This window comes from Streptomyces sp. NPDC058697 (assembly GCF_042715345.1).
GTDB classification, from domain to species: Bacteria; Actinomycetota; Actinomycetes; order Streptomycetales; family Streptomycetaceae; genus Streptomyces; species Streptomyces liliifuscus.
This window is the reverse complement of the sequence record NZ_JBHXSU010000031.1, coordinates 1-53,780: the sequence shown is the minus strand read 5'-3', so window position 1 is coordinate 53,780 and position 53,780 is coordinate 1. Positions and strand designations below refer to the sequence as shown.

58 protein-coding genes and 1 pseudogene are annotated in these 53,780 nt (G+C 69.7%); 39 read left to right on the top strand and 20 right to left on the bottom strand.

Annotated elements, in window-relative coordinates:
• Positions 1-214 precede the first annotated feature (214 nt).
• The 4 genes from ACFWXQ_RS41350 (at position 215) to ACFWXQ_RS41335 (ending at position 2,032) form a co-directional block, all read left to right on the top strand.
• Positions 215-295 (top strand): putative leader peptide, encoded by an 81-nt coding sequence (locus ACFWXQ_RS41350; protein ID WP_350310325.1) that lies wholly within the window; start codon positions 215-217, stop codon positions 293-295.
• 157 nt (positions 296-452) lie between these two features.
• Positions 453-1,292 carry a sulfurtransferase gene (locus ACFWXQ_RS41345; RefSeq protein ID WP_383948997.1) on the top strand — a complete coding sequence of 280 codons (840 nt, stop codon included), beginning with the start codon at positions 453-455 and terminating at the stop codon, positions 1,290-1,292.
• A 44-nt stretch (positions 1,293-1,336) separates the two neighbouring features.
• Positions 1,337-1,624, top strand: coding sequence for a DUF1416 domain-containing protein (locus ACFWXQ_RS41340; protein WP_055617549.1), 288 nt, complete (start codon positions 1,337-1,339; stop codon positions 1,622-1,624).
• Between the two features lie 147 nt (positions 1,625-1,771).
• On the top strand, positions 1,772-2,032 hold the full coding sequence (locus tag ACFWXQ_RS41335) for a DUF3099 domain-containing protein (RefSeq protein ID WP_383948993.1): 261 nt from the start codon (positions 1,772-1,774) through the stop codon (positions 2,030-2,032).
• Positions 2,033-2,076: 44 nt separating this feature from the next.
• Here the strand turns inward: ACFWXQ_RS41335 and ACFWXQ_RS41330 are convergent, their stop codons facing one another.
• Complete coding sequence (locus ACFWXQ_RS41330; RefSeq protein WP_383948990.1) at positions 2,077-2,439, bottom strand: DsrE family protein; 363 nt, start codon at positions 2,437-2,439, stop codon at positions 2,077-2,079.
• A gap of 101 nt (positions 2,440-2,540) precedes the next feature.
• Between ACFWXQ_RS41330 and ACFWXQ_RS41325 the strand changes: the two genes are divergently transcribed.
• The 6 genes from ACFWXQ_RS41325 (at position 2,541) to ACFWXQ_RS41300 (ending at position 7,442) form a co-directional block, all read left to right on the top strand.
• Complete coding sequence (locus ACFWXQ_RS41325) at positions 2,541-3,350, top strand: hypothetical protein (protein ID WP_383948987.1); 810 nt, start codon at positions 2,541-2,543, stop codon at positions 3,348-3,350.
• Positions 3,347-4,168: a hypothetical protein gene (locus tag ACFWXQ_RS41320; protein WP_383948984.1), complete on the top strand. Its 822-nt coding sequence runs from the start codon at positions 3,347-3,349 to the stop codon at positions 4,166-4,168. The genes ACFWXQ_RS41325 and ACFWXQ_RS41320 overlap by 4 nt, the downstream gene beginning before the upstream one ends.
• Entirely contained in the window at positions 4,165-5,067 is a 903-nt protein-coding gene (locus ACFWXQ_RS41315; RefSeq protein WP_383948982.1) for a hypothetical protein, read from the top strand. The genes ACFWXQ_RS41320 and ACFWXQ_RS41315 overlap by 4 nt, the downstream gene beginning before the upstream one ends.
• 223 nt (positions 5,068-5,290) lie before the next feature.
• A complete protein-coding gene (locus ACFWXQ_RS41310) occupies positions 5,291-5,866 on the top strand; it encodes an FABP family protein (protein ID WP_362082733.1) in 576 nt (191 codons plus the stop codon).
• Positions 5,867-5,893: 27 nt separating this feature from the next.
• Complete coding sequence (locus ACFWXQ_RS41305) at positions 5,894-6,361, top strand: Fur family transcriptional regulator (RefSeq protein WP_383948979.1); 468 nt, start codon at positions 5,894-5,896, stop codon at positions 6,359-6,361.
• 106 nt (positions 6,362-6,467) lie between these two features.
• Positions 6,468-7,442, top strand: a complete 975-nt coding sequence (locus tag ACFWXQ_RS41300) for a YgfZ/GcvT domain-containing protein (RefSeq protein WP_383948976.1) — start codon at positions 6,468-6,470, stop codon at positions 7,440-7,442.
• Positions 7,443-7,448: 6 nt separating this feature from the next.
• Here the strand turns inward: ACFWXQ_RS41300 and dtd are convergent, their stop codons facing one another.
• A complete protein-coding gene (gene dtd / locus ACFWXQ_RS41295) occupies positions 7,449-7,874 on the bottom strand; it encodes a D-aminoacyl-tRNA deacylase (RefSeq protein WP_189836750.1) in 426 nt (141 codons plus the stop codon).
• A 195-nt stretch (positions 7,875-8,069) separates the two neighbouring features.
• Between dtd and ACFWXQ_RS41290 the strand changes: the two genes are divergently transcribed.
• Both ACFWXQ_RS41290 and ACFWXQ_RS41285 read left to right on the top strand, forming a co-directional pair.
• Positions 8,070-8,792, top strand: coding sequence for a hypothetical protein (locus tag ACFWXQ_RS41290; RefSeq protein ID WP_383948974.1), 723 nt, complete (start codon positions 8,070-8,072; stop codon positions 8,790-8,792).
• Between the two features lie 470 nt (positions 8,793-9,262).
• Positions 9,263-10,519 (top strand): GNAT family N-acetyltransferase, encoded by a 1,257-nt coding sequence (locus tag ACFWXQ_RS41285; protein WP_383948971.1) that lies wholly within the window; start codon positions 9,263-9,265, stop codon positions 10,517-10,519.
• Between the two features lie 222 nt (positions 10,520-10,741).
• Here the strand turns inward: ACFWXQ_RS41285 and ACFWXQ_RS41280 are convergent, their stop codons facing one another.
• Positions 10,742-10,927 carry a hypothetical protein gene (locus ACFWXQ_RS41280; protein ID WP_189836753.1) on the bottom strand — a complete coding sequence of 62 codons (186 nt, stop codon included), beginning with the start codon at positions 10,925-10,927 and terminating at the stop codon, positions 10,742-10,744.
• A gap of 204 nt (positions 10,928-11,131) precedes the next feature.
• Between ACFWXQ_RS41280 and ACFWXQ_RS41275 the strand changes: the two genes are divergently transcribed.
• On the top strand, positions 11,132-12,040 hold the full coding sequence (locus ACFWXQ_RS41275; RefSeq protein WP_189836754.1) for a winged helix-turn-helix domain-containing protein: 909 nt from the start codon (positions 11,132-11,134) through the stop codon (positions 12,038-12,040).
• Positions 12,041-12,119: 79 nt separating this feature from the next.
• Here ACFWXQ_RS41275 and ACFWXQ_RS41270 read toward each other — a convergent pair whose 3' ends face one another.
• On the bottom strand, positions 12,120-12,308 hold the full coding sequence (locus tag ACFWXQ_RS41270; RefSeq protein WP_055618439.1) for a hypothetical protein: 189 nt from the start codon (positions 12,306-12,308) through the stop codon (positions 12,120-12,122).
• A 229-nt stretch (positions 12,309-12,537) separates the two neighbouring features.
• Here ACFWXQ_RS41270 and ACFWXQ_RS41265 point away from each other — a divergent pair, with 229 nt between their 5' ends.
• The 4 genes and pseudogenes from ACFWXQ_RS41265 to ACFWXQ_RS41250 form a co-directional block, all read left to right on the top strand.
• Entirely contained in the window at positions 12,538-13,422 is an 885-nt protein-coding gene (locus tag ACFWXQ_RS41265) for a GntR family transcriptional regulator (RefSeq protein WP_383948966.1), read from the top strand.
• The gene (locus ACFWXQ_RS41260; protein WP_383948963.1) at positions 13,422-14,165 is read left to right on the top strand and encodes an HAD family hydrolase; all 744 of its coding nucleotides are present in this window, start codon (positions 13,422-13,424) and stop codon (positions 14,163-14,165) included. The genes ACFWXQ_RS41265 and ACFWXQ_RS41260 overlap by 1 nt, the downstream gene beginning before the upstream one ends.
• Positions 14,166-14,424: 259 nt before the next feature.
• Positions 14,425-15,519 (top strand): phosphotransferase, encoded by a 1,095-nt coding sequence (locus ACFWXQ_RS41255; RefSeq protein ID WP_383948960.1) that lies wholly within the window; start codon positions 14,425-14,427, stop codon positions 15,517-15,519.
• A 13-nt stretch (positions 15,520-15,532) separates the two neighbouring features.
• Positions 15,533-16,375: pseudogene (locus ACFWXQ_RS41250) on the top strand (phosphotransferase family protein); the annotation flags it as partial.
• Between the two features lie 268 nt (positions 16,376-16,643).
• On the opposite strand, the gene ACFWXQ_RS41245 reads toward ACFWXQ_RS41250, so the two are convergent.
• The gene (locus ACFWXQ_RS41245; RefSeq protein ID WP_383948957.1) at positions 16,644-17,615 is read right to left on the bottom strand and encodes a zinc-binding dehydrogenase; all 972 of its coding nucleotides are present in this window, start codon (positions 17,613-17,615) and stop codon (positions 16,644-16,646) included.
• Between the two features lie 305 nt (positions 17,616-17,920).
• On the opposite strand from ACFWXQ_RS41245, the gene ACFWXQ_RS41240 reads away from it, so the two are divergent.
• Together ACFWXQ_RS41240 and ACFWXQ_RS41235 are read left to right on the top strand one after the other, a co-directional pair.
• Positions 17,921-18,526, top strand: a complete 606-nt coding sequence (locus ACFWXQ_RS41240; protein ID WP_383948954.1) for a TetR/AcrR family transcriptional regulator — start codon at positions 17,921-17,923, stop codon at positions 18,524-18,526.
• Positions 18,527-18,607: 81 nt separating this feature from the next.
• Entirely contained in the window at positions 18,608-20,731 is a 2,124-nt protein-coding gene (locus tag ACFWXQ_RS41235) for a HelD family protein (protein WP_383948951.1), read from the top strand.
• 63 nt (positions 20,732-20,794) lie between these two features.
• Here the strand turns inward: ACFWXQ_RS41235 and ACFWXQ_RS41230 are convergent, their stop codons facing one another.
• On the bottom strand, positions 20,795-21,652 hold the full coding sequence (locus ACFWXQ_RS41230; protein ID WP_383948948.1) for a nitroreductase/quinone reductase family protein: 858 nt from the start codon (positions 21,650-21,652) through the stop codon (positions 20,795-20,797).
• Positions 21,653-22,317: 665 nt separating this feature from the next.
• Here ACFWXQ_RS41230 and ACFWXQ_RS41225 point away from each other — a divergent pair.
• On the top strand, positions 22,318-22,725 hold the full coding sequence (locus tag ACFWXQ_RS41225) for a hypothetical protein (RefSeq protein WP_383948946.1): 408 nt from the start codon (positions 22,318-22,320) through the stop codon (positions 22,723-22,725).
• A gap of 108 nt (positions 22,726-22,833) precedes the next feature.
• Here the strand turns inward: ACFWXQ_RS41225 and ACFWXQ_RS41220 are convergent, their stop codons facing one another.
• The 3 genes from ACFWXQ_RS41220 to ACFWXQ_RS41210 form a co-directional block, all read right to left on the bottom strand.
• Positions 22,834-23,250 carry a VOC family protein gene (locus ACFWXQ_RS41220; RefSeq protein WP_383952777.1) on the bottom strand — a complete coding sequence of 139 codons (417 nt, stop codon included), beginning with the start codon at positions 23,248-23,250 and terminating at the stop codon, positions 22,834-22,836.
• A 41-nt stretch (positions 23,251-23,291) separates the two neighbouring features.
• Positions 23,292-24,164 carry a GNAT family N-acetyltransferase gene (locus ACFWXQ_RS41215; protein WP_383952779.1) on the bottom strand — a complete coding sequence of 291 codons (873 nt, stop codon included), beginning with the start codon at positions 24,162-24,164 and terminating at the stop codon, positions 23,292-23,294.
• Between the two features lie 213 nt (positions 24,165-24,377).
• Positions 24,378-24,917, bottom strand: a complete 540-nt coding sequence (locus ACFWXQ_RS41210) for an ATP-binding protein (RefSeq protein WP_383952780.1) — start codon at positions 24,915-24,917, stop codon at positions 24,378-24,380.
• A gap of 139 nt (positions 24,918-25,056) precedes the next feature.
• Here ACFWXQ_RS41210 and ACFWXQ_RS41205 point away from each other — a divergent pair, with 139 nt between their 5' ends.
• From ACFWXQ_RS41205 to gap, 3 genes are all read left to right on the top strand, one after another.
• Entirely contained in the window at positions 25,057-25,620 is a 564-nt protein-coding gene (locus ACFWXQ_RS41205; RefSeq protein ID WP_383952782.1) for an isochorismatase family protein, read from the top strand.
• 152 nt (positions 25,621-25,772) lie between these two features.
• Positions 25,773-26,729, top strand: a complete 957-nt coding sequence (locus tag ACFWXQ_RS41200; RefSeq protein WP_383952784.1) for a GlxA family transcriptional regulator — start codon at positions 25,773-25,775, stop codon at positions 26,727-26,729.
• A gap of 118 nt (positions 26,730-26,847) precedes the next feature.
• A complete protein-coding gene (gap, locus tag ACFWXQ_RS41195) occupies positions 26,848-27,846 on the top strand; it encodes a type I glyceraldehyde-3-phosphate dehydrogenase (protein WP_383952786.1) in 999 nt (332 codons plus the stop codon).
• A gap of 405 nt (positions 27,847-28,251) precedes the next feature.
• Here the strand turns inward: gap and ACFWXQ_RS41190 are convergent, their stop codons facing one another.
• Positions 28,252-28,860, bottom strand: a complete 609-nt coding sequence (locus ACFWXQ_RS41190; protein WP_383952788.1) for a TetR/AcrR family transcriptional regulator — start codon at positions 28,858-28,860, stop codon at positions 28,252-28,254.
• A gap of 125 nt (positions 28,861-28,985) precedes the next feature.
• Here ACFWXQ_RS41190 and ACFWXQ_RS41185 point away from each other — a divergent pair, with 125 nt between their 5' ends.
• The 6 genes from ACFWXQ_RS41185 (at position 28,986) to ACFWXQ_RS41160 (ending at position 33,174) form a co-directional block, all read left to right on the top strand.
• The gene (locus ACFWXQ_RS41185; protein ID WP_383952790.1) at positions 28,986-29,720 is read left to right on the top strand and encodes an SDR family NAD(P)-dependent oxidoreductase; all 735 of its coding nucleotides are present in this window, start codon (positions 28,986-28,988) and stop codon (positions 29,718-29,720) included.
• Positions 29,721-29,987: 267 nt separating this feature from the next.
• Positions 29,988-30,605: an NADPH-dependent F420 reductase gene (locus tag ACFWXQ_RS41180; protein WP_383952792.1), complete on the top strand. Its 618-nt coding sequence runs from the start codon at positions 29,988-29,990 to the stop codon at positions 30,603-30,605.
• A 98-nt stretch (positions 30,606-30,703) separates the two neighbouring features.
• Positions 30,704-30,874, top strand: a complete 171-nt coding sequence (locus ACFWXQ_RS41175) for a hypothetical protein (RefSeq protein WP_383952794.1) — start codon at positions 30,704-30,706, stop codon at positions 30,872-30,874.
• Between the two features lie 482 nt (positions 30,875-31,356).
• The gene (locus ACFWXQ_RS41170; protein ID WP_383952795.1) at positions 31,357-31,965 is read left to right on the top strand and encodes a helix-turn-helix domain-containing protein; all 609 of its coding nucleotides are present in this window, start codon (positions 31,357-31,359) and stop codon (positions 31,963-31,965) included.
• Between the two features lie 137 nt (positions 31,966-32,102).
• Positions 32,103-32,693 (top strand): hypothetical protein, encoded by a 591-nt coding sequence (locus ACFWXQ_RS41165; RefSeq protein WP_383952797.1) that lies wholly within the window; start codon positions 32,103-32,105, stop codon positions 32,691-32,693.
• 142 nt (positions 32,694-32,835) lie between these two features.
• Positions 32,836-33,174: a DUF2516 family protein gene (locus ACFWXQ_RS41160; protein WP_143639534.1), complete on the top strand. Its 339-nt coding sequence runs from the start codon at positions 32,836-32,838 to the stop codon at positions 33,172-33,174.
• 169 nt (positions 33,175-33,343) lie between these two features.
• Here ACFWXQ_RS41160 and ACFWXQ_RS41155 read toward each other — a convergent pair whose 3' ends face one another.
• The 3 genes from ACFWXQ_RS41155 to ACFWXQ_RS41145 form a co-directional block, all read right to left on the bottom strand.
• On the bottom strand, positions 33,344-34,825 hold the full coding sequence (locus ACFWXQ_RS41155) for a PP2C family protein-serine/threonine phosphatase (RefSeq protein ID WP_383952799.1): 1,482 nt from the start codon (positions 34,823-34,825) through the stop codon (positions 33,344-33,346).
• 500 nt (positions 34,826-35,325) lie between these two features.
• Positions 35,326-36,411, bottom strand: a complete 1,086-nt coding sequence (locus ACFWXQ_RS41150) for a C40 family peptidase (RefSeq protein WP_383952801.1) — start codon at positions 36,409-36,411, stop codon at positions 35,326-35,328.
• Between the two features lie 245 nt (positions 36,412-36,656).
• Positions 36,657-37,466, bottom strand: a complete 810-nt coding sequence (locus ACFWXQ_RS41145; RefSeq protein WP_383952803.1) for a class I SAM-dependent methyltransferase — start codon at positions 37,464-37,466, stop codon at positions 36,657-36,659.
• A 323-nt stretch (positions 37,467-37,789) separates the two neighbouring features.
• On the opposite strand from ACFWXQ_RS41145, the gene mshA reads away from it, so the two are divergent.
• The 3 genes from mshA (at position 37,790) to ACFWXQ_RS41130 (ending at position 41,475) form a co-directional block, all read left to right on the top strand.
• Complete coding sequence (mshA, locus tag ACFWXQ_RS41140) at positions 37,790-39,127, top strand: D-inositol-3-phosphate glycosyltransferase (RefSeq protein WP_383952375.1); 1,338 nt, start codon at positions 37,790-37,792, stop codon at positions 39,125-39,127.
• On the top strand, positions 39,120-39,620 hold the full coding sequence (locus tag ACFWXQ_RS41135) for a YbjN domain-containing protein (protein ID WP_383952373.1): 501 nt from the start codon (positions 39,120-39,122) through the stop codon (positions 39,618-39,620). Before mshA ends, ACFWXQ_RS41135 begins: the two co-directional genes overlap by 8 nt.
• Before the next feature lie 157 nt (positions 39,621-39,777).
• Positions 39,778-41,475 (top strand): glycosyl hydrolase family 28-related protein, encoded by a 1,698-nt coding sequence (locus ACFWXQ_RS41130; protein WP_383952371.1) that lies wholly within the window; start codon positions 39,778-39,780, stop codon positions 41,473-41,475.
• Here the strand turns inward: ACFWXQ_RS41130 and ACFWXQ_RS41125 are convergent.
• Positions 41,454-42,254, bottom strand: coding sequence for an AraC family transcriptional regulator (locus ACFWXQ_RS41125; protein ID WP_383952369.1), 801 nt, complete (start codon positions 42,252-42,254; stop codon positions 41,454-41,456). The two genes, ACFWXQ_RS41130 and ACFWXQ_RS41125, sit on opposite strands and share 22 nt — an antisense overlap.
• Positions 42,255-42,303: 49 nt before the next feature.
• On the opposite strand from ACFWXQ_RS41125, the gene ACFWXQ_RS41120 reads away from it, so the two are divergent.
• A complete protein-coding gene (locus ACFWXQ_RS41120; RefSeq protein WP_383952367.1) occupies positions 42,304-42,774 on the top strand; it encodes a DUF2000 family protein in 471 nt (156 codons plus the stop codon).
• A gap of 18 nt (positions 42,775-42,792) precedes the next feature.
• Here ACFWXQ_RS41120 and ACFWXQ_RS41115 read toward each other — a convergent pair whose 3' ends face one another.
• The gene (locus ACFWXQ_RS41115) at positions 42,793-44,052 is read right to left on the bottom strand and encodes an MDR family MFS transporter (RefSeq protein WP_383952365.1); all 1,260 of its coding nucleotides are present in this window, start codon (positions 44,050-44,052) and stop codon (positions 42,793-42,795) included.
• Positions 44,053-44,265: 213 nt separating this feature from the next.
• On the opposite strand from ACFWXQ_RS41115, the gene ACFWXQ_RS41110 reads away from it, so the two are divergent.
• A complete protein-coding gene (locus ACFWXQ_RS41110; protein WP_383952363.1) occupies positions 44,266-45,027 on the top strand; it encodes a phosphoglyceromutase in 762 nt (253 codons plus the stop codon).
• A gap of 168 nt (positions 45,028-45,195) precedes the next feature.
• Here the strand turns inward: ACFWXQ_RS41110 and ACFWXQ_RS41105 are convergent, their stop codons facing one another.
• The 4 genes from ACFWXQ_RS41105 to phoU form a co-directional block, all read right to left on the bottom strand.
• Positions 45,196-45,645, bottom strand: coding sequence for a hypothetical protein (locus tag ACFWXQ_RS41105; protein ID WP_383952361.1), 450 nt, complete (start codon positions 45,643-45,645; stop codon positions 45,196-45,198).
• 152 nt (positions 45,646-45,797) lie between these two features.
• A complete protein-coding gene (locus tag ACFWXQ_RS41100) occupies positions 45,798-46,280 on the bottom strand; it encodes an SLATT domain-containing protein (RefSeq protein WP_383952359.1) in 483 nt (160 codons plus the stop codon).
• Between the two features lie 356 nt (positions 46,281-46,636).
• Positions 46,637-46,789, bottom strand: coding sequence for a hypothetical protein (locus ACFWXQ_RS41095; protein ID WP_186001259.1), 153 nt, complete (start codon positions 46,787-46,789; stop codon positions 46,637-46,639).
• 215 nt (positions 46,790-47,004) lie between these two features.
• Complete coding sequence (gene phoU, locus ACFWXQ_RS41090; protein ID WP_383952356.1) at positions 47,005-47,682, bottom strand: phosphate signaling complex protein PhoU; 678 nt, start codon at positions 47,680-47,682, stop codon at positions 47,005-47,007.
• A 352-nt stretch (positions 47,683-48,034) separates the two neighbouring features.
• Between phoU and ACFWXQ_RS41085 the strand changes: the two genes are divergently transcribed.
• Together ACFWXQ_RS41085 and ACFWXQ_RS41080 are read left to right on the top strand one after the other, a co-directional pair.
• The gene (locus ACFWXQ_RS41085) at positions 48,035-49,312 is read left to right on the top strand and encodes a cell wall metabolism sensor histidine kinase WalK (RefSeq protein WP_143639563.1); all 1,278 of its coding nucleotides are present in this window, start codon (positions 48,035-48,037) and stop codon (positions 49,310-49,312) included.
• On the top strand, positions 49,309-49,989 hold the full coding sequence (locus ACFWXQ_RS41080; protein ID WP_033322296.1) for a response regulator transcription factor: 681 nt from the start codon (positions 49,309-49,311) through the stop codon (positions 49,987-49,989). Before ACFWXQ_RS41085 ends, ACFWXQ_RS41080 begins: the two co-directional genes overlap by 4 nt.
• A gap of 113 nt (positions 49,990-50,102) precedes the next feature.
• On the opposite strand, the gene ACFWXQ_RS41075 is transcribed toward ACFWXQ_RS41080, so the two are convergent.
• The gene (locus ACFWXQ_RS41075; protein WP_383952354.1) at positions 50,103-50,798 is read right to left on the bottom strand and encodes a DUF461 domain-containing protein; all 696 of its coding nucleotides are present in this window, start codon (positions 50,796-50,798) and stop codon (positions 50,103-50,105) included.
• A 793-nt stretch (positions 50,799-51,591) separates the two neighbouring features.
• On the opposite strand from ACFWXQ_RS41075, the gene ACFWXQ_RS41070 reads away from it, so the two are divergent.
• From ACFWXQ_RS41070 to ispF, 3 genes are all read left to right on the top strand, one after another.
• A complete protein-coding gene (locus ACFWXQ_RS41070; RefSeq protein WP_003953493.1) occupies positions 51,592-52,074 on the top strand; it encodes a CarD family transcriptional regulator in 483 nt (160 codons plus the stop codon).
• 345 nt (positions 52,075-52,419) lie between these two features.
• On the top strand, positions 52,420-53,172 hold the full coding sequence (gene ispD / locus ACFWXQ_RS41065) for a 2-C-methyl-D-erythritol 4-phosphate cytidylyltransferase (RefSeq protein WP_383952352.1): 753 nt from the start codon (positions 52,420-52,422) through the stop codon (positions 53,170-53,172).
• The gene (gene ispF, locus ACFWXQ_RS41060) at positions 53,162-53,674 is read left to right on the top strand and encodes a 2-C-methyl-D-erythritol 2,4-cyclodiphosphate synthase (protein WP_383952350.1); all 513 of its coding nucleotides are present in this window, start codon (positions 53,162-53,164) and stop codon (positions 53,672-53,674) included. The genes ispD and ispF overlap by 11 nt, the downstream gene beginning before the upstream one ends.
• Positions 53,675-53,780 lie beyond the last annotated feature (106 nt).

The following is a 53,780-nucleotide window of genomic DNA, read 5'->3' as shown; positions in this document are numbered from 1 at the left end:
AGGGCGGCGGCCCGCTCGACTCACCGTCCGTCCGAAAGGCGAGACACCCCCGTCCGCACAGCAGCTGTGCGGGAGATGTGACGACGGCCGAAGCCCCTCCGGGGCCGGGAGAAAACGGGCCGGACACCCTCCTCGTCCCACATCCCGGACGATCGCGTCTCAGAATACGACACACCGGTGACATGCCCGCCTGTCCGTCCCTACGATCGACAGCATGAAGCGACAGGCGGACCTCACGAAGCGGCGGGCAGTAGACCTGTGCCGCGTCGCCGCCATGCTCTGTCGCACTTTCTGAGCGGAAGCGTCGTACTTCCGCGAGCCGGGCCCTTCGACCTCTCTCGTCGGGGCCATCCCTGCGCCGCGTACGCCATCGCAGCCGTGATCGTCGAGCGCGTGTCGCACTCCCTTTCTGACGCAACGCCCCGCCGCAACTGCCCCGGAGGAGAACGAGCATGAGCCGCAGCGACGTCCTGGTAGACGCCGACTGGGTCCAGGACCACCTGGACGACCCCAGCGTGGCCATCGTCGAGGTCGACGAGGACACGTCCGCGTACGAGAAGAACCACATCCGCAACGCGATCCGGATCGACTGGACCAAGGACCTCCAGGACCCGGTCCGCCGTGACTTCGTCGACCAGGCCGGCTTCGAGAAGCTCCTGTCGGAGAAGGGCATCGGCAACGACACCCTGGTCGTCCTCTACGGCGGCAACAACAACTGGTTCGCGTCCTACGCCTACTGGTACTTCAAGCTGTACGGCCACGAGAACGTGAAGCTCCTCGACGGCGGCCGCAAGAAGTGGGAGCTCGACTCCCGCGACCTGGTCGCCGAGGTGCCCGCCCGCGCCACGACCGACTACAAGGCGAAGGCGCAGAACACCGCGATCCGCGCCTTCCGCGACGACGTCGTGGCGGCCATCGGTTCGCAGAACCTGGTCGACGTGCGTTCGCCCGACGAGTTCAGCGGCAAGCTGCTCGCGCCGGCCCACCTGCCGCAGGAGCAGTCGCAGCGTCCGGGCCACGTCCCGTCCGCGCGCAACATCCCGTGGTCGAAGAACGCCAACGACGACGGCACCTTCAAGTCGGACGACGAGCTCAAGGAGCTCTACGCCGAGGAGCAGGTGGACCTCGCCAAGGACACCATCGCGTACTGCCGCATCGGTGAGCGCTCGGCCCTGACCTGGTTCGTGCTGCACGAGCTGCTCGGTGTCGAGAACGTCAAGAACTACGACGGCTCGTGGACCGAGTACGGCTCCCTGGTCGGCGTCCCGATCGAGCTCGGCGCCAACAAGTAACCCAATAACCCAAGGCCTGAAGGACTGAAGGACGGAAACGAAACATGTGTGGAGCGAAGGCCGGCGGCCCGGACGCCTCGACGATCAAGCCCGGTGAGACCACCATCCAGGGTCAGGTGACCAAGGACGGCGAGCCGGTGGTGGGCTATGTCCGCCTCCTGGACTCGACCGGCGAGTTCACCGCCGAGGTCCCGACCTCGGCGACCGGACAGTTCCGCTTCTACGCGGCCGAGGGCACCTGGACCGTCCGCGCCCTCGTTCCCGGCGGCACGGCCGACCGCACGGTGGTCGCCCAGACCGGCGGCCTGGCCGAGGTCGCCATCACCGTCTGAACCCGTCTGAACCACCTGACGGCAGACACCGTATAAACGGCCGAAGGGCCGCACCCCCGGGGGTTGGACGCTTACCGGTAAAGGGGTGCGGCCCTTCGGCTTACCCACAGACCGACCATTCGAGCCGCCCGGATCTACGCTGGACGTATGTACGCGCGAAGGCGTCACGTGTATTTCGCCATGATGGGGACGTGCATCGGGCTGTTCGTGCTGGCCTGGGGGGTCGTGCGGCTCTGGTCGGTGCCCGTGGCCGTCGGGATGTGCGTCGTGGCCATGGTGATTCCTCCGATCGCTGCGATGGCGGCCAACCGCCGAGGCCCCGACGACCGCTGGTGTGACGACCCGTCCGGCGACCCCAAGTCCGACGACTGGTGGGACGAACTGGACGGCAAGAAGCGCCGGCAGTGACCCCTCCCGGTCGGTATTCCGGTCAGTACCGGTCGGTATCGCGGTCAGTAGACGAGTGCCTGGGTCTCGTCCGCCAGGGCCTCCTGGACGAAGACCTGGGCGCCCGCGATCCGTACGCCCTCGATGACGTCCTTCTCCGTGATGTCCCGGCGGGCGGCGCACTGTGTGCAGAGGGTGAGGCGGCCGGCGGCCAGGATCGAGTCGAGGAGGTCGGGGAGCGGGGCCGCGTGCGGCAGGTCGAACTCGGCGGCCCGGCCCGGCAGCGCGAACCACGCGGACTCGCCCGTCAGCCACAGCGACACGTCCACCCCACTGGCCACGGCGACCGCCGCCACCGTGAACGCCTGCGAACAGCGTTCGGGAGCATCGGCCCCCGCCGTCACCTTGATCACGAGCTTCTTCGCCATGGTCGAATCGTAATCAACTCCCTTGCAACCCCACGTATTGGCCATGGGTCTCCTGTGCGCGCGGATACGGAATCCGCGCTTCGCGTTCTGTGGGGGACGTCTTGGAAGTCACGGAAAGACCCGAAGCACCACCTGAGGTCCAGGAGACCTCCGAAGCCCCGGAGGCACCCGAGGTCCCGGAGCAGCAGGCCATGCCGCGTGTGCGTCGGCGTGGGCCTGGGCGTACGACGCTCCTGATCGCCACGGCCGCCGTGCTGGGACTGGTCGCCGGTACCTGTGCCGGATACCTGATCCAGGCCGACCGCGAGCCCACCGAGCTGCCGTCGCTCTCGCAGCCGTCGCTCCCGCAGGCCGGGGGCGAGGGACCCCAGCCCCTCTCGGCCGCGCAGGACCGCAGGGTGAGGACCGACGGTGACCTGCGCAAGCTGCTCATCGAGCGGCCGAGGGGGGCGCGGGACACAACCTCCACCGAAGGCGTCGACGGCTGGGTGGGTCTCGACATGTACGCGGACGGGTACACCAAGCCGACGGCGGCCTACAGCACCCTCATCGACGACGAGTTCCGCCGCGCGGCCGTCACCGCCTGGCAGACGGGCCGCACCTATTCGGTCGTGATCCGGCTCGTGCAGTACCGCCAGGAGGACCGCCTGGCCGCCCGCGAACGGGTGGAGGCCGAGCAGTACGGCGAGGCGGAGTACGACACGGACAGCTGGGCCGTCCCCGGCACCGGCGACGGCATGGCATACGTACGGAAGCAGCCCGAGAACAAGGCCGGATACCTCCCGATGTACGCGGCCGAGGCGCATGCCTGGCGGGGCGACATCGCCATGCAGATCTTCGTGAACGACAGCAGGCCGATCGCCAAGGCGAAGATCATGGACCTGGCCGAGCAGCAGATGGAGCGGCTGTGAGCGACGACCCGAGCAGTGTCCCCACGGGGGAAGCCGGGCCGGCCGAGCCCGAGGCGCCGGACGCGAAGAAGCCCGTACGCCGTGGCCGGATCGCCGCCCTCGTCGGTGCCGGCCTCCTGGCCCCCGCCGTCGTCGCGGGCACCGGCTACACCGTCGTGACCGTGAACGACGCCGACCGGGACGCGGGCGCGCCCGTCTGGGACTTCCCCGGGGAGAAGGCGGACGACAAGCAGCCGGCCGCCGCCACAGGGCTCGCCGGCCTGCTCGTGCCGTACGGGGAGGACGACTGGGGCCGCGGCCCCGACCTCAACGAGTACGGCTACGACGCCCGGCTCAGCGGTGCCGAGGCCACCGCCCTGCGCAAGGAGTCGCTGCGCGGCCTGCCCCGCTCCCAGCGACTGCGGCTGGAGAAGGAGATCGACAAGCAGCGCGTCCAGGGCATGGCGATGCGCAGCTACATCAGTACGGCGGGCAACTCCTACGCCGACTCGAAGACGGCCTTCGCGGTGAGCGTCGTGCTGTCCCGGATGGAGAACAAGGCCGCCGTCCGGGACATCGCGACGTTCCAGAACGAGTTCCTCGACGCCATGGACGTCTTCCGCGCTGGCCCCGGCATCAAGGGCCACAAGAACGCCAAGTGCTTTCTGCAGCCGAGGACCACGGGCGAGGAGATCGAGGCGATGTTCTGCTCCGCGTACGAGGGAGACGTGCTGGTCAGCGCCACCGCGTCCGGGATCAGGCCGCTGAACACCGAGGGAGTCGCGTTGCTGCTGCGCACCCAGCTCGACCGCATCACCGATCCGGGGGAGGCGATATGACCGAGCAGACCGAGCAGACCGAGCAGACCGAGCAGCGCCAGGCGGCCGTGTCTCCCTCGCCCGAGACGCTTCCCGCAGGCCCCGCAGGCCCCGCAGGCCCTGCAGGGACGCCGGTCGCGCCGGCCAAGGCCGGGAAGGACCGCCGGGTTCTGCGTGCCGTGCTGCGGTGGACCGCCGTCGCGGCGGTGTTCGCGACGGTCGGTACGGCCGCGGCGTACGGCATCACGCGGGCGGAGCGCACCGACCTGCCGGGGCTCGCGACCGAGTCCGACGGGCGCTGGGACTACCCGGAGATCGTCAGGCCGCCCCTGCCGTCCGGCAGTCCGGCCCCCTTCGCCGAGGCCAACGGGGCCGCCACCCACCACGCCGACCTGCGCGCGCTCGTACTGCCCGCCCCCGAGGGCGCCAAGGCGGACAAGGCGCTGCGCGGCAAGGGCGGCTGGCTCGCGACGGACGACTTCCTGGCGGAGTTCACGTCGAAGGAGGACCGCAAGGCCGCCGGCCAACTGATGACCGACAACGGGCTGCGCCACATCGCCGCCCGCGGCTGGACCACGCAGGACGGCACGCACACGCGGATCTACCTGCTGCGCTTCGACACCGCGGCCGCCGCGGACGAGCTGTACGCGACCGAGCTGATCCACTACGACAGCCCGACGTACGCCGTGCGCGGTGCCGAGGAGTTCGACCGGGACGAGGACTTCCCGGAGGAGACCGAGTTCGCCCACGTCACCCGCTCGCCGTACGTGGAGACGCAGCCGTACGGTGCCGAGCAGGTCCGGCAGGCCTACCTCTCGGCCGGTGACACCGTCGCCGTGATCGTGCAGTCCCGCAAGGGCACCGCCGCGGCGGTCCCCTTCCGGCAGACCGTGGTCCTGCAGAGCCAGCTCCTGAGCTGACCGGCGGACCTCGGAGAGAGAGCCGCTCCCCACCCCCACTAGAGTGGGGAGCGGCTCTGTACTGCCCACCACCGCGTCACCCCCGAGGAGCACCCCGTGCTTGAGTACTTCTTCGAAGCCCTGCTGGTCCTGGTCTGTGTCGGCGTTCTCGCCTTCACCGGGCTGGCCGTGAAGAAGCTGTACCAGGGCCAGCGCTGACCCCCATCAAGGAACTGCCGACCTCATGATCGAGATCCCGTCCGACCTGCACAAGGACCTCGTCCCCCTTGCCTTCCTGCTCGGCAACTGGACCGGCGCGGGCGTCCACGACTTCCCCGGCGACGAGAAGTGCAACTTCGGCCAGGAAGTCAGCTTCACCCATGACGGGCGGGACTTCCTGGAGTACCACTCGCACACCTGGGTCCTCGACGCCGAGGGCAACAAGGTGCGCGCGCTGGAGTCCGAGTCCGGCTTCTGGCGGATCGACCAGAACCGCAAGGTCGAGGTCGTGATGGTCCGCGACGACGGCGTCGTCGAGATCTGGTACGGCGAGATGGCCGACAAGAAGCCCCAGATCGACCTGGTCACGGACGCGGTCGCCCGTACGGCCGCCTCGGGCCCGTACAGCGGCGGCAAGCGTCTGTACGGCTATGTGAAGAGCGATCTCATGTGGGTCGGCGAGAAGCAGACCCCCGAGGTCGCGCTCCGCCCGTACATGTCGGCCCAGCTCAAGAAGGTCGTCAGCCCGGAGGACGTCGAGCGCTGGGCCAAGGCCCTGCCGGACGACATGCCGGACGACGGGATCGCTTTCTTCAAGTAGTTCTACAAGTAGTTCTAGACTTTCGGTGTGGTGACCACTGGAAGCAGCACCGAAGGCACTGACTGGAAGAGCGATCTGCGGCAGCGCGGCTACCGGCTGACGCCGCAGCGGCAACTTGTGCTCGAAGCCGTGGACACCCTGGAGCACGCGACCCCCGACGACATCCTCATCGAGGTGAGGAAGACGGCGTCGGGGGTCAACATTTCCACGGTGTACCGGACCCTGGAGCTCCTGGAGGAGCTCGGGCTCGTCTCGCACGCGCATCTCGGGCACGGGGCGCCCACGTACCACCTCGCGGACCGGCACCACCATCTCCACCTGGTCTGCCGCGACTGCACGAACGTCATCGAGGCGGACGTCGAGATCGCCGCCGACTTCACCGCCAAGCTCCGCGAGACGTTCGGCTTCTCCACCGACATGAAGCACTTCGCGATCTTCGGCCGCTGCGAGGACTGCACGGCGAGCGCGGCGAAGAAGGCCGCGCAGGCGGAGTAGCCCGCGTTGGCGGAGTAGGCGGCGGGGCGGCCCCCCCACGGCAAGTGGGCAGCGGCACTCCGGCGGAAATAAAAAGCGCGCCCACTCGGTCGTAGGCTGTGTGGATATGAAGAGCCCTCTGCTGTCCCTGCCCGGTGCCGTGCCCGCCGAGGGTGTGGACGAAGGTGTCGCCGCCCACTACGGGGACCTGTTCCGAGAACAGCGTGCCTTCGCCGGCGGCACCGGTTTCGTGGACCTCTCGCACCGCGGCGTGGTCGCCGTCACCGGGGACGACCGGCTCAGCTGGCTGCACCTGCTGCTCACCCAGCACGTCAGCGACCTCCCGGCGGGCCGCGCCACCGAGGCGCTGATCCTCTCCGCGCACGGCCACATCGAACACGCGCTGTACCTCGTCGACGACGGGACGACCACCTGGGCCCACGTGGAGCCCGACAGCCAGGACGCGCTGATCGCGTACCTGGAGTCGATGAAGTTCTTCTACCGCGTCGAAGTCGCCGACCGCACGGCCGAGTTCGCGGTCGTCCACCTGCCCGCCGGCTCCATCGCCGACGTCCCCGAGGGCGTCGTCGTCCGCGAGACTCCGTACGGGCGTGATCTGTTCCTGCCGCGTGCGGACCTGGAGTCGTACGCCGCCGATGTCGACCGGCACGGCCCGGCGGTCGGGCTGCTCGCGTACGAGGCGCTGCGTGTCGAGCACCACCAGCCGCGCATCGGTTTCGAGACCGACCACCGGACCATCCCGCACGAGCTGGGCTGGATCGGCAGCGCGGTGCATCTGCAGAAGGGCTGCTACCGCGGCCAGGAGACCGTCGCCCGGGTCCAGAACCTGGGCAAGCCCCCGCGCCGGCTCGTCTTCCTGCACCTGGACGGCAGCGAGGTCCATCTGCCGCCGCACGGCGCGGAGCTTCGGCTCGCTGACGAGGGGCCCGAGGGGCGCAAGATCGGTTTCGTGACCACGGCCGTACGCCATCACGAGCTCGGGCCGATCGCCCTCGGCCTCGTCAAGCGGAACGTACCGCTGGACGCGCGGCTGGTGGCCGACACGACGGCCGCGGCGCAGGAGGTCGTGGTCGAGCCGTAGGGGGCGTCACATCTCCAGCAGGACCGTGAACGGGCCGTCGTTCGTCAGTGAGACGCGCATCTGCGCGCCGAAGCGGCCCGTCGCCACCGTCGCGCCCAGCGAGCGGAGCTGGGCCACGACCTCGTCGACGAGGGGCTCCGCGACATCGCCGGGGGCGGCCGCGTTCCAGGTGGGGCGGCGGCCCTTGCGGGCGTCTCCGTAGAGCGTGAACTGGCTGATGACGAGCAGCGGGGCGTCGATGTCCGAGCACGACCTCTCGTCGGCCAGCATGCGGATCGACCAGAGTTTGCGGGCCAGTTGGGCCGCCTTCTCCTTGGTGTCCTCATGGGTCACCCCGACCAGGACGCACAGTCCCTCGCCGCTGATCTCCCCGACGGTCTCACCCTCGACGACGACGCTCGCGCCGTCCACTCTCTGCACCACCGCACGCATACGGACCATCATGCCGTGCGTCGGATTGACGTCGGTGCGGGCCTCGGCGTCGGCCTCGGTGCCGACTCCGTACGGGGGCTTTCTTATTGATCCTTAACCCCCCATCTGGGGCCGATCGGGGGCACTCGGTCACATAGCGGCCACTTGGGGTGGCACGATGCTCACACGCGCCGGTCGAGGGGACGGTTGAGGCACATGAGCACACCGAGTACGGGGCAGTCACCCGGGGTCGTATCGCTGATTCGGGGGGAGCCGCCGTCATCGCCTTCGGCATCGGCATCGCCGGAGGCGTCCCTGCCGCAGTCTTCGCCGTCGTCGTCAGCGCGCCCGGTCGCGGCGCGTCCGCCCACCCAGCGTACGGACAGTCCCATGCCCATGCCTGAGTCGGCGCCCGAGCCCGAGCGCGAGCCTGAGCCCGAGCTGGGCGTCCTGCGGCTGCCCGAGCTGCGCACCCTGCGGAGGGACGCGCAGCGGGACGAGGCCGATCTGAGCTATGTGCGGCGGTTGCTGCAGGGGCGGATCGACATCCTGCGGGCCGAGTTGGGTCGGCGGGGGGCCCCGCGGCGGGGGCGCGGGGCGCGGATCGCGGCCGAGGCGTCCGTCGTGGAGCGGCTGTCGGAGATCCTGACGGATGCGCCGGCGCGGCAGCGGTCGTCCGCGCGGCACGTGACTGTGGGTACGCCTCACAGCGAGGAGTTCCGGCGGCTGGCCTCTGACATGCTCGCCGAGGTCGAGCTGTCCGACCTGGAGGCGCGTACGGATGCGGAGCTGAACGCGGCGATGGGGCGGCTCGTGCGGTACGAGCAGCAGGTTTCCCGGCGGCGGCAGGAGTTGCAGCGGACGGCTGACGACTGCAGCGCGGAGATCGCTCGCCGCTATCGCGAGGGCGAGGCGCAGGTGGACGACTTGCTGATGTGACATCGGCGTCGACGTCGGGTTCGTGTTTGTCTGCGGGTGCGTTGTGGCTTGTCGCGCAGTTCCCCGCGCCCCTGGGGTGGGTGGGGGTTTCGGCTCGTCGCCTGCGTGCGGGGCCGCGCCGGGATGTGCGTCCGCAGCGGCCGCCGTGAACCACAGCCGCAGCACGGTGACCGCAAACCCGTGTCCTCGTAAGCTGCGGCCACACATCCCGCCACGACCCCTCCGGCCCGTGCCCCGCTAGGGGCGCGGGGAACTGCGCGAGCAACCCAGGACGGGCGGCACGTGGTGAACCGGCCTCGGCCACGGGTCTTTAGGGGCGCGGGGAACTGCGCGACCAGCCACAGCGCACCCGCACCCGCACACGGTCCCCCCCGGGGCCTGGGGGCGGAGCTCCCAGTTTTGGGAAGGGGTGGGTTGGGGGAGAGGAAAACCCCACGACACCCCCCGCCACGTATGCCTAGCGTGACCGCATGACCCCCCGCCAGGACATCGACATACGCCCCATCCGCGAGGACGAGACCCGAGAGTGGACCCGCGCGCTGCACACGGGATTCCAGCTCCCCCCGACCGTCTCGGACGCAGACGTCAAGGACCGCACCACCTACCTCGTCCCCGAACGAACACTGGGCGCATTCGACGGCACCAGATGCGTAGCCACGTTCCGCTCGTTCGCGCAGGAGATCACAGCCGTGGGCGGCACCCCCGTACAGGCCGACGCGATCTCGAACGTGACGGTCACCGCGACCCACCGCCGCCGGGGCATCCTCACCCGGATGATGGCGAAGGACCTGGCGGCCGCGAAGGAGCGGGGCGACACCGTGGCGACGCTGATCGCCGCGGAGTACCCGATCTACGGCCGGTACGGATTCGGCGTGGCCACGACGACCGCCGAGTGGACGATCGACGTGCCGAGGGCAGGGCTCGACCCGCGCTGGTCGGGCCCGGACGACGGCGGCCGTATCGACCTCGTGGACGGCGACGACGTACGGAAGACGGGCCCGGAACTCCATGAGCGGCTCAGGCGGGTACAGCCGGGCGTGGTCGACCGCGACGAGCGGTGGTGGCAGGTCCGTACGGGCGCGCTGGTGCTCGACCCGGCATCGTGGACCGAGCCCTTCCACGCCGTGTACCGCAACGCGGAGGGAGAGGCCGAGGGGCTGCTCACGTACACCGTGGACGACCACTGGGGGGATGTGAAGCAGCCGCTGGAGACCGCGAAGGTCAAGGACATGATCGCGGTCACGCCGGCGGCGGAGCGCGCCCTGTGGCGGTACGTGTGCTCGGTCGACTGGGTCACGAAGGTCAGGACGGGGTGGCGGGCGCCGGACGACCTGCTGCCGCATCTGCTGCCGGATCCCCGCGCGGCACGCATCCTCACGCAGGCCGACCTGCTGTGGGTGCGGATCCTGGACGTCGTGGCGGCGCTGGAGACGCGTACGTACGGGGTGTCGGGGACGCTCGTCCTGGAGGTCGTCGACCGGGGAGGGCTGTGCGGGGGCCGGTACCGGCTGGATGCCTCGGAGGCGGGCGCGAGTTGTGCGCCGACCACGGAGGACGCCGAACTCACGCTGGATGTGGGTGAGTTGGGGTCGCTCTGGCTCGGGGACGAGTCCGCGGTGCGGCTCGCCGCGCTGGGGCGGGTGCGGGAAGAACGAGCGGGCGCCGCCTCCTTGGCCGACGCCCTGCTGCGCACGTCCAGGCGACCGTGGTGCCCGGACATCTTCTGATTCCCTGTTTCTGGCACTCCGTTCCGTGTCGCCGGTCCGCGTGTGCGGCTTCTCCTCCGTTTGTTCGTGGCTATTCAGTTGTGATCCGTAGCTGTAGCTGTAACTGTTCAGTTGTTGTTCCGCGGGTCCTGGAGCTATCCGCGATGGTGCGGACCGACCGGGCTCCCAGCTCCCCTCCGGAAGGGAGCCCGGTCGGCCGGACTGCCGGACGGTGGCGCCCGATCAGCCGGACTGGGCGAGCAGCATCACGAGGATCACGGCCCCGATGCCGCCGATCATTGAGTTCTTGGCCTTGATTCCGACGGCGAGGGCGACGAAGGCGATGACGCCCATCGCCCCGAACTTCACCTGGATCAACTGCTCGAAACCGATGGCGAGGGCGGCGACGATGATGGCGATGAGCGGCATGCGGTCCCTCCTTCGGGACGGGGAGGCGGACCCCCGCTGGGACCGTCCACCTGGTCGGCAGCTCCGACTCTGGTGGCCAACCCCTGGGAAGCTTGACCATGTTTCTCAAGTTGGTAACCAACTTCACTGAAGTTATCTCCTCTTGGATGCGTCTCATAACCACCTTCTCAATAACTGCCCAAAGATGGCGCGAAGTTGTAGTGTTTGGTTGTGGACCCGGAACACGTCGCCGTCAATGGGCGGAAGAGGTCACAACAGCCACAGCGGTCACACCGCGAGGTGGCCGACGAGTTGCGCACCCGGATCAGGTCCGGTGAGCTGCGGCCTGGGCAGCGCATGCCCACACAGGCCCAGTTGGCCGACGAGTTCGGCGTGGAGCGCGGGGCGGTGCGCCAGGCGCTGCGCATCCTCCAGTCGGAACACCTGCTGTCCAATGTGTCCAAGGGGAGCCCGGCGACCGTCGCGCAGGACGTGGGACCGGCTCTGACCGGGCCCGGAGCCCCGCCGCAGCCCACCATGGTGGCGCTCGCGTCTCGGATCACGGCGGCCTTCTCGGCCCCTCACGTGGAGATCGACGCCCTGTGTCTGACGGCGGTCTCCCTCACTCTCGCGATGGGTGAGCCGTTGCGTCTCATCCACGAGGGCCGAATAAAACCGGCCAGGGTCGACGTCCGGGTGCTCCTGCCGTCCAGTGACATCGACCTCGCGTTCCCGGCGCCGGTGGACGACACGGTCGACGACCGGCTGCAGCGCCGCTGGCTGGCCCACCGCAACGCACAGGGCCAGGTCCTCAAGCACAACCTGCTGGCGCTACGGGCCACGCACGGCATCGACGTACACATCACCTTCCGCGCCCTGCCGTTCACCCCGCCCGTGAAGCTCTACCTGCTCAACGGCGCGGAGGCGCTCTTCGCGTACTACACCCTGACGCGGCGCGGCGAGGAGATCGACCACGAGTACCTGGAGATGTACGACGCGGAGGGGACCCAGTCCATGCTGTTCCCCTTCGAACAGGGCGACGGCCTGCGGGACACGACGTTCGTCGAGCAGTCCCATCTGTGGTTCAACGCACTGTGGGAGACCATCAGCTCGGAGCTGGTGCTCACGGGCTGAGGTCTCCCACGGATGGGTACCTGATCTTCGAGTGGGTCCTCGTCCTCGCAGTTCGTACGGGCTGTACGGGCCGTACGGGTCACAGGGCGGGCCCGGAGACCATGAGGGCGAGGACGACGGCGCCGATCGAGCTGCAGGTCGGGCTCTTCGCCTTGATGCCGATGGTGAGCAGCAGCAGCCCGACGACGCCGCTGGGACCGTACCGCCACTGGACGAGCTGCTCGAAGGTGACGACGAAGACGGCGGAGAGGAAGGCTATGACGGGCATGGTGGATCCTCCTTCGGGTCTTTCGGGGCTGGGCGGTGTGGGGCGGGGGTGCGGGACGATGTCGGAGAGGCGCGGAGCCTTCCTATCTGCCAACTACTTGCGAGAGGAGGCAAACCTTCCGCCATCTTCGCTAAGTTGGTTGCCAACTCTGACTAAGTTATCCCCAGTTGGTCCCTGCTTCAAAACAACTTTCAAACAACTCCCCTAAGATGGAGCGGAGTTGTAGCGTTTGGTCGTGACCCAGGAGAACGTGGCAGTGAACGGCAGCAGAAAGCTCTCGCCGCAGGAGATCGCCGACATCCTGCGGGACCGCATCCGCGTGGGTGACCTGCGCTCCGGCGACCGCCTGCCCACGCAGGCCGAGTTGGCCGAGGAGTTCGGCGTGGAGCGCGGCACGATCCGCCAGGCCCTGCGGGCGCTCCAGGACGAGGGCCGGCTCAGCAACGTCAGCAAGGGCAGCCCCCCGCGTATCGCGGACGTGACCCCGGCGCGGGACGAGCCCCAGCCGACGATGGTCGGGTTGGCACCGCAGTTGGTCGAGGCGTTCGCCGTGCCGCATGTCCGGGTGGACGCCGCGTGCCTCACCGCCGAGACCCTGATGCTGGCGCTCGGTGAACCGGTCCGCCTGATCCACGAGGGCAAGCTCCGCCCGGAGTCGATCGACGTCCGCATCCTGCTGCCCTCCCGTGACATCAACCTCGCCTTCCCCGTGTCCGTGGACGCCCAGGAGGGCGGCGACCCGGTCCATCGGCGGTGGCTGGAGATGCGCAACGCCCAGGGCCACGTCCTGCGCCACAACCTCAAGGCGCTGCGCTCCTCCCACGGCATCGACGTCAACGTGACCTTCCGGGCCCTCCCGTTCACCCCGCCGGTGAAGCTGTACCTGCTCAACGGCGTCGAGGCGCTGATCGCGTACTACATGATCACGAGGCGCGAGGAGGAGACCGGCGACAGGGGCGCGACACTCGACATGTACGACGCCCTGGGCTCCACATCCCTCTTGTTCTCCTTCGAGCAAAGGGCGGGCCAACGCGACGCCGCCTTCGTCGAGCAGTCCCAAAAGTGGTTCAACGCCCTCTGGGAAACCATCACGACGGACCTGACACTCTCCTAGTGACTCCTGATACGAAGCAGACTGGTCCGGTGGCAGCAGAGACAGAGAACCTCCAGGAAGTGATCAAACGCGCCCGCTTCGTCCTCTTCGACTTCGATGGGCCGATCTGTCGGTTGTTTGCGGGGCACTCGGCGGAGGACGTGGCCAAGGACCTGGTGAAGTGGCTCGAACGCCAGGGCCTCCGCGAACTGCTGACGGAGGAGGAACGCGTCCACCCCGACCCGATGGCGGTCCTGCACGCGGTCAACCGCCGCCATCCGCACAGCGATCTGGTGGTCGAACTGGAGGAACGTCTCACCCAGCAGGAACTCAAGGCGGTCCCCTCCGCCTGGCCCACGGAGTTCGCGGATCCGCTGATACGAACCTGGAGCGCCGTGGGCGTCCGGCTGGCCGTGGCGACCAACAACTCACCTCGCACTGCAGCTACTTACTTGGAGAGCCGAGGCCTCGACGGCTGCTTCGCGCCCAACATCTACGGCCGCACCCAGGACCTGCACCACCTCAAACCGCACCCGCACTGCCTCAGCCGGGCAATGAACGCCCTCGGGGCCGCCCGGCAGTCCACCCTCATGATCGGCGACGCTCCTTCGGACTACGAAGCCGCTGAGCGGGCCGGTGTTGCATTCCTCGGCTACGCGCGTAACGGCTACAAGGAGAAGTTGCTGCGCGATGCGGGAGCCAAGACAGTGGTGGCGTCTCTCGAGCCGGTTCTGGGGATTGTTCGGAATCGCGTCAACCAATAGCGGTGACGCTCTCTGCGTCGAACTCAATTGCTACGCGCGCGGGTAGGGAGGGGTGCGTCTGTTCTGTCTCGCAAGGAGACCTATTGTCGCCAATGTGTCGTGGTGGGTGTGGTGCGCGGAGTGTCCCCGTATGGGTGAGCCCATCCACCCGCCGAAGATATGAAGCGCGACTGGATGAAACGGTTCTGAACCTGTACGACTCGTTGGGGTAGTACGTTGCCTCCACTCATCATCGGCTGGTCCCAGAAAGAACGGGGCAATGTCACCCGAACCGTCCGCGACGCGACTGCTTGCCAGTGATCTGAGCGATCACTCGGACGCGGTCGAAGGTCCCCTGTGTGGGTACCACCACGAAACATATGCGTTCTTTTTGTCGGCCGAGGCGGGGGCCGGCTTCAAAGGGCGCTGGAAGATCCGCGAGCCCCGCGAGAGGCTGCTGTGGTTCGACAGGCGTTGCTTCGAGTCGGAGTACGACCTGCTCTACCACCTGCAGCGACGCATCGACGTCATTCCCGAGGTCGCCGCGGTGGAGGGCGTGGACCTGCAGCGATTCGTCGAGGGCGCCACCCTGGGGGAGTGGCATCCGTCCGGCGAAGCCGTGCCCGGGGAGGTTGTCGAACGGATCCTGAAACTGTTCCGCCAGTTGATCGCTGTCACTTCGGGCACTCTGCCCGTGGAGCGAAAATGCGATCCGGAGGATCGGGCCCAGGAGGGGGACAGCGCGGGATTTCTCGAAGGGCTCATCCGGTTCACCCAAGAGCGTGTGTACAGGCAGAACCTGCCGGAATACGAAGACTTGTTCACTGATCTCGGACTCGGTCCCAATTCTTTCGAGTACCTCAGAAAGCACGTGGACGGGCTGACGAAGCGACCGTTCTGTCTCCTGCACGCGGACCTGCACCGAGAGAACTTCATCCTCGATTCGGCGGGCAAAGTCTGGGCCATCGACTGGGAATTGGCGATGCTCGGCGATCCCCTCTACGACCTCGCAACCCATCTCCATCTGATGCGGTACCCGGCTCGGCAGGAGCGGGAGATCATCCAGCGGTGGCGTGCCATCGCGGAAGAGGTCAGAGAGGGCAGTTCAGAAGGCTGGTTCGAGGATCTGCCGAGGCTGCGCGACTACAAGAAGGCGCAGTCCCTGTTCACGGACGTCATCCGTGAGACACAGTCCCTCGTTGTCGAAGGAGGGTTCGACGCTCGGCGGCTCCGCGAGGCGAGCTCGAAGGTTCGGGACGTACACAGGGCGGCGGCCGAGCCCCTGGGGCTGACTTCCCGGCCGAGCCTGTCGGAGATCGAAGCGGCGATCCTGCGATGGGACGAAGACAGAAAGCGCAGAGCGGACGGAACCTGACCAGGAGCCGTCCATGTCCTTGGTCGAACCCGACGAACCCGACGAACACGCTCTCGCGGACGCCTGCGACGAGTTCGTGCGACACGCGATACGCGCCGGTGTCAGGCTCCGTGGGCATCACAACCAGAACTTCGTGCTGCCGCTGACGGAGGAACTGGCCCGGCATGTGGAGTGTGAGGTCGGCACGCCCGTGACGGTACGGATCCGCAGGCCGGAGGCACTGCCCGTGGTCGTACGCACCTGGCCGCGGGAAGACGAAGTCCTGGATGCCGTCGGCAGAGTGTTGCCGTACCAGGTGCCGCGCTGCCTGGCCGTCGGCCGCGAGGCCTCCATCCACAGCTATGTGGATGGAGTTCCGCTCTCCGAGCTGCACCCGAACGGCACAGCAGTGCCCGCCGATCTCGTCGAGGGGTTGGCCGGCCTGTCGGCGCGGATGGCTCAGGTCGGCCGGGAGGCGCTGCCGCCGCTGCCCGCGGACTGGCCGTCCGACGACCGGGACAGCCGGGGGTTCCTGCGGCTGCTGACGGCACAGGTGGACCATCAGGTGCGCGAGCCCAATTGGCCTGTGTTCGGGCGGCTGTTCGCCGCACTGGGCGTCCCCGAGGACGCGATGCGACGGTTCGCCGATCGGCTGCCCGCCATGACCGGGCGGCCGTTCGCTCTGCTGCACGCGGATCTCCACCGGGACAACGTGATCGTGACCCGTTCCGGTGCACCGCCTCTGGTCTGTGTCGACTGGGAACTCGCGACGTACGGCGACCCGCTGCACGACCTTGCCATCCACCTCGTACGGATGCGCTATCCGAAGCCACAGTGGGAGCAGGTGATCGACGGCTGGTGCCGGGCGCTTCGGTGCACCAGCCCCGACTCGGTCGACGGGGTGGCACGAGATCTGCGGCACTACGTCGAATTCGAGCGTGCGCAGTCCGTCTACCCGGACGTGGTGCGCGCCGCCCAGTCGCTCGCCGGCCACCCCGACGGCCCCGACCACCCCGGTCGGCTGGAGCCGGCGCGGTCGACAGCCGTGGTTCGCAAGGCGTTGATGGCCGCGGCCGGACCGTTTGGGCTCGACGGCGTCCCGGATGTGGCCGACATCGAGAGAGCGCTCGAGAAGTGGTGTCGGTTCAGCACTTCAGTACTGCCTTCCCCACCAACCCCCGCCCCTCGACAGCCCGATGCGCCTCACTGGCCTCCTCCAGCGAGAACACCTCCCCGACAACCGTCCGCAGCCGCCCCGCCGCGGCCTCCCCGAGGGCGTGGGCGGTCAGGCGGGTGAGGTCGGTCGGGCTGAACTGGACGTCTGCGATGCCGAACAGGGTGATGTCGCGCCGCTCTGCCTCGGTTGTGTCCACGGTGGTGAAGCCGCCGGTCGGGGCGCCGTGGGCCGAGAAGCGGCCGCCGGTGGCCGTCAAGGGGAAGGCGGTGGTGCCGAGTTGGCCGCCGACGCCGTCCAGGACCACGTCCGCCGCGTTGTCGGAGCCGCCGAGGGCGTGGCGGGCCAGGGCCGGCCAGTCGGGGGACGTCGCGTCGACCACCGCGTCCGCGCCCAGGTCCCGTACCAGGGCGAGCTTCGCCTCGCCCCGGGCCACGCCCACCACCCGGGCACCCCGCGCATGGGCCAGCTGGACCAGGAGGGTGCCCATGCCGCCGGAGGCGCCCAGGATCAGGACCCGGTCCGTCTCGGTCACTGCGGTGAGTTCCAGCAGGCCCGTCGACGTCACTCCGTCGTGGACCAGGGCCGCCGCGTCGAGGAGATCCAGGGAGTCCGGTACGACCGTCAGGGCCGAGGCCGCCGCGACCGCTCGCTCCGCGTACCCGCCCGTCACGAACGAGGTGACCCGGCGGCCCAGCCACTCCTCGGGCACGTCCGGGCCGAGGGCGCTCACCACTCCCGAGACGCCGCCCCCGGGGACGTACGGAGGGGTCACCTGGAAGTAGTCGCCGCCCCAGCCGGACCGTATCTGCGTCTCCACGAAGATCGTGTCCGCGTACGCGACGTCGATCAGTACTTCGCCGGGGGCGGGGACCGGGTCCGGGAGGTCGGTCGTGATCAGGACCGACGGGTCGCCGAACCGGGGCACCTGGGCTGCTCGCACGGGGATCTCCAGAAGGAAGTAAAGGAGTAGAGGGTGTAGTCGGCAGTCTTTGACCTCAAGCTTGGTTGAGGTCAAGAGGGGTCGGCCGGAGGGGTCGGAACCAGCCAGGGGGCTGAGGTAGTGGCGTTCAAGGGGAGGGCGGGAGTCCGGAAAGTGCGTAGGCTCGGGGCATGGGCGAGACGGGTGCGAGGGGTGCTCCGGGTGCGACCGGGGTCACGCGGGCGGTGAGCGGTGCGAGCGCCGTGGGCGCGCCGCGTGCGGCCGGTACAGCGGGTGCGATGGGTGTGGCAGGTGCTGCGGGTTCCATGGGGCTGCGGGAGCGTAAGAAGCTGCGCATGTACCAGGACGTCTCGGACGTTGCCATCACGCTCTTCCTGCAGAAGGGGTTCGAGCGGGTCTCCGTCGCCGAGGTGGCCGCCGCCGCACAGATCTCGAAACCGACCCTCTTTCGGTACTTCTCGTCGAAGGAGGACCTGGTTCTGCACCGGTTCGCCGATCACGAGGACGAGGCGGCGCGGGTGGTCGCCGCCCGGGCGCCGGGGGAGTCCGCCGTCGACGCGCTGCGGCGGCAGTTCCTGGCCGGGATCGAGCGGAGCGACCCCATCACCGGGGTCAACGGGGACCCGCACATCCTCGCCTTCCACCGGCTGCTCTACGGGACTCCTTCGCTGGTCGCGCGGTTGTACGAGTATCTGGAGCGGTCCGAGGGCGCCCTCACCGGGGCGCTCGGAGGCGGTCTTGAGGCCAGGCTCGCCGCCGGGCAGATCATCGCCGTCCAGCGGATCCTCGCGCAGGAGAACTGGCGGCGGATCGCGGAGGGCGAGCCGGTCGCGGACGTGCAGCGGGATGCCGTCGTCGCGGCGGAGGGCGCGTTCGCGCGGCTTGAGGCCGGGCTGCCGCGATGTGTTTGACGCTCGGGCGTCGAGCGGCATCTATTCCGTAACCAAGTAAAAACTTTAACCCGGTTACGCTATTCCGTTACTCTTTCTCGAATGACGTCACCCGACCCCGTTCTCATCACCTCCCTCACCCGGGAACGCGCCTACCACGACACCTGCCGCGCCGCCCTCGCCGCGATGGTCGACGGCGCTCAGGAACACGTCGTCACCGGAGAGGACGTGTCCGCGTCCGGTGCCGACGCCGAAGTGCTCGGGTACCGGCTCCGCAGCCGGGCCAAGGAGATGCGGGAACTGCCCGAAGGGCCTTTGTTCTTCGGGCGGTTGGACTTCGGGGGAGAGCGTGGCGGCGCCGGTGATCACGCCGGGCAGAGCTATCACGTCGGGCGGCGCAGGATCACCGAACACCCCTCCGCGCCGCCCCTCGTCGTGGACTGGCGGGCTCCCGTGTCGCGCGCCTTCTACCAGGCGAGCGCCCGCGATCCACAGGGTGTGCGGGTGCGGCGGCGGTTCGGCTGGGCACCGGGGAGCCACGGCGACTCGGCCGACCTCACGGGTCTGGAGGACGAGCGCCTGGAAGGGGAGTACGCGGAAGGTGAGCACTCGGAAGGGGAGTACCTGGAGGACGAGTGGCTCGCGGACGCGCACCGCACCGGGACGCCGGGCAGCAGCCGCATCCTCGCGAGCGAGATCGAGCGGCCCCGCGTCGGCCCGATGCGCGACATCGCCGCCACCATCCAGCCCGACCAGGACGAACTCGTACGGGCGGACCTCACCGTCTCCGTCTGTGTGCAGGGCGCGCCCGGCACCGGGAAGACGGCTGTCGGGCTGCACCGGGCCGCGTATCTCCTCTACACGTTCCCGCAGCGCGTCCAGCGCGGCGGACTGCTGATCCTGGGGCCGAACCGCACCTTCCTCTCCTACATCTCGGAGGTGCTGCCGGCGCTCGGCGAGACCGGCGTACGGCAGTCCACGGTCGGGGAGGAGATCGGCCGGCACCCGGTCGGAGGAGAGGACGACGAGGCCGCCGCGGTCGTGAAGCACGATGCCCGTATGGCGGAGGTGTTGCGGCGAGCCCTCTACTCCCGGGTGAGTTCGGAAGGGGCTGAGGGGGTCAACGGCCTTGCGGTGCCCGACGGTTCGTACCGGTGGCGGGTGCCCGGGGAGACACTCGCGCGGATCGTGGCGGGTGTACGGGCCGAGGAACTGCCGTACGCCGTCGGGCGCGAGCGGGTCCGGACGCGGATCGTGCGGTATGTGCGGGAGCGGGCCGAACGGCGTGCCGGACCCCAGTCGAACGCCTGGGTCCAGAAGATCTCACGGGCCCGGCCCGTCGGCGCGTACGTCGACGCCGTGTGGCCCAGGGCGCGGCCGGAGGAGGTCGTGGCCGAACTGCTCGCCGATCCAGGCGTGTTGGCCGCGGCGGCGGACGGAGTGCTGGACGCGGACGAACAGAAGGCGCTGCTGTGGGCGCGGCCGCCCAGGTCGTGGAAGTCCGCGCGATGGTCGGCGGCCGATCTCGTCCTCCTCGACGAGGTCGCCGGCCTCATCGAACACCCGGAGAGCTATGGGCACTTGGTGATCGACGAGGCACAGGACCTGTCCCCGATGGAGTGCCGGGCGATCGGCCGACGGGCGGCCTACGGGTCGCTCACCGTACTCGGCGACCTTGCACAGGGGACCACTCCATGGGCCGCGCGGGAGTGGGGCGAACTGCTCGGCCACCTGGGCAGACCGGAGGCGGTGGTCGTGCCGCTGACCACCGGCTTCCGCGTGCCGCAGACGGTGGTCGAGCTGGCGAACCGGGTACTGGCGAAGCTGGACGTAGGAGTTCCCGCGGGCCGATCCCTGCGCAGGGACGGCGAGTTGAGGATGCGCCCCACGGACGACGTACTCGGCGAGACCGTCGAGGCCGTGCGACGCGCCCTCTCGTACGAGGGGTCGGTGGGTGTCATCACGGCCGACCCGGACGTCGTACGGGTCCGGGATGCGCTCGGCGGCGCCGGCATCGAGGCCGCCGGCGTCGACCAACTGGGCGCACGCGTCACGGTGTTGGGCGCCGGGCTCGCGAAGGGCCTGGAGTACGACCATGTCGTCGCCGTGGAGCCGGCGGCGATCGCGGAGGCGGAGACCCGGGGCCTGCATCGCCTGTACGTCGTGCTCACACGGGCCGTGTCACGACTGGACGTGGTGCATGCGCGGCCGTTGCCGTTCGAGTGAGCACCCTCGGCCGCCCGCCGGTTGCCCAGTCGGTTGTCGCGCATGCCTAGGTGGCGGGCCGAATCAGTGGGCCGGCTCGGTCGGTGGTGTGTCGAGGGCGGGGATCAAGTGCTCCTCCTCGTAGGCCAGATGGGCCTCCAGTTCGGCGGTGAGGCGTTCGACCTCCCGGCGGGCGTGCTGGGGGTCCGCGGAGTCGTCGCCGATGATCCGCTTCAACTCCGCGGTCAGGGCGGCGATGCGCTCGTGTTCCTCGCGCAGGCGGTCCAGGGCCGGGGCGAGTTCGGGGCTGCGGCCGACGAGGTACGGGAAGATGCCGAGTTCCTCGCCGGTGTGGTGGTTGTGCAGGCCCGCGCAGAGTGTCAGGCAGTTGACGCGGAGCTGGGCGCCGAGGGTGGGCCCGGCGGTGGTGAACTCCTTTCGTATCAGGGCGAGTTCACGGCGGAACGCGTCATGGATGACCTTGAGTCCCTGGCCCATCGAGGAGGCGTTCACGTTCGGCGGGCCGTCGACGGGGATCGTGTGGAGGGCGACGACCGGGATCACCCGCGTGGTCTTCGCCTGGTAGTCCGCCCAGCCCGGCTCGGCCTCGACCAGACGGGCGAAAGTCTTGTCCCGTTCGGCGTCCGCCAGCACCTCCGCCGTCGCCTCGTACGTGAACACTCCTGTCTCCACGGTGACTTGGGGGTGTGCGAGGAGGTTGTGGAACCAGGCCGGGTGGGCCGGGGCGCCGGCCGCCGAGGCGATGACCAGCACGCTTGCGCCGCCGTCGGGGTAGTAGGCGAGCGGGGTCGTGTGCCGCTTGCCCGAGCGCGCTCCCGTGGTGGTCAGCAGGATCAGCCGGGCTCCTTCGAAATAGCCGCCGACCTGGCCCGTGTTGGCGCGGAACTCTTCGATGACCTGCTGGTTGAAATCGTTTGGCATTGTCTTCTTCCTCTTGGTGATTACTGGAGGGTGATTACTGAATCGGGGCATGGGGAATCGCCACGGGGCGAATTCGGGTACGCCCGCGGTAGCAGTGCGGTGATGACGAGATGAAGGCGCGCGAATTCCCGGCGGGGCGAACGCCGGCAGGGAGAATGCGCACACGGCGAACGTCGACAGGGCGAACGTCAGCTGGGCATGCGCCTGCGGCTGCACCGGCAGGGAGACGTGCGGATACGTGGTGGCACGCGGTGCGAGGCACGCGATACGCCGTGCGCGGTATGCGGAACGGCGCGCGGAGGTTGTGATCCGGCGTGGTGTGCGTGGCGCGTGCGGCGCGGCATGGCTACTCGTACAGGAAACTCCGTACGAGCGCTCGGCGCGCTTGAATCGGAAAGGGCGGCCCTCTGGCCCGCCCGGGCCTCACTCGGAGGCCGGGAACCCTACTCGCTGTTGGCCCAAGGCCGACCCGGCAGTCACGGAGGAAAGGTTAATGGAATGGGTGCGGCGAGGCAATGCGTGTTTTCAGGCCTTCTCCGGGGATCGTCCGAATAGCAAGCCAGCCGACTCCGGGGGCCGTTGACGCCTCACCGGTCCGTGGAGGGGCGGGCGCGTGGCCCGGGTGTGGTGGACCGGCGGGGCCCGTCCGTGGTCGACTCCCTGCCATGAGTCTGTCGGTCGATGTGTACGTGCCCAGAGCGGAGGGCGGCATCGAGGTGCTGGATGTTCCGCCCGAGTCCTCCGACGTGGCCGGCTGGGAGCGGTGGCGTACGGAGGTGTGGGGGTCGGAGCCGGTCCGTTCGCTGGGCGCGCGGTTCTTCCCGCGGCTGGCCACCGAGGACCTGACGGTGGCGCCGGACGAGGTGTCCGACTTCCTCGCCGAGTGCGACCTGCTCCGCACCCATCTGGCGCGGATCGCCGATCACATGACGGCGGAGGCGGCGACGGAGGCGGGGACGGGGTCGCGGAAGTCCCACGCCGAGCACGCCGACGACGTGAGCCGCCGCCTGGACAACATCGTGAACGCGGCCCGACGCGCGTTGGGCGTCCGCGGCGGGGTCATCATCTGGTGACTCTGGTGACCGGTCCGCGCCGAGGGGCTCGGCGACCGCTTCCCCAGCGGTCGCCGAGCCACTCGCCGCGCCCCTGCTGCGTGCCGTACTCCTCGCCGTACTGCCGTACTACTTGCCGCGAGGCTGGAGGAACCGCAGGAGGTTCCCCGCCGGGTCGCGGAAGGCGCAGTCGCGTACTCCGTACGGCTGGTCCATCGGTTCCTGCAGTACGTCGCCGCCCGCGGCGCGGATCCGTTCGAACAGGGCGTCGCAGTCGTCGGTCCGGAAGATGACACCGCGCAGCAGGCCCTTGGCCATGAGCTCGGCGACCGCCTGCCGGTCGGCGGGCGTGGCGTTCGGGTCCGCGAGCGGCGGCTCCAGGACGATCTCAACGTCCGGCTGCGAGGGCGAGCCGACGGTCACCCAGCGCATCCCCTCGAATCCGATGTCGTTGCGCACTTCGAGACCGAGCACATCGCGGTAGAAGGCGAGTGCCTTGTCGTGGTCGTCGACGGCGATGAAGCACTGTGCAAGCTTGAGATCCATGCCCATCACGCTAGTGACCGGCGGCGGGTTTCGCTTCTCCGTTACTGACCGCCGCCCGAGAAGTCGTACGCGGCCCAGTCGGTGAGCTTGCGATAGCCGAGGCGCTGGTAGAGGGCGTTGCTGGTGGGGTTGGCCACGTCCGCGAACAGGACGACGTCCTTGGCGCCCGCGGCCAGCGCGGCCCGGCTCACGTCCGCCGACACGGCAGCCGCGTAGCCGTGACCGCGCAGGTGGGCCGGGGTGTAGACGACGTCCACCTGGATCTGGCCGCCGATCAGCGGGTTCATGCCCGCGACGGAGACGGGGGTGCCGTCCGGGGTCTCCCAGAGCGTGTAGCGCTTGTCGGCGTAGCGGGTCTCGGCCCAGGTGTCGGCGTTGACGGTGACGTCTTCGCCGACGGCCTTGGAGAACTCGCCGCACCAGAAGATGGCCTCGTCGAGGTCCTGCTCGCCCAGAACACGACTCCGGCCGGCCGGCAGCGGATCCGGTGGGGTGAGCGTGCCGAGGCCGTACAGACGGACCTGCGTGCTGTGGAGTTCCGGCGTCGCGCCGGTGTGCCGCTGCCAGGCCTCGGCGAAAGCGGTGGCGGTGCTGTGGTCCGCGCTGACGCGGGAAGGGGAGTGCCCGAGGGCGGCCAGGCGGGCGGCGAGGGAGTCGGCCTGCTCGGGCGTGAGCGGGGAGAGGCCCAGAGCGCGGGGCGGGAGGCGGAAGAAGGTGCCACTGACCTCGCCCGCTCGCTCCAGTACGCCGAAGACGGCGGCTTCGGCGCCGAACGAGGCCGCCCCGTGCCTTCGCACTCTCTCCGCCCACGTCAGCTGCATGATGTGCGGGCCGGGCCGCGAGCGCAGGAAGTCTCCGGCCCGGGCGAGGAATTCGTCGACGTCTTCGGTGAGGTGCCAGTCATCTGGGCGCATGCCTCATGGTTCCCCAGGGTGCAGGTGTGGCCCGTGGTTTTCCGCCAGGGAGAGGCGGCCGAAGTTCCGCACAGTTGCTCGGGGCTCCCCGCCGGGAGCGCGGCGGCCGGCGCCGGGATCGTTGTCCTGAAATCGCCAGCGAGGTCGTCGAGCTTGCGTCGAAACCAGGGCTCATATGCCCGACGACCTGCTGGTTTGAGGCGGAAATGGGGGCTAACCGTCGTTGCTCCTGACGGCCTCCGAGATCTGCTGGGCGGCCTCGGCGGGCGTGAGGTGCGTGGTGTCGACGACCTCGGCCTCGTCGTGCAGCCACGTGCGGGCCGCCTCGGCGTAGGGCTCGACGTATCGGAGACGGAACGGGGAGTCGGGGCCGAGGACGGTGTCGCTCGCGATGCGCCCGCGGAGGGTGTCCTGGTCGGCGTGGAGGACGAAGTGCCGTACGGGAATGGCATGTTGGGCGAGGCCCGTGCTGATCTCACGCCAGTACTCCTCGACCAGCACGGTCATCGGAATCACCAGCGTGCCGCCTGTGTAGTCGAGTACGCGGCGGGCGGTCTCGACCACGAGCGGCCGCCACGGCGGCCAGTGCTGGAAGTTGTCCGTCCCGGGCCCGGGCAGCGCCGGGGTGATGTCCATGAGCGTCTCGCCGACCTTCTCGGCGTCGAACACCCGTGAATCCGGGATCAGTTGCTGCACGAGTGCGCTGGTCGTCGTCTTGCCCGCGCCGTGGGTGCCGTTGAGCCATACGATCATGGGATCCGACGCTAGCGCCGTGCGGGGGTGCCGGAACAGTGCTGCGGGTGTGGTGTCAGCCCGACGGTGAAACCCGACGGTGAAGCCCGACGGTGAAAAACCGATGCCTGCGGCATCCGAACCCCAATACGGTGCCCTCATGCCGCATGCACCCGCGCTCCTCGTCCTCGACATGCAGAACGCCGCCGTGGCCATCTCCCACCGGCCGGAGGAGACCGTCACCACGATCGCCCTGCTCCGGGAACGTGCCCGTGCCGCCGGCGTGCCCGTCATCACCGTCCAGCACGACGGCCCTGGGCTGGAGCCCGGCACGGAAGCGTGGCGGACCGTACCCGAACTGGCCCCCGGCGAGGGCGAGAAGACCGTCCGTAAGGGCACCGCCGACGCCTTTCTCGACAGCGACCTGGGCCCGTTCCTCACGGCACTCGGCGTCACCGAGGTGGTCGTGACCGGGTTCGCGACCGAGTTCTGCGTGGACACGACCGCGCGGCAGGCACTGAGCCGTGGGTACGACCTCGTGCTCGTCGCCGACGGGCACACCACCTCCGCCCGCCCGGACGTGGACGGGTTCGTCGCCTCCGACCGTGCCGTCATGCACCACAACGCCATCTACCGGCACATCGGTTTCCCGGGGCGCGGCATCCGCGTCCTGCCGGCGGCCGAGGTGGACTTCACCGCCCCGCCGGTTCCTGACCCGGCTTGAATCGGCTCAAGCCTGAACCCGCCCCGGCCTGAACCCGCTCCGACCTGAATCCGCTCAGGCCCGAATCCGCTCCGGTCGTGGCGAGCACCCGCCCCGTCCGCGCGGTGGGGCGTGTCGAAGGCACGCCTCACCTCCCCGCGTAACCTCTTCCCGTGCCCGCACCCCGCCTGCATCGCGTCGCCGTCCTTGTGCTCGAAGGGGCGAAGCCGCTCGATGTCGGAATTCCCGCGCAGGTCTTCACGACCCGCGCGAGCATGCCGTACGAGGTGCGGGTGTGCGGGGCGACACCCGGTCTGGTCACCGGCGGCGACGGCCTCGCGTACTCCGTCGCCCACGGCCTCGACGCGCTCGCGTGGGCCGACATCGTCTTCGTACCCGGCTACCGGTTCCCGGACCGCGACGATCCGCCGCGGGCCGTCGTCGAGGCACTGATCGCCGCCCACGACCGGGGCGCGCGGCTCGCCGCCATCTCGACGGGCGCCTTCGCGCTCGCTGCCACGGGCCTGCTCGACGGCAGGCGCGCCACGACGCACTGGCACTACACGCGGGCACTCATGGCCAGGCATCCGCTCGTCCGGGTCGACGAGAACGTGCTGTTCGTCGACGAGGGCAGCGTGCTGACCTCGGCCGGCGCCGCCTCAGGCATCGACCTGTGCCTGCACATCCTGCGCGGCGACCTCGGAGTGGCCGCGTCCAACCACGCGGCCCGGCGGCTGGTCGCGGCTCCCTACCGCAGTGGCGGCCAGGCCCAGTACGTACCGCGCAGCGTCCCCGAGCCGCTCGGCGAGCGGTTCGCCGCCACCCGCGAGTGGGCGCTGCACCGGCTCGGCGAGCCCCTCACGCTCGACGTACTGGCGCGGCAGGCGGGGGTCTCGCCGCGTACGTTCTCCCGGCGCTTCGTCGAGGAGACCGGCTACACGCCGATGCAGTGGGTGATGCGCGCCCGTATAGACCTGGCCCGCGAGCTGCTGGAGCGCTCGCAGCGCAGCGTCGAACAGATCGCCGCCGACATCGGGCTCGGTACGGGCGCGAACCTGCGCCTGCACTTCCAGCACATCCTCGGGACGACGCCGAGCGAATACCGGCGCACGTTCACGCGGGGCGAGTAGTCCGGCCCGCGTACGGCATTCCGGTCTGGCGGGATCCTTTTGAACCATGGCGATCCCGCCACTGTCAGAGGCGTCGGCCGCGCGCGAGCCTGGGTGGCGAAGGGAAGGGACCTCACTCATGACTCGCATCGCCATCAATGGATTCGGCCGCATCGGGCGCAATGTGCTGCGCGCACTTCTGGAGCGCGACAGCACCTTGGAGATCGTCGCCGTCAACGACCTGACCGAGCCCGCCACTCTCGCCAGGCTGCTCGCCTTCGACAGCACGGCCGGCCGGCTCGGGCGCCCGGTGACCGTGGACGGGGACGTCCTCGTCGTCGACGGCCGTCGGATCAAGGTGCTGGCCGAGCGCGAGCCGGCGCAGCTGCCCTGGGCCGAGCTCGGTGTCGACATCGTCCTGGAGGCCACCGGCCGGTTCACCTCGGCCAAGGCCGCCCGCGCCCACCTCGACGCGGGCGCGCGCAAGGTGCTGGTCAGCGCGCCGTCGGACGGCGCCGACGTGACGCTCGCGTTCGGGGTCAACACCGACGCGTACGACCCGGACCTGCACACGATCGTCTCGAACGCCTCCTGCACCACCAACGCGCTCGCCCCGCTGGCCAAGGTGCTCGACGACCTCGCCGGTATCGAGCACGGGTTCATGACGACGGTGCACGCCTACACGCAGGAGCAGAACCTCCAGGACGGTCCGCACCGCGACGCCCGTCGCGCCCGGGCCGCCGGCGTCAACATCGTCCCGACCACGACTGGCGCCGCCAAGGCGATCGGCCAGGTACTGCCGAACCTCGACGGCAAGCTGTCGGGCGACTCGATCCGCGTACCGGTGCCGGTGGGCTCGATCGTCGAGCTCAACACGACCGTCGCCCGCGACGTGACCCGCGACGACGTGCTGGCCGCGTACCGCACGGCGGCGGAGGGCCCGCTCGCCGGCGTGCTGGAGTACTCGGAGGACCCGCTGGTGTCGTCGGACATCGTGGGCAACCCCGCCTCGTCAATCTTCGACTCGGCCCTCACCCGCGTCGAAGGCCGCCACGTCAAGGTGGTCGCCTGGTACGACAACGAGTGGGGCTTCTCGAACCGGGTAATCGACACGCTTGAACTCCTCGCCACGTCCTGAACGAAGGCGGGACCGAAAGCGGGGCCGATACCCCGCCCCCGGCGACCGTGCCGGCCGACACTCCCGTACGGACGTGTCGGCCGGCACTTTCTTTGGTGCCCTGTCCCGGCCGACTGCGGGCACCGTGAGGTTCACCTGGGGAACCGACTTTGCCTTCCGGGCTTGTCGGGCCAGCCGGTATCCGTCTAGCCCGCTGGGCCGGCGGACGTTCCCCATCCGGACTGCGTCCACTGCGCCGACGTCCCGGTAACCCCACCCGGCACTTACGCAGGCCGCCCGCGTGGCCTCGGACTTCGCAGCCGACCGCGCGTCGATCCGGTCCGGCGGCCGGCAGTACCGGTCGTCGCCGACCAGTACAAACCCGGGAAACGCCGCTGTCCCCGGCAGGACGGGAACCCCCTGCTGCTAGACAGCGCTCGCGTCGGCCGGTTCCGCCGCCGGTGCCGCTGCCGTGGGGAGGGCGTTGTCGACGAGGACGGTTGCGACGGCGGCGGCGGTGGTGAACGCGTCGGTGTTGAGGACGCGGCTACGGGCCGAGGCGCCGTCCAGGAGCAGCGCCAGTTGCTCGCCGAGCTGTTCGGGATCGGTGGCGCCGGCCTCGCGGGCGGCAGCGGTGAGCCGGGCGGCAAAGGCCTTCTTGTAGTCGCGGGCGTATAGGCGTGCCGGGTGGTCGGGGTCGGGGATCTCGACGGCCGCCGCGATGAACGGGCACAGGGGCGAGTGCACGTCGAACACGGCGAGGAGTCGTTCGCGAGGTGTGAGGTCGGTGCGGTCGAACACCTCGGGCAGGACGTCGGGATCGAATCGGCGCAGGCCTTCGGCGATCAGCTCGTCCTTGCCGGCGAAGTGCTGGTAGAGCGTGCGCTTGGACACCTCGGCCACCGCGCAGAGCTGGTCCATGCCGGTGCCGTTGATGCCTTGATCGCGGAACAGCTGCTGTGACGCGCTGACGATGCGCTCTCGTGCGCCCCTGCCCCGGCGCAGGCCTCGCGGCCCCTTCTCCACCTCTGTCATACGCCCAGCCTAACCCACTTGGGTACAGCTCGGTGTACATAGCTTGCGCCCCGCGCGACTGTTCTATACGTTAAGTACACAGCTCGGTGCACATAACATCGGCACGGCATGTGAATGGAGTGGTCGTGGGAAAGCTCGATGGCAAGGTTGCGGTGATCACAGGCGCGACGAGTGGGATGGCGCTGGCCGGTGCGAAGTTGTTCGTCGATGAAGGGGCTCACGTCTTCATTACGGGCCGGCGGAAGGACGCGCTGGACGAGGCCGTCAGGCTGATCGGCCGGAACGTGACCGGCGTGCAGGGCGATTCGGCCGACCTCGATGATCTGGACCGTTTGTTCGAGACGGTCAAGCGGGAGAAGGGCACGGTCGACGTGTTGTGGGCCAGTGCCGGTACGGGCGAGCAGGGCAGGCTCGGCGAGATCACCGAGGAGCAGTTCGACGCAGCCTTCTCGCTGAACGCGCGCGGCACGCTGTTCACGGTCCAGAAGGCGCTGCCGCTGTTCAACGACGGAGGCTCGATCTTCATGACCGGCTCGAACGCGTCGCTCCGGGGCTACCCCGACTGGAGTGTGTACGCGGCGAGCAAGGCCGTACTGCCCGCGTACGCACGGGTGTGGGTGTCCGAGTTGAGGGACCGGAGGATCCGGGTGAACGTGCTGACCCCCGGCCAGGTCGCCACGCCGATTCTGGAAGAGGTGATGGACGAGCAGATGAAGGCGCAGTTCGAATCCGTGATCCCGCGGCGGGAGATGGGCCGCCCTGAGGAGATCGCGTCGGTCGCGCTGTTCCTCGCCTCGGACGACTCCAGCTACGTCAATGGCATGGAACTGGTCGCCGACGGCGGCACCACAGTGATCTGAGCGCGTCGCCGGTGGCCCTCAGCGCCGCGCCGCGCAGCCCGGGCGCCGACCCGGCGGTCTGGCGCGGCGCCGGGGGGTCCCCGAGCTGGAGCGGGTCGGCACCGCGCGTCCAGCCGGGCGCGGAGGTACGGGACGAGTCCGTCGACTAGGTCGTCAGCGGACCGATCCGACACCGGGGCGCCGGCGAACCTCCGCTACCCCGGCCCAGCACACCGCCAACCTCCCCCCACGACCAACTGATCCATACACAACAAGGGACCACACGTCATGACCACCATCAGCATCATCGGCTCGGGCAACATGGCCACCGCCATCGGCACCCGCGCGGCGAAGCACGGCCACACCATCGAGCTCATGAGCCGCGACACCGCCAAGGCTCAGGCGCTCGCCGACCGGATCGGCAACGGAGCCACCGTCGGCACGTTCGGCGCAACGCCGGCGGGTGACATCGTCATCGTGGCCGTCCTGTACACCGGCGCGGCTGAAGTGGTCGCGCACTACGGCGATGCGCTGGGCGGCAAGATCCTCGTCGACATCACCAACCCGTTCAACGCCGACGTAAGCGGCCTCGTGACCGCCGCGGGCAACTCGGTGTCCCAGCAGATCGCTGCCGCAGCCCCCGAGGGCACACACGTGGTGAAGGCGTTCAATTCAATCTTCCGCGGCGTCCTTGCCGAAGACAGGCCCTTGGACGTGTTCTTCGCGGGCGACAGCGCCGAGGCGAAGGCACGTGTCGCGGCGTTTCTGGAGAGCTTGGACATGCGGCCCCTCGACGCAGGAGGGCTGGAGATGGCCTACTTCCTTGAATGCGCCGGCATCCTCCTGGTGGGCCTGGCACGCAACGGCGCCGGCTTCGACATCGCCTTGGGCGCCGAGGCCCTCTGAAGATCCTCTCCAGGAGAGAACACGGCCACGGTGGCAACGCCGACCCGGAGTGCCTTCACCATCCGGTCCACGAGCCGATCGATGACGAGGCCACGCCCTTGACCGTCATCCAGGCCCACACCTCGGTCGCCGGCTTGGAGAAGCACGGCGCATGGATGGCGCCGAACATCCCGCGACTGGTTCCGCTGCTCGCGCCCCCGCCCGACCCTCCGGTCCTGCTCCGGTCGGCATCGCTGGGCGGCGATCCGAAGGAATCGTTCTCGGTGTAGTCGGTTACTGCTGCGGGCTCCGACGGCGTCGCCGGGGCCCGCAGCACCCTTGGATGCCGCTAGCCCGCCAGCCGACGCGGATTCGCCGCCGGCATCGGATCCAGCACCACGACACGCTCGTAGCCCCAGCCCACCTGAGCGCGGGCCACGGCCGCGGCCCGCGAACTTCACCGCGTCCTCCGGCGGGCCCTGCCCGCCGTCCCGTCACGACAACCGGACCGGCCGCGAGACCATCGCCTCCACCGACGGCTCGGAGTTCAGCCGCATCAGGTGACTCGGCTCGACCCGCGACTCGCGGGAAAGCCCGCACCGGCCCGACCACCTCGAAACGGGCCGCCCACATCGCCTCAAGTGGCCCCCTGCGCAACTCGCCCCGGGAATCTACGCACTCCAACGTGCCTTCAGAAGCGCCGCGAGTGGTGTGGCGCACTTTTGCAAGCGGGTGCTTGCAATAGTTAGCGGGGGTGGTGCAGGGTAGGGGCATGGCATCGCTCAACGTCGGCAATCTCGGTGAGTATCTGCGTGAACAGCGGCGTAACGCGCAGCTGTCCCTGCGGCAGCTCGCCGAGGCCGCCGGGGTGTCCAATCCGTATCTGAGCCAGATCGAGCGCGGGCTGCGCAAGCCGAGCGCGGAGGTGTTGCAGCAGGTCGCCAAGGCCCTGCGGATCTCCGCCGAGACGCTGTACGTCCGTGCCGGGATCCTCGACGCCGAGCGGGACCGGGACGAGGTGGAGACGCGTGCCGTCATCCTCGCCGACCCGACGCTCAACGAGCGGCAGAAGCAGGTGCTGCTCCAGATCTACGAGTCCTTCCGCAAGGAGAACGGGTTCGAGATCGAGGTCGGGATCCAGGCGGTCGAGGAGGCTCTGGGCGTCCCCGGTGCGGCAGACGCACCGGACGCGACCGGCACGACCGGTGTAACGGACGTGACGGATGGCCCGGACACCGTCGTTGACAGGGCCCGCACGGCCGACGGCAGCGATGCCGCACCGAAGGACCCGCACGACCAGCACGACCCGAAAGATCCGAACGATCCGCAGGACCCGTACGACAAGAACGACCCTTACGACCAGCAGTCCTCCGCGAGCTGACCGGGCACGTCATGACGAGCACGGCGTGGCCGGTACGGCATGGCCGGGCACGGCATGAACGGCCCGGCCGGCGGCGGAGTACCGCACCAAAAAACCCTCACGCTTCAAGCACTAGCGATTCCGGGAGGACCATCGCCATGGCCATCACCGACGACCTGCGCAAGACCTTCAGCGACCCGACCCCGCTCTACTTCGCCGCCGGCACCGCCGACCTGGCCATTCAGCAGGCCAAGAAGGTGCCCGGCATCGTCGAGCAGCTGCGTGCCGAGGCTCCGGCCCGCATCGACGCCGTACGCGGCATCGACCCGAACGAGGTCCAGGAGAAGGCCACCGCCCGCGCCAAGGAGGCGCAGGAGACCATTCAGACCAGGGTGAACGAGTTCATCGGCACCCTCGACACCGACCTGAAGAAGATCGGTGAGACGGCTCAGGACTTCGCCCTCCGCAGCGTCGGCGTGGCCGCCGAGTACGCCGTGAAGGCGCGCGAGACGTACGAGAAGGTCGCCGAGCGCGGCGAGCAGACCGTGAAGACCTGGCGCGGCGAGGCCGCCGAGGAGATCGAGGAACTGGCCGTGGCCGTCGAGCCGAAGCCGGAGCCGGTCGAGGTCAAGGCCGAGAAGCCCGCCGAGGCCAAGGTCGAGCCCGTCGCGCCGAAGAAGCCCGTGGTCAAGAAGGCCCCGGCCGCCCGCAAGACCACCGCGAAGAAGACCACGCCGCCCGCGAAGTAGGCGAGGCGCTGCCGCCGGGGGAACGGCGGCAGGGTGTTACGAGAACGGGTCGGGGACTCCGGGCACTATCGGAGTCCCCGACCCGTTCTGCGGGTACGGTGACCGCGTAGGGACGAGGACTCGAATCGGGTAGGTGGGCCAAGTGCTGTTGACCGCGTTCGGCGGCTTCATGTCGCTGATCTTCCTCGGCATGCTGGTGCTCGCGGTGGTGGCGCTGGTGATGGCGGGCCTGGCGCGCGACGACGCGTACCGCGCCGCGAACAAGCAGAGCAAGATGTTCTGGCTGATCATCCTGGGTGTCACGGTGGCCGTGAACCTGCTGGTCCCGATGGTCTTCCTGCAGATCGCCGGCCTCATCGCCACGATCGTCTTCTTCGTCGACGTCCGGCCCGCGCTCAAGCAGGTCTCCGGCGGCGGGGGCGGCCGCCGAGGCGGAAGCAGCAGCGACGGCCCGTACGGCCCGTACAACGGCGGCCGCTGAGCCCCCGCCCCTTCCCAGTCGCACACCGGCGCCCCTTTAGGGGCGCGGGGAACTGCGCGACCAGCCACAGCCGGCCCGCAGACGCATACGTGACCAGCCCAGTCGCGGACGACCGGCAAACGACCCGCAGCCAGGGAACAGGAACAGCGGGACCCCGCGGAGCGGCCCGCTAGGCCACCCGGTCCAGCAACAGCACAGCCACGTCGTCCGTCAGCTCCCCGCCGTTGAGGTCCCGCACCTCGCTCACAGCGGCCCGCAGCAACTCCTCGCCCCGCAGCCCCTGCGCCAACTGGCGGCGGACCATGTCCACCATCCCGTCCTGGCCGAGCCGCTCCCGGCCTTCACCGGTCCGGCCCTCGATCAGGCCGTCCGTGTAGAGCATCAGACTCCACTCGCCGCCCAGCTCCACCTGCTGGCGCGGCCAGCGGGCGTTCGGCAGCAGACCCAGCGCCGGGCCGCCGTTCTCGTACGGCAGCAGCTCGGCGACGGGAGGAGCCGGGTCCCCGGCGCCGTCCGTGCCGACGGCGACGGCCCGTGAGCGGGCCGGGCGCGAGATCAGCGGGGCCGGGTGACCGGCCAGGCACAGACCCGCGCGGCGGCCGTCCGGTGCGATGTCCACCGTGCAGAGCGTCGCGAAGATCTCGTCGCTGTCGCGCTCGTGCTCCAGGACCTGCTGGAGCGTGGAGAGCAGCTCGTCGCCGCACAGGCCCGCCAGCGTCAGCGCGCGCCAGGCGATCCGCAGCTCCACGCCGAGCGCCGCCTCGTCGGGGCCGTGACCGCAGACGTCGCCGATCATGGCGTGCACGGTGCCGTCGGGAGTGCGGACGGTGTCGTAGAAGTCGCCGCCGAGCAGCGCGCGCGAGCGGCCGGGCCGGTAGCGCGCGGCGAACCGCAGCGAGGAGCCCTCAAGGAGGGGCGTGGGCAGCAGACCGCGCTCAAGACGCGCGTTCTCCTGAGCGCGCAGCTTGGACTCGGTGAGCCGTCGCTCGGCCGTGTCGGAACGCTTCCGTTCCACCGCGTACCGGATCGCGCGGCTCAGCAGCCGGCTGTCGAGCTCGTCCCGGAAGAGGTAGTCCTGGGCCCCGACGCGCACCACCTCGGCGCCGTGCTCCGCGTCCTCGGACGCGGTGAGCGCGAGGACGGCGTGCCGCGGCGCCAGCCGCAGCACGTGCTTGAGCGTGGCCAGCTCGTCGTCCGGCTCGGCGTCGGCGGCCGTCCGGCCGCCGGTCGTCAGTGCGAGGTCGAGCAGGATGCACTGGACGTCGTCGGTCAGCAGCCGCTCGGCCTCGGTGAGGTTGCGGGCGGTACGGATACGTATGGGCTTGCCGGCCGAGTCCAGGAGTGTGGGCACGTTCAGCGAGCCGGCCGGGTCGTCCTCGATCACGAGCAGCGTCAGCGGGGCCGTGCCGGTGGGGGCACTGCCGTTGTGGGAGACGCCGTGGTGGGCATCGCCGTGGTGGGCGTCGCTCCCGTGGCCGGGGTCGTCGCAGTTGTCGCCGCCTGTTTCGCGGCTCGTCGAAGGCGGCGCCTGGCTGGGCAGGGCGCCGGGTGCGGGCACGGCCTGAGCCGGTCCGCCGGTTGAGGACGCGGCGCGAGCCTGACCACCTTCCACGGCGGGGATCGCTCTCTGCCGCGGTACGGGTACGGGCATCGTCTGGGTTCCTTCCCTCCCCCCGAGGGCATGGCGGACCGAGGGGTCTCGATCCACCGACGGGGACCATAGCGTCAGCCGCCGCCACAAAGGAATGGCGGAGGCCCGGGCACGTCCAAAACAGCCACCGTCATATGCCGCATCCTGTACCGCAATTGGGCAGGATGCGCTCTTGTCCGGGATGACGTACATCACGCCCCGGGGGTTGCCGGACCGCCCGGAACGTGCCGCGCATCACGTGCGACAGGTCACGCCACCGACGGCACCAAAGCGACCAAGTGTCACTTGTCGGGACGTACGACCCCGGAGGACGGGTGAGCGCCCCCGGCAGGACGACCGGTCCGGGCGGACCGGCGGAGTCACTGGCAGGCTGACGGCGTCAATGGCGAACCAGTGGACCGATCTACTGGTGGACCGGCGGGACCGGCGGACCGGCGGCGTCACCGGCGAACGGCCGGCTTCACCGGTGGACAGCCGGCCCCACCTCCAGACAGGCGCCGTCACTGCTCGGGGCGTACGACCCCGAGTATCGGCATCGATCCCGCTCCCGCGATGGTCACCGTGCGCCCCGGGCGGGGTGCGTGGATGATCGCGCCGTCGCCTATGTAGAGGGCGACATGGCTGGCGTCGGAGTTGTAGATGATGAGGTCGCCGGGGCGCATGGCCTCGACGGCGATGTGGTCGAGCTGCTTCCACTGCTCCTGGGACGTGCGCGGGATGCCCTGCCCGGCGGCCGCCCACGCCTGTGAGGTCAGGCCCGAGCAGTCGAACGTGTTGGGCCCCTCGGCGCCCCATTCGTACGGCTTGCCGATCTGCTTCGTCGCGTACTCCACGGCCTTCTTGCCCTGGGTCGACGCCTCGCCGCTGATCTCGTCCAGGACGCCGGAGCCCAGCCAGGCCGACTGCGCCTTGTAGGCGGCCTGCTGCTCCAGCTTCGCGAGGCGCTTCTTCTCTTCCTTCTCCAGCTGCGACTCGAGCTTTTCGGCGGCGGCGATCTGCTGCTTGACCTTCTTCTTGGCCTTCTCCTTCGCCTCGCGGTTGGACTCCAGCTTCTTCCACTGGGCCGCCGCGTCGCGCGCGTACTGCTCCAAGTCCTCCTGGGTGCGCTTCATTTCGGCGAGCAGACCCTTGGTCGCCTGTGCGCCCTCGCGGATCCGGCCCGCGCCGTCCAGGAACTGCGCCGGGTCGTCGCTGAGCATCAGCCGGGCCTCGTCCGGCAGTCCGCCGCTGCGGTACTGGGCACGGGCCGCGGCGCCCGCGCGGTCCTTCAGATGGTCAAGCTGCGCCTGCCCCTCGACGATCGAGCGGGCCAGCCCGACGATCTGCGTGGACTGCTCCTCGGCCCGCTCCTCCGCGAGGTTGTACGCGTCTGTGGCGACCGCCGCGTCGTGGTAGAGCGTGTCCAGCTTCATGCGGACCGCTTCAAGGTCCTTGGTGCTCGCGGGTGTTGAACTCGGAGGCTGAGTCGGAGTCGGCGTGGGGGTCGGTGTCGGGGCCGCGAAGGCCACTCCCGGCGCGGACAGGATGGTTGCCGCGCAGGCCAGGGCCATGGCCGTAGTGGTCAGGCTCCGCTTGCCGGATCCCATGGACCAACCCCCAAGTTGATTTACCGTCAGTAACTTACGAAGGCCTCGGGGATCGTGCCATGTCGGCGCGCAATGTGACAGAGGCGGGCATGAACTCCCGCCCCCGCACCGTCCGTTCCCCACCCCTCACTGCCCACTCGGCGATGATCTCCCGCGCGTTCCCCGCCAATGTGACGAACGACTCACCGAGATCGTTCCCGCCGGGTTACGACTCGGCCGAACTCATGTCCGTGAGCCCGGCCGACTCATGAGCGAGGTGCCAACGCCTCCCAGCGCACGGTCACTTCGCCCTGCCGCCAGCGCGTCGGCCCGTCCGTGACCGGCCAGTCCGCCGTCAGATCGCGTACGGCCCGGATCCAGCGCTGACGGGCGCCGTACGAGGCGTACGGTGCCGCGGCCGCCCAGGCGCGGTCGAAATCGCGGAGGAAGGCGTGCACCGGTTCGCCCGGGACATTGCGGTGGATGAGGGCCTTGGGAAGGCGTTCGGCCAGGTCGGACGGGCGGTCCAGCGAGCCGAGGCGGGTGGCGAACGTGACGGTCCGCGGGCCCTCGGGGCCGAGCGCGACCCACACGTGCCGGCGGCCGATCTCGTCGCACGTGCCCTCGACCAGGAGCCCGCCCCGCGAGTCGGCGCCCGCCGGAGCGAGACGGGCGCACAGCCGCGCCCAGACCTCGGCGACCTCCGTCTCGTCGTACTGCCGCAGCACGTTCGCCGCGCGGATCAGCGACGGCCGCTCCGGTAGGGGGATCTCGAAGCCGCCGTGCCGGAAGGCCAGCCCCTCGCGTTCGTACGGCTTCGCGGCCGCGACCCGGGCCGGGTCGATCTCCACGCCGACCACGCGGGTGCGGGGGGCTGTGGTGCGGAGGCGGTGGAGGAGCTCCACCGCTGTCCAGGGGGCCGCGCCGTAGCCGAGGTCCACCGCCACGGGGGCGTCCGACCTGCGCAGTTCGGCGCCGTGGGTCATTGCGATCCAGCGGTCCATGCGGCGGAGGCGGTTGGGGTTGGTGGTGCCGCGCGTCACCGTCCCGACGGGGGTCGCTGCGCGGGCTTTCATGGGGGCAAGGGTATGCGGTGCGTGTGCCTGCGGCGGCGGCGCGGGCTGAGACGTACGTGCGGGTGCGTTGTGGCTGGTCGCGCAGTTCCCCGCGCCCCTAAAAACCTAGGGGCGCGGGGAACTGCGCAGCGGGGGCGGAGCCCCCGAGAGGGCGCCCCCACGCATCACACCATCGAACGGTTGACCGACCCCCAGTAATGATTCGGCAAAGAGGAAATGGAGCAGAGTGCTCCGGCGTTCAAGGAGCTGGAGGGCGTTTCACGTCCTCCGTCAGGCATGCCCGCACCACGGCAGAGCAAGTCCGCAGCAAGGAGGAACGCCACGTGAGCCAGTACGTGAGCAGGCTCGGGCGCCGCTCCCCGGCGGCCCCGTCGAGGCTGAGGCTGCACCGCCGGCCCCGTCGCGTCGCGATGCTCTCCGTGCACACCTCACCGCTGCACCAGCCGGGCACGGGCGACGCGGGCGGCATGAACGTATACATCGTGGAGCTGGCCCAGCGCCTCGCCGAGATCAACATCGAGGTCGAGATCTTCACGCGCGCGACGACCGGGGCCCTGCCGCCCAAGGTGGAACTCGCGCCCGGAGTCCTCGTACGGCATGTGGACGCGGGCCCGTACGAGGGGCTCGCCAAGGAGGATCTGCCCGCCCAGCTCTGTGCCTTCACGCACGGGGTGATGCAGGCCTGGGCCGGTCACCGGCCCGGGTACTACGACCTGGTCCACTCGCACTACTGGCTCTCCGGCCACGTCGGCTGGCTGGCCGCCGAGCGCTGGGGCGCGCCCCTGGTGCACGCGATGCACACCATGGCCAAGGTCAAGAACGCCGCCCTGGCCGACGGCGACACCCCCGAGCCGGCCGCCCGGGTCATCGGCGAGACGCAGATCGTGCGCGCCGCCGACCGCCTGATCGCCAACACCTCCGAAGAGGCCGACGAGCTCGTACGGCACTACGAGGCCGAGCCCGGCAAGGTCGCGGTCGTCCACCCGGGCGTGAACCTCGACCGCTTCCGCCCGGCCGACGGACGCGCCGCCGCGCGCGACCGGCTCGGCCTGCCGCAGGACGCCCTGATACCGCTCTTCGCCGGCCGCATCCAGCCCCTGAAGGCCCCTGACGTGCTGCTGCGCGCGGTCGCAGTCCTCCTGGAGGAGCGGCCCGACCTCCGCTCGAACATCGTGGTGCCCATCGTGGGCGGCCCGAGCGGCAGCGGCCTCGCCAAGCCCGAGGGCCTGCAGAAACTCGCCGCCCGGCTCGGCATCGCCGACGTCGTGCGGTTCCGGCCGCCGGTCGGACAGGAGCAGCTCGCCGACTGGTTCCGGGCCGCGTCCGTCCTCGTGATGCCCTCCTACAGCGAGTCCTTCGGGCTCGTCGCCATAGAGGCGCAGGCGGCCGGCACACCGGTCCTCGCGGCCGCGGTGGGCGGTCTGCCCGTCGCGGTACGGCACAAGGAGACCGGCTTTCTGGTCCCGGGCCACAATCCCGTCGACTACGCGCGCGTGCTGCGCGATTTCGCCGACAACCGGGCGCTCCCGGACCGGATGGGCGCGGCCGCCGCCTGGCACGCCAAGTCCTTCGGCTGGGACACGGCCGCCGCCGCCACTGCGGACGTCTACACGGCGGCGATGCACGAGCACCGGCGTCACGTACGCTCCCACCATGGCTGACGTGGAGAGCGCGGCGGGGACCATCGAAGCGGTCCTGAAGGACGCCGAGATCGAGTGGGAGAGCCCGGAACCCGGCCACTTCGTGGTGAAGCTGCCGGGCACCCGCAAGCTGTCGACGACCGTCTCGCTGATCGTCGGCAGGCACTCCCTGTCGCTCAACGCCTTCGTCATCCGCCACCCGGACGAAAACGAGCCCGGCGTGCACCGCTGGCTCCTTGAGCGCAACCTCAAGCTCTACGGCGTGGGTTACGCGGTCGACCCCCTCGGCGACATCTATGTGGCGGGCAAGCTCCCGCTCGCCGCGGTCACCGCCGACGAGATCGACCGGCTGCTCGGCTCGGTCCTGGAGGCCGCCGACGGCAGCTTCAACACCCTCCTGGAGCTCGGTTTCGCCTCCGCGATCCGCAAGGAGTACGCCTGGCGGGTGTCGCGCGGCGAATCCACGCGCAACCTCGACGCGTTCAGTCATCTGACTCGACGTTCGACCGACTGACCAACTGGTCCGTACTAACTCTCCATCGGCATTCCATCAAGCAACCCTTGCGCGACTCTTTCCCCGTGCAAGGGTCGCGTGTCATGCTCACCGCCAACGCACATCTGAACGTCGTTCACATCCATGGAAATCCCCATCCCTGGAAGGCGGTTCGGGCATGAGTGACCGTTACGAGGGCCCCACCAGACGGGCCCTGCTCGGCGGCGCGACCGCGGTGGCGGCAGGCGCCGTGACAGGTTCCGTCACCGGCGGCCGGGCGGCGGCCGCCACCGGGCAAGTGCCCGCCCTCTGGCGCGAGTTCACCCGCACCCCCTTCACGCACCCGCAGATCCCGTACATCGGCAGGGCCGGTCAACGCGCCGGGGCGGCGCGCTTCCCCCGCCGCCCCGTCGTGGCCGACGTCCGCGCGTACGGCGCCACGGCGGACGGCTCGGCCGACTCCGCCCCCGCGATCAACCGTGCCGTCGCTGCCGCCGGAAGGGCCGGCGGCGGCACGGTTCTCATCCCGCCCGGCAGCTACCGCCTCGACGGCCTGATCCACGTCGGACACTCGAACGTCGTCCTGCGCGGCGCCGGCAGCGCCCGTACGAAGCTGTACGCGACCCGCAGCCTCACCGAGCTGATCGGCGCCTACGGCTCGCGCTACGGCGGCGACAAGTCGTCCTGGTCATGGGCGGGCGGCCTCATCTGGTTCTGCCCGGCCGACCGCTTCGACAGCCTGACGGGCGCGATCCGGGCGAAGGCCTGGCCCTTCGAGGGCTGGACCGGCAACAAACGGGACGAGTGGGAGACCCTGACGAAGGTCGAGCCCGCCCGCCGGGGCTCCTGGACGGTGACGGTCGCGGACCCGCGACGACTGAGACCCGGCCGGCTCGTCCTCCTCCGCCTCGCCGATGACGCGGGGCACACCCTCCTGGAGCACATGGCGGGCGGCGGCCCGGGCCCGGAGGCGTACGACTGGGACGGCAAGACAAAATTGACCAGCTACGTCCCGTACGAGTGGCCCGTGCGCATCGCGCGCGTGCGGGGCAGAAAAGTCACCCTGGAGAGACCGCTCCCGCTCGACACCCGCCCCGAATGGGACCCGCGCCTCACCACCCACGTGGAGGCGCTGACCGGCTCGGGCGTCGAGGGCCTCACCCTCGAAGCCGTCGAGACCCCGCAGGCCCCGCACCTCCTCGACCGGGGCCACAACGGCGTCACCTTCCAGTGCGCGTACGACTGCTGGGCCGACGACATCGTCGTACGCCACCTGGACAACGGCTTCGGCCTGGTGTCCGCCTCCGCCTGCACCCTGCGCAGGACCAGGGTCGCGGGCCGGGGTACGCACCATCCGTACTTCTGCCGCGAGGGCTCGCACGACAACCTCGTCGAGGAGTTCGTCATCGAGCAGCGCACGACACCGGCCCCCGCGGGCACCCAGCTGCACGGCATCAACGTGGAGGGGCTGTCCTCGTACAACGTCTGGTCGCGCGGTGACATGCGCATGGGCACCTTCGACTCCCACCGGGGCATGCCCTTCGCGAACGTCCGTACCGACATCACGGTCACCAACAACGGCCGCCACGGCGGCGACGCCATTGCCGGACCGCTCTACGGAGCCCGGTTCACCCACTGGAACATCCGCGTCACCAACGCCCGCGCGGGCCTGGTGAAGATCGACGGCCTCGCCCCCTACAGCGCCACCGTCGGCATCAACGAGGTGACGGAGTTCGACCAGATCGACGTACCCGACTTCTCCGGAGACCTGCACTCCCGCCTGGAGCTGTACGGGACCTCGGGGACGGTACGACCGCGGAACCTGTACGGGGCCCAGCGCGAGGTCCCGGACGTTCAGCGCGCGCTGAGGCGGTAGCGCCCCGGGGCCACCCCGACCAGCCGCTTGAAGTGCCGCGTCAGATGCGACTGGTCGTAGAAGCCGGTCTCCGCCGCCACCTCGCCCGGCGTGCGGCCGTCGAGGAGGAGGCGGCGGGCGCGGTCGACGCGGCGGGACATCAGGTACTGGTGCGGGGCGATCCCGAAGGCACCGCTGAACGCCCGCACCAGGTGGGCGGGGTGCGCGTGCACCAGGCGCGCGGCCTCCTCCAGGTTCACCCCTTGGACGAGCCGCTCGTCGAGGAGTTCGCGGAGGTCGTGGGCGAGGGGGTGGTCTGGCCGAGGCGGAAGGTCCTCCCCTGCCCGTGGCCGCAGATGGCCGCGCAGCCGTTCGCCGATCAGGGTCAGCCTGCTCTCCGCCTCCAGCTCGTCACCGGGGTGGGCGAGGGCGGTGTGCAGCTGCCCGACGCGCGTCCGCAGTACGGGGTCGACGAGGTCCGGGGTGTCCACCGCCGGGCCGATATAGGTCTCGTCGAGCCGGCTGAGGTCCAGGTACAGCACCCGCTTGCGGAAGCCGGACGGCGTGACCGGCGAGCCGTTGTGCGGGACGTGCGGCGGGAGCAGCGAGACCGTGTCGTGCGGGGTGCCGTGCTCGTGCCGGTCGAGGTCGTACCGCACGGCCCCCGCGTCGACGATCAGCAGCGTCCACGCGTCATGCACGTGCATCGGATACGCGTACTCCGTGAAATGGGCGTGGAAGACCTCCACGACACCCGGTACGCGCGGGCGCCAGGCGGAGACCTCACGCTGGGCGACCATGCAAAGAACGTACAAGACGGAGGTGTACGCGGCTCGGCAGTCTCATTGCATGAACGCTGAACCGCTTCCTACCGAGTCCCTTCCCGCGGAGCCCCTTTCCACGGAACCCGTCCGCTTCGACACCAAGATCGCCGTCCTGCTGCGGGAGGACCTGGAGCCGTGGCAGCGGCTGAACGTGACCGCGTTCCTGGTGAGCGGGATCGGGCCGTCCGTACCCGAGGTGATCGGCGAGCCGTACGAGGACGCCGACGGGACCGGCTATCTGCCGATGTTCCGCCAGCCGGTCCTGGTGTTCCAGGGCACGAAGGAGACGCTGACGGCGGCCCACGCGCGCGTGCTGTCCAGGGCGCTGCCCCGCGCGGTCTTCACGTCCGACCTGTTCAGCACGGGCAACGACCGCGACAACCGGGCGGCGGTACGGGCCGTACCGACGGCGGAGCTGGACCTGGTGGGGCTCGCGGTGTACGGGCCGCGCAACGCGGTGGACAAGGTGCTCAAGGGGGCGCGGATGCATCCGTGATGCGTACGGGGGGTTGGTTCACGCTGCGCTGACCTCGGGCTTGGAGGTGGGAAGAGGCACCTCGGCTGCCTCCGGGTCGTGCGTCGGCAGGTGGCGCATCAGGGCCCAGTACCCCGTACCCGCGACCGTGCCGATGACCGCGCACGCGCCCCACAGCCACTCCGCCCCGTACCGGTCGATGACGAAACCGGACATCAGGGGCGCGACGAGGGCGGCGACGGACCAGGACATGGTGTACATGCCCTGGTAGCGGCCGCGGCCGTGGGTGGGGGAGAGGCGGACGACGAGGCTGGTCTGGGTGGGCGCGTTGACGATCTCGGCGAGGGTCCAGACGCAGACCGTGAGCGCGAAGACGCCGACCGATCCGGCGAAGGCGGTGAGCCCGAACCCGTACCCGGCGAGCAGGGACGAGAGGACGAGAAGCCGCCTCGGGTCCCGGTGCTCGATGAAGCGGGTGACGGGGATCTGGAGGACGACGATGAGGACGCCGTTCACCGCGATCGCCATGCCGTAGTCGGCGGGGGTGAACCCGGCCTCACCCATCGCCACGGGCAGGCCCAGATACCCCTGCTGGAAGATCAGTGAGACGAGGAAGGACAGCCCGACGACGCCCATGAAGCGCCCGTCGCGCAGCACGGTCCCGAGCCCGGTCTCGGGTTCGTCGACGCCCTTCGAGACCCGCTCGGGCCGGGACTCGGGCAGCTTCGCGAAGACGAGGATCGCGCAGATCATGGTCATTCCGGCCTCGATGAGGAAGCCGGCGAGGTAGCTGTACTCGGCGATGAACCCGGCCGCCATGGCGGAGACGGCGAACCCCAGGTTGATGGCCCAGTAGTTGAGGGAGAAGGCCCGGACGCGGTCCTCGGGCCGGACGATGTCGGCCATCATCGCCTGCACGGCGGGCCGGGAGGCGTTGCTGGCCATCCCCACCAGGAAGGCGACGGCGGCGATCGCGACCGGGTGGTGCACGAAGCCGAGCAGCGCGACGGAGACGGCGGTCGAGGACTGGGCGACGAGGAGGGTGGGCCGCCGTCCGAGCCGGTCCGTCATGACGCCCGCGCCGAGCGAGGAGATGACACCGCCGAGCCCGTGGAGTGCGGCGACCAGTCCGGCGTACGAGGCGGAGTAGCCACGGTCGAGGGTGAGGTAGAGCGCCATGAAGGTGGCGACGAACGCGCCGAGCCGGTTGACGAGTGTGCTGGTCCACAGCCACCAGAACTCGCGGGGGAGCCCCGAGACGGTCTCACGGGCGGCACGTCTCATGGACGTGAGTGGCATCGGGACCCCCGGGTGTGCGTAAGCGGCTGTGCGTAAGTGGCTCAGGCGATGGGCGCAACTTACGAGTACGGCTCCGGTGGGGTCCACTCAATTAACAGAAGCCGTCAACTGTGGGAGCCGCGGTCGGCCTTCGGCCCTCTGGTCAGCCCCTCGCCCTGTCCGGGTTCCGGGCGGGGGAGCGGGCGATCTGTGGGTTCGATTACGCTCGGGGCCATGGCCGACGCACCGTACAAGCTGATCCTCCTCCGCCACGGCGAGAGCGAATGGAACGCGAAGAACCTGTTCACCGGATGGGTGGACGTCAACCTCAACGAGAAGGGCGAGAAGGAGGCAGTCCGCGGCGGCGAGCTCCTGAAGGACGCCGGCCTTCTCCCCGACGTGGTCCACACGTCCCTCCAGAAGCGCGCGATCCGCACCGCCCAGCTCTCGCTGGAGTCCGCGGACCGCCACTGGATCCCGGTCCACCGCTCCTGGCGCCTGAACGAGCGCCACTACGGTGCGCTGCAGGGCAAGGACAAGGCGCAGACCCTCGCGGAGTTCGGCGAGGAGCAGTTCATGCTGTGGCGCCGCTCGTACGACACGCCGCCGCCGGCCCTTGAGGACGGCACGGAGTTCTCCCAGTCGGACGACCCGCGCTACGCGACGATCCCCCCGGAGCTCCGCCCCCGCACGGAGTGCCTGAAGGACGTCGTCGTCCGCATGCTCCCGTACTGGTACGACGGCATCGTCCCGGACCTCCTGGCGGGCCGCACGGTCCTGGTCGCGGCCCACGGCAACAGCCTCCGCGCCCTGGTCAAGCACCTCGACGGAGTCTCCGACGCCGACATCGCGGGCCTCAACATCCCGACAGGCATCCCCCTCTCCTACGAACTCGACGCCGACTTCAAGCCACTGAACCCGGGCGGCACTTACCTGGACCCGGACGCGGCCGCGGCAGCTATCGAGGCCGTCAAGAACCAGGGCAAGAAGAAGTAAGCGCACACCTCAAAGCCCCCGAACTGCGGTTTCTCCGCAGGGCGGGGGCTTTTGGCGTAGGGAGGCTCTCCGACAATGGGGAGGCCTTCCGGCAATGGGGAGGACCTCCGGCAATGGGGAGGACCTCCGATCACGGGGAGGATTTCCGGTTGATCGGGCACGCCCGGGTCAGGTCACCCGGCCGTCGTCGGCCTCTCTGTGCATGCCCGTGCACAGTGCCCAGACGACGAAGATGTTGACGGCGACCAGCGACAGGGCCCACAGGGGGTAGTACGGCACCCACAGGAAGTTGGCGAGTGCGCCCAGGCCGGCCACGAGCACACCGAAGAAGCGCGCCCACAGTGCTCCGGTGAGCACGGCGCATCCCGCGAGGACGAGGACGATTCCCAGAATGAGGTGGACCCAGCCCCAGCCCGCCAGGCTGAACTCGAACACGTAGTTGCGGGTCGAGATGAACAGGTCGTCCTTGGCGACGGCCGCGATTCCCTCGAAGATCGCCATCGCTCCGCCGAACATCATCAGCACGGCCGCGAAGACGGTGACACCGGATGTGGGCGCATGCCAGGGGCGTGGATCGGCTGCGTCGGCCGATTTGTGTTGCGTGGCGTAACTGGCCATGCCGGCCTCCTCGGGTCGCAGAGCCATCCGGTCCGGCTCCGAACACCCGGACTGACTCGATCCCCGATCTCAGCGTGGCACGACGTCACCGGGTCGGCATTCCGAAGCGGGGGCACGACTTCGTCGGTAGCCGGCTTCTGCGGGCGGTCAGGTCAGGTCAGGGGAGCGGGGCCGGCTGATGGCTCGCTGCGGCCCACCGAGGTCTGGTTTCGTTGCTCGACCCATTGGCGGAGTTCCTCGTCGCCGACCCGCTCGACCGCTGCGAGCAGTTGTTGCCGGGCCCCTTCGTCACGCTCGGATTCAGGCAGCAGCTGATACCGGTTGACGGCTCGTCGGAGGACCTCACGTGACTGGGACGCCAGTACATAGCGGGGGCCGTGCGCGAACACCTGGCGAAAACCGGTGAAGAACAGGGCCCCGCCCGCGATGAGAGCGGTCAGCCATGCCGGGGCGCCGAGTCCTGCCGCCACCACCGTGGACGACGACGTGGCAAGTGCGCCCAGTTCGCTCAGGCGATACCAACGGCGGGCCGAGTCCCGCGTCTTCTCGTAGAAGGCCAGGTCTCCCTGAGCCAGGGCGAGTACGGGGTCGGGGGAGTCCAGCCAGGTGTTGGTATCCGGTGTCCTTCGGCGCATGGCTCCATGGTGTCCTCACGAGGACCCGCATGGAACACGTTGTCGGTCGGAGTGCCAGGGCGCACACACCGTGCAAGGCGAGGGCGCTCAGCTCAGGTCGACCCGTGACCCCGCCCGTGTCAAACGCGACGGCTGTCGCGCCACCCTGTCACGTCAGGCCATGGCTCAAAAGGGATTCGGACATGAATGCGGACCACACCGAACGGCACGGGAACTGGTGCTCCACCGCGGTGAGGGCCGTACATACGAAAGGGCCCCGCACCTGAAGCGGGGCCCGTTCGCAGTCATTCGCGGTCATTCGCAGTCATGCGTCGTACGTGATCAGCGGCGTCGGCGCGCCGTCCGCGCCGGCGCGGTCAGCCGCACTGGCATGGATTGCCGGACTGGCACCCGCATCCGCAGCCCGAGCCGCAGCCGCAGGCGCCGAAGAGCGGCAGGCTCTTGATCTCGGCGGGCTGTTCGGTCTCGCGTTCCTGGGTCGGGTCGGGCGTGGTGGGGGATTCGGCCATGGGTCCCTCCTCGAAGGCTTGTGCCTACACCCATTGCATGCCCACCCGGTCGGGCGCATCAACGGCGCACAGAGGCTCGCGCGCCCTCAGGGGGACTCAATGCGCCTGGCGCCCGAAGGGGCGCGGGGAACGGCGCGACCAGCCCGGGATCACCCGCACTCGCCAACGCACCGCATCCGCCCCGCCCCATGGGCGCCCGTCCCACCGCCGAGGGCTTACGCCCCTTCCACCTGCGGCGCGGGCTGGAGCTCGTCCGCGTGCTCGCCGGTCACCAGGTACACCACGCGGTTGGCCACGGACACCGCGTGGTCGGCGAACCGCTCGTAGTAGCGGCCGAGCAGCGTCACGTCCACGGCCGTCTCGATGCCGTGCTTCCACCGGTCGTCCAGCAGGTGCTGGAAGAGCGTGCGGTGGAGGAGGTCCATCGCGTCGTCGTCCTGCTCCAGCTGCAGCGCGAGGTCGACGTCCTTGGTGATGATGACCTCCGCGGCCTTCGCCATCAGGCGCTGCGCGAGCTGGCCCATCTCCAGGATCGTGGCGTGCAGGTCGTGCGGGATCGCACGCTCCGGGAAGCGGAGCCGTGCGAGCTTCGCCACATGCTGGGCGAGGTCGCCGGAGCGCTCCAGGTCGGCGGACATACGGAGCGAGGTGACGACGATCCGCAGGTCGGTGGCGACCGGCTGCTGCCGGGCCAGCAGGGCTATCGCCCGTGCCTCGAGGTCGTGCTGGAGATCGTCGACCTTCTGGTCGGCGGCGATCACGCTCTCCGCCAGCTTCAGGTCCGAGTCGAGGATCGACGTCGTCGCGCGACCGATCGCCGAGCCGACGAGACGGGCCATCTCGACCAGGCCCTCGCCGATCGAGTCAAGTTCCTCGTGGTACGCGTCCCGCATCAGGATGTCCCTCTCTACGTCTGCATTCGGGGGTTCAGGGGGCTAGGGCCTGTGTCGAAAGTGTCGTCTGCCGGGCTTCGGACGGACGGCGCCACTTTCGGCACAGGCCCTCGAACCCCACGCTCCCACGGTCCGGCCTGAACGCGTCGGTTTCCGCCCCCTCAAATGAACCATCACTGGCCCCAAGGTGAACTCTGGGCGACACTGCCTCTTCTCGCTGGTGGGAGGCGTATGCATCCCGCTCGTACGAAGTGAACCAGCATGGTCTCCAGGGTGAACTCTGGGCGACGAGTGTTCGAGTCCACCCTCGGACGGCTGTGACCCGGGCGTACAGCGTGCCTAACCTGGAGCCATGGACGTGAACGCGGCGGTCGCCGCAGCGGCAGCGATCGCCGGTGTACTCACCGGTGTCATCGCCATGCTGGCGTTCCGCTGGAGCGAGCGGGAACAGAAACGCCCCACCCGCACCTCCCTGCACACGGACCCGGTGCTTCCGCCGGGCGTGGACACGGTCCTGTCCGTGCTCCGCTCCTCCGCGGTCGTCCTCGACGAGGCCGACGCCGTGGTCAAGGCCAGCTCGGCAGCGTACGCCCTCGGTCTGGTCCGGGGCGGAAAACTGGCCGTCGAGCCGATGCTCCAGATGGCTCGCGACACCCGCAGGGACGGGGAGATACGGCAGGTCGAGCTGGACCTGCCCCGGCGGGGCACCGGCCGCGGCGAGGCACTCGCCGTGTCCGCCCGGGTGGCGCCGCTCGGCTCCCGGCTCGTACTGCTCCTCGTCGAGGACCTCACCGAGGCCCGCCGCATCGAGGCCGTACGACGCGACTTCGTCGCCAACGTCAGCCACGAGCTCAAGACCCCCGTCGGCGCGCTCTCGCTGCTCTCCGAAGCGGTCATGGGCGCCTCCGACGACCCGGAGGCGGTGGAACGCTTCGCCGGACGGATGCAGATAGAGGCGACCCGCCTCACCAACCTCGTCCAGGAGCTCATCGACCTCTCCCGGGTCCAGAACGACGACCCGCTGGAGGACGCCGAGCCCGTTCGCATCGACGAACTGGTCGCCGAGGCGATCGACCGCTGCCGCCACCAGGCCGGCGCGAAGCAGATCACCATGGCCGCCGGCGGTACCGCCGATCTGAGTATCTGGGGCAACCGGGGTCAACTGGCCGCCGCACTGGGCAACCTCGTGGAGAACGCCGTCAACTACTCGCCCGCCCGCACCCGGGTCGGCATAGCCGCGCGCCGGGTGACCGCGCCCGGCGGAGACCTCATCGAGATTGCCGTGACCGACCAGGGCATCGGCATCTCCGACAAGGACAAGGAGCGCATCTTCGAGCGCTTCTACCGCGTCGACCCGGCCCGTTCCCGCGCAACCGGGGGTACGGGACTGGGGCTCGCGATCGTCAAGCACGTGGCAGCCTCGCACAGCGGGGAGGTCACGGTGTGGAGCTCCGAGGGTCAGGGCTCCACCTTCACACTGAGGCTGCCGGAGGCGGGCGCGGCCCGCGACCGCGCGACCGACGACCAGACGCCCGGACTCGACGAAGACGACGAGACCGGTCAGACCGACGGGACGACCACCGTCTCATCCCCGTACGAACCGTTTTCTGCCCCGGAGGTCCTTCCGTGACCCGAGTGCTCGTCGTCGAGGACGAGGAGTCCTTCAGCGACGCTCTGTCCTACATGCTCCGCAAGGAGGGCTTCGAGGTCGCCATCGCGACCACCGGGCCCGACGGACTCGACGAGTTCGAGCGCAACGGCGCCGACCTCGTCCTCCTCGACCTGATGCTGCCCGGACTGCCCGGCACCGAGGTGTGCCGCCAGCTGCGCAGCCGATCCAACGTCCCGGTGATCATGGTCACCGCCAAGGACAGCGAGATCGACAAGGTCGTGGGGCTCGAAATAGGAGCCGATGACTATGTCACCAAGCCCTTCTCGTCCCGCGAGCTGGTGGCCCGTATCCGGGCCGTCCTGCGCCGCCGCGGCGAGCCCGAGGAGGTCACCCCGGCGGCCCTGGAGGCCGGTCCGGTCCGTATGGACGTGGACCGCCACGTGGTCACCGTCTCCGGCTCCAAGGTCGACCTGCCACTCAAGGAGTTCGACCTCCTGGAGATGCTGCTGCGCAACGCGGGCCGTGTACTGACCCGTATGCAGCTCATCGACCGGGTCTGGGGCGCCGACTACGTGGGCGACACCAAGACCCTCGACGTCCACGTCAAGCGCCTCCGCGCCAAGATCGAGCCGGACCCGGGCGCGCCTCGCTACCTGGTCACGGTCCGCGGCCTGGGCTACAAGTTCGAGCCGTAAACCGCTTAGGACAGTTCGACGGACCGCGTACGGAGATCTTGAGTGCGAAGGTTCCGGTACGGCGTAAGGGCGGGCCCCCTCCACAGGGGGCCCGCCCTTACGCCGTACGGGTGTCAGTGGCCCGCGGCCGATTCCGAGGCCGTGGCGCTCGACGAGGCCGCGGTGTCGGAGGGCTCGGAGCCCGCCTCGCCGGTCTCGCCCGACGCCGACCCGGACGGGGAGCCCGAGGGCGACCCGCTCGCCGAGCCGGTCGGCGAGCCCGAACCGGAGGGCTTCGCGGACGGCGTCGTCGGGATCTCGGTCGGGCCCCACTTGGAGAAGTAGCTCTCGGCGGGCACGACGAACGCCTTCAGGGTCACGTCACCGGTCTTGCTGAAGGTGAAGGTGACCGGCTGCGCGTCGCCGTCGTCGAAGGCCTCACGGCTGCTCTCCAGTACGGCGGAGGCATTGCCCTTGCCGCCGAGGATCACGGAACCGCCGGCCGGGATGGTCAGCGCCCCCGAGCCCTTCGCCGGCTTGATCGTGGCGGGCTCGGAGATGCCCTCCACGGCGATGGAGTCGAGCGTCTGGGCGGTGGGGCCGTCGTTGAACACGGTCGCGGAGACGACGGCGGGGCCGGTCGACTCCAGCTCGGGCTGGGTGACGACGACGACACTCTGGAGCTGGATGTCACCGACGCTGGTGGCGGCGTTGTCCGGCTTGATCTCCAGCGTCTGGGCCTTGTTGCCGGCACCGCACGCGGCGAGCGAGGCGACCGAGAACGCGATGGCGGCGGCGGCGAGTGTGCCGCGTCGAAGGCTGCTGCTCACGGCGGCGGCAACTCCTTGAACGTGGGCGAAGCAGAGCGGCTCCTGCATAAAGCCGCCCTAAGGGTCTGTCAGCGGCCTTAGGTTACCGAGCCGTTCCCGCGCCACCGCACCCGACCCGCCTCTAGCGGCCGCCGGGTGCTGTCGGGTGCCGTCGGGCAGGGTCGAGCCCCCTGTCCCCCTCCGATGTCCCCCTCCGTCTTCCGGTCCCTGTCTTCCGCTGTCGCTCTCGCCGCGCAACGCACTCCGCGGTGGCATTGGACGCGCACTCGTCCGCCATTCACATAAGAGGCTTCGGTAAGTCGCCTGTCCGGCTCTTGCGGATATCCCGCAAGGAATGCATGGCGATCCCGGAAATCGATCTTCGGTCGATCTTCGGCCGCTGTTCCGTTGATCTTCCACGGATCTTCCATCGGTCTTCGGCCCACTCCCGGGCCCGACTCCCGGCTCGACTCTCCGGCCGATCTCCGACGCGCCTTCGGCCGCCGTGATCAATTCCGGATTCCCCTCGTACTCGACTCCGCTCACCGAACGGAGTAGCGGAACGTGGGCTCTCGGAACCCGACAAATACGGACGTTCAGGCACGTGAGCGGGGTCGCGGGGTGTTGTAACGTGCGCGTTTCTCCTCGCGTGGAGAGCCGCTCCGACCTGCGAATACCGTCCTCCGCTACCCCTCCGCAGCACGTTCATGTCGCGATTGTCAAGCCCCGAGATATGCCCTGACCTGCGAAAACGCCATTCAGAACACGCGGTTTCCGTGTTACCCTGGATAGCCACGGAAGGGGTACCTGTCACATGACGTTCAAGGTTGGCGACACCGTGGTCTATCCCCATCACGGGGCCGCGCTGATCGAGGCTATCGAAACTCGCCAGATCAAAGGCGTGGACAAGACCTACTTGGTGCTGAAGGTCGCCCAGGGTGACCTGACGGTACGTGTGCCAGCGGACAATGCGGAGTTCGTCGGCGTACGTGATGTGGTCGGTCAGGACGGGCTGGACCGGGTCTTCGAGGTACTGCGCGCGCCGTATGCCGAGGAGCCCACGAACTGGTCGCGTCGTTACAAGGCAAATCTCGAGAAGCTCGCCTCCGGCGATGTCATCAAGGTTGCGGAAGTCGTCCGTGACCTGTGGCGTCGTGAGCGCGAGCGTGGACTCTCCGCCGGCGAGAAGCGCATGCTCGCCAAGGCCCGCCAGATCCTGGTGAGCGAGCTCGCCCTCGCGGAGAACACGAACGAGGACAAGGCCGAGGCACTGCTCGACGAGGTCCTCGCGTCCTGACGCCCGTCCGCGCTCTGATCGCTTTCTGACCAGAGGCGAAACGAGCGGTTCGGCGCAATGAAATGCCGCGGTGCCCGATGACGTATCCATTGTCGCCGGGCGCTGCGGCATGTTCGTACCCGGATACCTTGCTCTCGGTGCCCCTGAACATTCATGGCCGATCATTTCTCGGCGAACATTCACGGCCCCGATACTTGGCGTGCCGGGCCCGGGCAGCGGCTCGACCGAATGTCACGGAAGGGTCCGGTCAAGGCGTCGCGCCCGGCACTGCCCCAACCTTCGGTCGGGGGTACCACGCCCAGGCCATACCCACGTCGGCCGAGCATACAAACCTGACAGGAACCGATGTCTGACGATTCGCGCCCTTCGCCGTCCGAGGCCCGTACGGCGGCCGTGATTCCGGCCGCCGGCCGGGGCGTACGCCTTGGTCCGGGCGCCCCCAAAGCGCTCCGCGCGCTGAACGGCACCCCCATGCTCATCCACGCGGTACGCGCCATGGCCGCGTCCCGTGCCGTTTCCCTCGTCGTCGTCGTGGCTCCGCCCGACGGGGCCGCCGAGGTGAAGACACTTCTCGACGCGCATGCCCTGCCCGAGCGCACCGAGTTCCTCGTCGTGCCCGGGGGCGACAGCCGGCAGGAGTCCGTACGGATAGGGCTCGACGCGCTGCCGCCCGGGATCGACATCGTGCTCGTGCACGATGCCGCGCGTCCGCTCGTGCCCGTCGACACGGTCGATGCCGTCATCGAGGCCGTACGGGACGGGGCTCCCGCCGTCGTGCCCGCGCTGCCGCTCGCGGACACCGTCAAGCAGGTCGAGCCCGCGGTCGTGGCGGGGGAGCCCGAGCCTGTCGTCGCCACGCCGGAGCGGGCGCTGCTGCGCGCCGTGCAGACTCCGCAGGGGTTCGACCGCGACACGCTCGTGCGTGCGCACGAGACCGTCACCGAGAACGTCACGGACGACGCGTCCATGGTCGAGCAGCTCGGGCTTCGGGTGGTCGTCGTGCCCGGGCACGAGGAGGCGTTCAAGGTGACGCGTCCCCTGGATCTGGTGCTGGCGGAGGCCGTTCTGGCGCGGCGGAGGTTGAACGATGGCTTCTGAGGGGTCGGGGGTTTCCGGGGGGCCTGTGCTGCCGCTCGTCGGTATCGGTACCGACATTCACGCCTTCGAGGACGGGCGTGAGCTGTGGTGCGCGGGGTTGAAGTGGGAAGGGGAGGGGCCGGGGCTGGCCGGGCACTCCGACGCGGATGTCGTCGCGCATGCCGCCTGCAACGCGCTCTTCTCCGCGGCCGGGATGGGGGATCTTGGGCAGCACTTCGGGACCGGGCGGGCCGAGTGGGCCGGGGCGTCGGGGGTTGTGCTGTTGACGGAGGCGGCGCGGATCGTTCGCGCCGGGGGGTTCACCATCGGGAACGTGGCCGTTCAGGTGGTGGGGCCTCGTCCGAAGATCGGCAAGCGGCGGGACGAGGCGCAGAAGGTTCTTTCCGAGGCTGTGGGGGCGCCGGTGTCGGTGTCCGGCGCGACCACGGACGGCCTCGGCTTTCCCGGGCGGGGCGAGGGGTTGATGGCGGTGGCCACGGCGTTGGTGGCTCGGGTGGCCTGAGGGTCCTTTCCTCGCCCCCGCCGCCCCTACCCATTCCCGTCCCTGCCTCAGGGGCTCCGCCCCCGAACCCCCGGTATCGCGCTACCGCGCTCGTCCTCAAACGCCG

Excerpts from the sequence above, each read along its gene's own strand:
- ACFWXQ_RS41350 (WP_350310325.1), top strand. The coding sequence starts at position 215 with ATGAAGCGACAGGCGGACCTCACGAAGCGGCGGGCAGTAGACCTGTGC.
- ACFWXQ_RS41345 (WP_383948997.1), top strand. The coding sequence starts at position 453 with ATGAGCCGCAGCGACGTCCTGGTAGACGCCGACTGGGTCCAGGACCAC.
- ACFWXQ_RS41340 (WP_055617549.1), top strand. The coding sequence starts at position 1,337 with ATGTGTGGAGCGAAGGCCGGCGGCCCGGACGCCTCGACGATCAAGCCC.
- ACFWXQ_RS41335 (WP_383948993.1), top strand. The coding sequence starts at position 1,772 with ATGTACGCGCGAAGGCGTCACGTGTATTTCGCCATGATGGGGACGTGC.
- ACFWXQ_RS41330 (WP_383948990.1), bottom strand. The coding sequence starts at position 2,439 with ATGGCGAAGAAGCTCGTGATCAAGGTGACGGCGGGGGCCGATGCTCCC.
- ACFWXQ_RS41315 (WP_383948982.1), top strand. The coding sequence starts at position 4,165 with ATGACCGAGCAGACCGAGCAGACCGAGCAGACCGAGCAGCGCCAGGCG.
- ACFWXQ_RS41310 (WP_362082733.1), top strand. The coding sequence starts at position 5,291 with ATGATCGAGATCCCGTCCGACCTGCACAAGGACCTCGTCCCCCTTGCC.
- ACFWXQ_RS41300 (WP_383948976.1), top strand. The coding sequence starts at position 6,468 with ATGAAGAGCCCTCTGCTGTCCCTGCCCGGTGCCGTGCCCGCCGAGGGT.
- dtd (WP_189836750.1), bottom strand. The coding sequence starts at position 7,874 with ATGCGTGCGGTGGTGCAGAGAGTGGACGGCGCGAGCGTCGTCGTCGAG.
- ACFWXQ_RS41290 (WP_383948974.1), top strand. The coding sequence starts at position 8,070 with ATGAGCACACCGAGTACGGGGCAGTCACCCGGGGTCGTATCGCTGATT.
- ACFWXQ_RS41285 (WP_383948971.1), top strand. The coding sequence starts at position 9,263 with ATGACCCCCCGCCAGGACATCGACATACGCCCCATCCGCGAGGACGAG.
- ACFWXQ_RS41280 (WP_189836753.1), bottom strand. The coding sequence starts at position 10,927 with ATGCCGCTCATCGCCATCATCGTCGCCGCCCTCGCCATCGGTTTCGAG.
- ACFWXQ_RS41270 (WP_055618439.1), bottom strand. The coding sequence starts at position 12,308 with ATGCCCGTCATAGCCTTCCTCTCCGCCGTCTTCGTCGTCACCTTCGAG.
- ACFWXQ_RS41255 (WP_383948960.1), top strand. The coding sequence starts at position 14,425 with ATGTCACCCGAACCGTCCGCGACGCGACTGCTTGCCAGTGATCTGAGC.
- ACFWXQ_RS41240 (WP_383948954.1), top strand. The coding sequence starts at position 17,921 with ATGGGGCTGCGGGAGCGTAAGAAGCTGCGCATGTACCAGGACGTCTCG.
- ACFWXQ_RS41235 (WP_383948951.1), top strand. The coding sequence starts at position 18,608 with ATGACGTCACCCGACCCCGTTCTCATCACCTCCCTCACCCGGGAACGC.
- ACFWXQ_RS41230 (WP_383948948.1), bottom strand. The coding sequence starts at position 21,652 with ATGCCAAACGATTTCAACCAGCAGGTCATCGAAGAGTTCCGCGCCAAC.
- ACFWXQ_RS41225 (WP_383948946.1), top strand. The coding sequence starts at position 22,318 with ATGAGTCTGTCGGTCGATGTGTACGTGCCCAGAGCGGAGGGCGGCATC.
- ACFWXQ_RS41220 (WP_383952777.1), bottom strand. The coding sequence starts at position 23,250 with ATGGATCTCAAGCTTGCACAGTGCTTCATCGCCGTCGACGACCACGAC.
- ACFWXQ_RS41215 (WP_383952779.1), bottom strand. The coding sequence starts at position 24,164 with ATGCGCCCAGATGACTGGCACCTCACCGAAGACGTCGACGAATTCCTC.
- ACFWXQ_RS41210 (WP_383952780.1), bottom strand. The coding sequence starts at position 24,917 with ATGATCGTATGGCTCAACGGCACCCACGGCGCGGGCAAGACGACGACC.
- ACFWXQ_RS41205 (WP_383952782.1), top strand. The coding sequence starts at position 25,057 with ATGCCGCATGCACCCGCGCTCCTCGTCCTCGACATGCAGAACGCCGCC.
- gap (WP_383952786.1), top strand. The coding sequence starts at position 26,848 with ATGACTCGCATCGCCATCAATGGATTCGGCCGCATCGGGCGCAATGTG.
- ACFWXQ_RS41190 (WP_383952788.1), bottom strand. The coding sequence starts at position 28,860 with ATGACAGAGGTGGAGAAGGGGCCGCGAGGCCTGCGCCGGGGCAGGGGC.
- ACFWXQ_RS41180 (WP_383952792.1), top strand. The coding sequence starts at position 29,988 with ATGACCACCATCAGCATCATCGGCTCGGGCAACATGGCCACCGCCATC.
- ACFWXQ_RS41170 (WP_383952795.1), top strand. The coding sequence starts at position 31,357 with ATGGCATCGCTCAACGTCGGCAATCTCGGTGAGTATCTGCGTGAACAG.
- ACFWXQ_RS41165 (WP_383952797.1), top strand. The coding sequence starts at position 32,103 with ATGGCCATCACCGACGACCTGCGCAAGACCTTCAGCGACCCGACCCCG.
- ACFWXQ_RS41155 (WP_383952799.1), bottom strand. The coding sequence starts at position 34,825 with ATGCCCGTACCCGTACCGCGGCAGAGAGCGATCCCCGCCGTGGAAGGT.
- ACFWXQ_RS41150 (WP_383952801.1), bottom strand. The coding sequence starts at position 36,411 with ATGGGATCCGGCAAGCGGAGCCTGACCACTACGGCCATGGCCCTGGCC.
- ACFWXQ_RS41145 (WP_383952803.1), bottom strand. The coding sequence starts at position 37,466 with ATGAAAGCCCGCGCAGCGACCCCCGTCGGGACGGTGACGCGCGGCACC.
- ACFWXQ_RS41135 (WP_383952373.1), top strand. The coding sequence starts at position 39,120 with ATGGCTGACGTGGAGAGCGCGGCGGGGACCATCGAAGCGGTCCTGAAG.
- ACFWXQ_RS41130 (WP_383952371.1), top strand. The coding sequence starts at position 39,778 with ATGAGTGACCGTTACGAGGGCCCCACCAGACGGGCCCTGCTCGGCGGC.
- ACFWXQ_RS41125 (WP_383952369.1), bottom strand. The coding sequence starts at position 42,254 with ATGGTCGCCCAGCGTGAGGTCTCCGCCTGGCGCCCGCGCGTACCGGGT.
- ACFWXQ_RS41120 (WP_383952367.1), top strand. The coding sequence starts at position 42,304 with ATGAACGCTGAACCGCTTCCTACCGAGTCCCTTCCCGCGGAGCCCCTT.
- ACFWXQ_RS41115 (WP_383952365.1), bottom strand. The coding sequence starts at position 44,052 with ATGCCACTCACGTCCATGAGACGTGCCGCCCGTGAGACCGTCTCGGGG.
- ACFWXQ_RS41110 (WP_383952363.1), top strand. The coding sequence starts at position 44,266 with ATGGCCGACGCACCGTACAAGCTGATCCTCCTCCGCCACGGCGAGAGC.
- ACFWXQ_RS41105 (WP_383952361.1), bottom strand. The coding sequence starts at position 45,645 with ATGGCCAGTTACGCCACGCAACACAAATCGGCCGACGCAGCCGATCCA.
- ACFWXQ_RS41100 (WP_383952359.1), bottom strand. The coding sequence starts at position 46,280 with ATGCGCCGAAGGACACCGGATACCAACACCTGGCTGGACTCCCCCGAC.
- ACFWXQ_RS41095 (WP_186001259.1), bottom strand. The coding sequence starts at position 46,789 with ATGGCCGAATCCCCCACCACGCCCGACCCGACCCAGGAACGCGAGACC.
- phoU (WP_383952356.1), bottom strand. The coding sequence starts at position 47,682 with ATGCGGGACGCGTACCACGAGGAACTTGACTCGATCGGCGAGGGCCTG.
- ACFWXQ_RS41085 (WP_143639563.1), top strand. The coding sequence starts at position 48,035 with ATGGACGTGAACGCGGCGGTCGCCGCAGCGGCAGCGATCGCCGGTGTA.
- ACFWXQ_RS41070 (WP_003953493.1), top strand. The coding sequence starts at position 51,592 with ATGACGTTCAAGGTTGGCGACACCGTGGTCTATCCCCATCACGGGGCC.
- ispD (WP_383952352.1), top strand. The coding sequence starts at position 52,420 with ATGTCTGACGATTCGCGCCCTTCGCCGTCCGAGGCCCGTACGGCGGCC.
- ispF (WP_383952350.1), top strand. The coding sequence starts at position 53,162 with ATGGCTTCTGAGGGGTCGGGGGTTTCCGGGGGGCCTGTGCTGCCGCTC.